The sequence below is a fragment of the Isoptericola sp. NPDC055063 genome, assembly GCF_053608125.1.
On sequence record NZ_JBSGUW010000008.1, the window covers coordinates 201991 to 242655 of the forward strand.

Sequence of the window (40665 nt, forward strand, 5' to 3'; positions counted from 1 at the left end):
GCGGCTGGGCCTTTATTTTTGTCGTTGTTTCGCTCGTCGTGGGCGGGAGGGTGGTTGTGGGGGCCGTACTGTGCCCCCACCCATCTTTGTTTGGTCACCGGCCGGGGGCGCTACGCGAAGGCGAACAGCGGGCCGAACGCCACCACGACCAGCGCCGCCCACACCGCGTAGAGGGGCAGGAAGCGCGTCTGCCACCGGGTCAGCGCGCCGAACGGAGCGCGCTCGCGGACGAACCCGAGCAGCAGCCAGCCCGAGCGGCCCAGGTGCACCAGCAGCAGCAGGTTCAGCCCGAGGGCGGCCGCCTTGTTGGGGCTGACGCCGAACTCGGCGATGCGGGTGAGCATGGCGGTGAGCGCGACGGCGTCGACGGCGAGCGCCGCGACGACGAGGGCCAGCTGCAGGGCGTCGAACCACCCCGCGCGGGCGAGCGAGTCGCGCGCCGACACCGAGTACAGCAGCAGGCACAGCACCAGCACGAGGATCGCGTCCATGAGGATGAGCAGCTCGCGGTCCGCGCCCGCGAGGTCGCCGGCCGTGAGCAGCACGACGAGCGTCACCAGCAGCATCACGAGGGTCAGCGGCGTGAAGACGCGCGTGAGCACCGGCGCGATGTTCTCCACCACGTCCTGCTTCGCCTCGACCAGCCAGGCGGCCACGACGACGGCGCCGGGCACGGCGAACGGCAGGATCCAGCCCTCCATCGCGGGCTCGATGTCGACGCCGACCAGGCTGAGGGTGGCGCCGGTGAGGCCGAGCAGCACCCCGCCGCCGATGGCCAGGAGCGTCACGTACACGACCAGCTCCCCGGTGAACCGGGCGAAGTCCATCCGCGGCTCCTGCGCCCGCCACCGGCCGCCCACGTAGGTGACGCCCACGAGCGCCCACAGCACCACCGGGGCGTGGATCGCCGCCAGCAGCACCGTGGAGCCGCCCGGGGCGTAGGGGTAGACGTTGAGCACCACGGCCAGGACGGCGTACGGCACCAGCAGCGCGAGCAGCACGCGCCACGACACGCGGCGCTTCCACGCGAAGTACGCGGCCATGAACGGCGCCGTGAGCAGCGGCAGGTTGCGCAGCAGCGCGGTGTCCTCGTGGATCGCGGTGAGCCCGACCTTCGCGGCGACGCCCGCGCCCACGGCCAGCGCGAGCACGACGGCGAGCTCGCGCCACGTCGGGCCGGCGGCGTCGTGCTCGGGCGCCTCGGGCACCAGCACGAGCTGCTTCCAGAGCCGCTCGGAGTGCTCCCGGGCGAACTCGCGCGAGACGGCGTCCAGGTTGCCCATCCGGCGCACGGCGACGAGGAACGCCTCGTCGTCGTCGAGCCCCGTGGCGACGAGGTCGGCGACCCGCCCGCGCAGGTGGTCCTCCATCTCGTCCACGTCGGCGGCGGAGATGGCGCGGCGCCGCTGGACGTACGAGCGCCACTGGTCGATCTGCGCCTCCAGGCGCTCGTGCGGCCCGGCCATCAGGCCCACCCGTCGGCGGTCGCGGGACGCGGGGCGGACGCCTGCGCGGCGTGCCAGACGTGCTGCAGCACGTCGGCGACGACGGACCACTGCTGTTGCCGCTCGGCGAGCGCCTGCCGCCCGGCCGAGGTGATCGCGTAGTGCTTGCGGCGGCGGCCGGCCTCGGACGTGCCCCAGGAGGCGACGACGAGCCCCAGCCGCTCGAGGCGGTGGAGCAGGGGGTAGAGCATCCCGTCGGTCCATTGCATGCGGCCGCCCGAGAGCTCGGTGACGCGCTTGAGGATGGCGTACCCGTACGACTCGCCCTCGGCCAGGATGCCGAGCACGAGCGGGGTGGCCGACGCCGCCACCAGGTCCTTGTCGAAGCGCACGGCGCCTCCCGATGTCTTGAGCTGCGATTGTCTTGAGCTGCTATGTCTAGTACTGCTAGGCATTCGTAACCTAACAGATCTAGGGGTGAGCGGGCAGGGGTACCGGGCCACGGGATCGTCATCCAGCGGACCTTCAGGGTTCATCCGGGGTTGGGGGTGACGTCGCGGGGCGTCGGTGTCATCGGTCCATGACTCGTTCACTGAGGCACGCCCGCACGCTCCGCGCCGTCGCCGCGGGGACCGCCGCCGTCGTCGCGCTCACGGCCGCGAGCTCCGCGGCCGCCGCCGGCCCCCATCCCGGCGGTGCCGGCGGCGACGGCCACGGCCGGCCCGGCACGAACCACCAGGTCACGACGCACCAGGTCACGACGCACCAGGTCACGACGCACCTGGTCCCGACGCTGGAGGGGCGCGCCACCCTCTCCGCCGACCACCTCGCCGACGGCCCGCCGTCGGGCGCCGCGGCGTCGCCGGGCAACGGCCGGCAGGGCCCGTGGGACGGCCAGGTGATCCCCGGCTTCTCCGCGATGGTCGACAACGGGGACGGCACGTTCTGGGCCCAGCCGGACAACGGCTTCGGCGCGAAGGGGAACTCCGCCGACTTCCTCCTGCGCAGCTACCTCGTGAAGCCCGACTGGGACACGGGGCGGGAGGGGGCGCAGGGCGGTTCGGGCGAGATCGAGGTGCTCGACCACCTCTCCTACAACGACGCGAACGGCCTCCTCGACTTCGACATCGTCAACGGCGACACCCCGGAGCGGCTGCTGACCGGCGCGGACCTCGACATCGAGTCCGTGGCGCGCGCCGACGACGGCACGCTGTGGGTGGGCGACGAGTTCGGGCCCTTCCTGCTGCACTTCGACTCGGGCGGCACGCTCCTGGAGAAGCCGTTCCCGCTGCCGGGCGGTCGCAAGTCGCCGCAGAACCCCTACCTCGCGGACGGCGAGACGCCCACCGTGCGCGCCAGCCGTGGCTTCGAGGCGATGGCCCGCTCCGGCCGCTACCTGTACCCGGTGCTCGAGGGCGCGCTGACCACGGACACCGACCAGCGCCGCCGCGTGATCCACGAGTTCGACACGCGCCGCGGGCAGTACACGGGCCGCACCTGGGCCTACCAGGCCGACCAGGAGGCGAACGTCGTCGGCGACGCGTTCACGGTCGGCAGGAACCGGCTCTGGGTGGTCGAGCGCGACGACTTCGAGGGCCCGGCGTCGGTGAGCAAGCGCGTCTACGAGATCGACCTCACGCGCACCGAGCCCGACGGCGACGGCGGCCGCTACGTCCGCAAGGAGCTCGTCCTGGACGCGCTGCGGGTGGACAACCCGCGCGGCATCGACGCGGGGGAGGGCTACGGCCTCGGCGAGACGTACGCCCTGCCCGTGCAGTCCTTCGAGACGGTGCTGCGCCTGCGCGACGGCCGCATCCTCCTCGCCAACGACAACAACTACCCGGGCAACGCCGCGCGGAACCCGGGCACGCCGGACGACACCGAGATGGTCGTCATCGACCTGAAGAAGACGCGCACCCGGGACGACGGCGTGACCGTCATCGGGCACCGCGGCGCGTCCGGCGACCGGCCGGAGCACACCCTGGCCTCCTACGAGCAGGCGATCCTGCAGTGCGCGGACGTCATCGAGCCCGACGTCGTGGCCACCAAGGACGGCGTGCTCGTCGCCCGGCACGAGAACGAGATCGGCGGCACCACCGACGTCGCCCAGCACCCCGAGTTCGCCGACCGACGCACCACGAAGACCATCGACGGCTCGACGGTGACCGGATGGTTCACCGAGGACTTCACCCTCGGGGAGCTGCGCACCCTGCGCGCCGTCGAACGCCTGCCGAAGGTGCGGCCGGAGAACACGGCCTTCGACGGGCTGTACCAGGTGCCCACCCTCGACGAGGTGCTCGACCTCGCGCGGCACTCCGAGACCTGTGACGGCCGGCCGGTCGGCGTGGCCCCCGAGACGAAGCACCCGACCTACTTCGACTCCGTCGGCCTGTCGCTGGAGGCGCCGCTCGTGGCCGCGCTGCGCGCGAACGGGCTCGACTCGCGCCGCGCGCCGGTGGTGGTGCAGTCGTTCGAGACCGGGAACCTGCGCGAGCTGGACCGGCGGACCGACGTGCGGCTCGCCCTCAACGTCTCGGCGAGCGGCGCCCCGTACGACCTGGTCGCCGCCGGCGACCCGCGCACGTACGCCGACCTGGTGACGCCGGCCGGGCTGCGCGGCGTCGCCCGGTACGCCGACATCGTGAGCCTGGAGAAGAACGTCGTCGTGCCGCGCACCGCGGCCGGCACGCTCGGGCGGCCCACCCCCGTGGTGCGCGACGCGCACCGGGCCGGGCTCGAGGCGTACTCCTGGACCTTCCGCGCCGAGAACCAGTTCCTGCCTGCCGAGCTGCGCTCGTCGGCGGACCCGACCGCCCACGGCGACCTGGCCGCCGAGCTCGACACCTTCCTCGGCACCGGCCTCGACGGCGTCTTCTCCGACCAGCCCGGGCTCGCCGTCGCCGCGGTCGCGGCGCGGCGCTGACGCTCCGTCCACCGTCCGGCGGGCGCGCGAGGGACACCGGGTGAAACCGCTGTCCCTCGCGCGTCCGCGCTGCTCAGGCCCTAGGATCGCGCTGTGCGGACACTGCCGCGGCACGCGACCTCCCTCGCCTCGCACCGGGTCGTCCGCTCGATCGCCCTCGTCGTCACCGCGGTGGTGGCGTTCGGGTCGGCGGCGGCGGTCGCGTCGTTCGTCGACCTGCGCTCCCAGATCGGGGTGTCCGACGTCGACGGCCTCCTCGCCGAGGACGACCGCCCGCCCGCGGTCGCCACCGAGCAGGACCCGAGCGACCCGTTCGCCGGCAAGGACCTCAACATCCTGGTGATGGGCACCGACTTCCGCGACGAGGCCAACGCCAAGATCGCGGGCGCGGGCGACGAGTTCCACTCCGACACCACGCTGCTCGTGCACATCTCCGGCGACCGCAGCCGCATCGAGGCCGTGTCGATCCCGCGCGACTCGCTTGTCGACATCCCGTCGTGCAGGCTCCCCGGCGGCGGCCAGACCGCGCCGCACACGAACGCCATGTTCAACACCGCGTTCGCCCTCGGCGGCGGGCCGGGCAAGGACGTCACCGGCGCGGCGGCCTGCACCATCCACACCGTCGAGAAGCTCACCGGCGTGCGCATCGAGGACCACGTCGTCGTGCAGATGACGGGCGTGATCGGGGTCGTCGACGCGATCGGCGGCGTCACCATGTGCCTGCCCGAGGCGGTCAAGGGCAAGCGGGTGGACCTCGACCTCAAGGCGGGCCGCCAGACGCTGGACGGCACCACCGCGATCAACTTCCTGCGCGCCCGCAAGGGCGAGGGCATGGGGCTCGAGATCGGCAGCGACCTCAAGCGCATCGAGCGGCAGCAGGCGTTCTTCGACGCGACGATGCGCCAGATCCTGTCGCAGAACGTCATCACCGACTCGCCCCGGCTCTACCGCATGGTGCGGGAGATCCTCGGCTCCATCTCCACGGACCCCGACCTCGCCAGCCCGACGGCGCTCGCCGGCCTCGCGTGGAGCATCCGCGACATCGACCCGGCGCGGATCGTCTTCACGTCCGTGCCCGTCGTCGACTCGGTGAGCCAGCCCGGGCGGGTGGAGTGGACCTCCGCCGCCGACGAGATCTGGGCGCGCATCCGCGCCGACAAGGCCCCGCCCGGCATGCCCGGCGCCGGGAAGAAGAAGGGCTCCCCGGCGTCGTCCTCGTCGACGCCCGGCAGTTCGACGCCCGGCAGTTCGACGCCCGGCGGCTCGACGCCCGACGCCACCCGCGTCGACGACGACGTCCTGTCGCCCGACGACGGGTCGAGCTCTTCCGGGGAGTCTTCCGGGCCGTCGTCCACGCCGTCGCCCAGCCCGTCGCTGCTGCCCGGCGTCTGCGCCTGACGCCCCTGGGAGGTCAGCGCTGGGGGAGGACCCGTCGTGCCTCCGTGCGCAGGGCGTCCGTCACGCGGTCGAGCACCTGGGAGCGCAGCTTCCACTGCTGCAGGTAGACGGGCACCTCGACGACGGCGTCGGCGGCGAGGGCGCGCACCTCGCCCCGCTCGAGGGCGTCGCCGAGCACGGGGAACCGGGCGCCCGGTCCGGGCAACGGGCCCCACATGCCCCAGCCGAGGCCGCGGCGGACGGCGTCGAGGAACTCCGCCGTGCTCGGCACGTGGTGGCGCGGCGGGTCGGGCACGGGGGAGCCGGCCGCGGCGGCGACCTCGCGCAGCCAGGCGTCCTGCAGGTCGTCGGCGCGGTCGAAGACGACCATCGGGGCGCGGTCGAGGGCCTCGGGCGTGGCGCCGTCGGGGAACCACCGCTCGATGACGGCGGGCGTCGCCGCCGGCCGGTAGCGCGTGATCCCGAGCAGGGCGGAGCTGCAGCCCTGCACCGGCTCCCGCTGGGACGTGACGGCGGCCATGACCACGCCCGCGGGCAGCAGGTCCACGGTGCGGTCCTGGTCCTCGCGGTGGAGGTCGAAGCAGACCCCCTCCACCCCGGCGAGGGCGGGCAGCACCCACGTGGCCAGCGAGTCCGCGTTCACGGCCAGCGGCACGGTGACAGGTCGGGACGCGTCGGCCTCGTCGGTGCCGGCCGCACCCGGTCCGAGGGCGTGGCTCGCCTCCGCGCCGAGCAGCTCCACCTGCCGCGCCAGGCGCAGCAGCGTGCCGCCCGTCGCGGTCGGCGTGACCGGCCGGCTGCGGCGCACCAGCACCGACCCCGCGGCGTTCTCCAGTGCGCGCACGCGCTGGCTCACCGCCGACGGCGTCACGTGCAGCGCGCGGGCGGCGCCCTCGAACGAGCCCTCCGTGACGACGGCGGCCAGTGCCTCGAGCTGGCGGGAGTCCCAACGCATGGCCCCTACCGTAGATGAAGCAACGCTTGATCAGATGAAGGAACCGTAGATGGACTTCATCGTCCGACCTGCCTAGCGTCGTGCCGTGCTCACCGTCCTCGCCGGCCTCGGCTTCGGCCTGTCCCTCATCGTCGCCATCGGCGCCCAGAACGCGTTCGTGCTGCGTCAGGGCGTGCGCCGCGAGCACGTCGGCCTCGTCGTCGCCGTCTGCGCCGCCTCGGACGTCGTGCTCTACGCCGCGGGGACCGCCGGGCTGGGCGCGCTGGTCGTGAGTCACCCCGTCGTGGTGGAGGTCGCACGCTGGGCGGGCGCCGTCGTCGTCCTCGGGTACGGGGCGCTCGCCGCGCGGCGGGCCTGGCGGGGCGACGAGGCGGGACTGGCCGCCGCGTCGGACGGCGCCGTCCCGGACGCGGGGCGCCGCGCGCGCCCGGTGCTGCTCACGGCGCTCGCGCTCACCTGGCTCAACCCGCACGTGTACCTGGACACCGTGGTCCTGCAGGGGTCGCTCGCCGCGTCGTACGGCGACGCGCGCTGGCTCTTCACCGCCGGGGCCGTCGTCGCGAGCGTGCTGTGGTTCGCCGGCCTCGGGTACGGCGCGCGGCTGCTCGCCCCGGTGCTCGCCCGGCCGGGGGCATGGCGGGTCGTCGACGGCGTCGTCGCCGCGATCATGCTGGTCGTCGCCGTGAGCCTGGTGCTGCCCGCGCTCGCGGCGTAGCCCTACGACGCGAGGCGGTGCAGGCGGCGGGTGGCGTCGCGCAGCACGTCCTCGCGCTTGACGAACGTGAACCGCACGCGTGACGCGAGCGCCGCCGCCGTCGTTGAGCCCGGGAGGCAGAACGCCGACACCGGCACGCCGACCACGCCCGCGAGGTCCGGCAGGCGGCGGCACAGCTCGTGGCCGTCCGGCTGCCCCAGAGGTGCGCCGTCCGCCACGACGAAGTAGGTGCCCTGCGGCACGACGACGTCGAACCCGGCGGCGGTCAGCCCCTCGCACAGCAGGTCGCGGCGGGAGGCGAGCGACGCCGCGAGCGCCCGCGGCGCCTCGTCGTCTGCCAGGGCGCGGGCGATGGCGGGCTGGAACGGCGCACCCGAGGTGTAGGTGAGGAACTGCTTCACCGTGCGCACGGCGGTGACGAGCTCCGCCGGCCCGTGCACCCAGCCGACCTTCCAGCCGGTGAGGCTGAACGTCTTGCCGCTGGAGGAGACGGTGAGGGTGCGGCCCGCCATGCCGGGCAGCGTGGCGATCGGGACGTGCACGGCGTCGTCGAAGGTGAGGCGCTCGTACACCTCGTCCGTGAGCACGAGGGCGTCGACGTCGCGCGCGACGGCCGCGACCTGCTCCAGCTCGGCGCGCGTGAGGACGGTGCCCGTGGGGTTGTGCGGCGTGTTGAGCACGATGAGGCGCGTGCGCGGGCCGGCCGCCGCGCGCAGGGCGGCGGCGTCGAGCCGGAACCCGTCGGCGGTGAGCGGCACGGGCACGTGCGTCGCACCGGCCAGCGCGATGCCCGCCGCGTGCGAGTCGTAGAACGGCTCGAGCGTGATGACCTCGTCGCCCGGGCCGGCGAGCGCGAGGATCGACGCGGCCAGCGCCTCGGTCGCGCCGGTCGTGACCAGCACCTGCGTGTCCGGGTCGACGTCGAGACCGTAGTGGCGGTGCTGGTGGTCGGCGATCGCGCGCCGCAGCTCGGGCACACCGTCGCCGGGGGAGTACTGGTTGCGGCCGGCGTCGATCGCGTCCTTGGCGGCCTGGCGGACGAACTCCGGGCCGTCGACGTCGGGGAACCCCTGGCCCAGGTTGATCGCGCCCGCGCGGGCGGCGAGCGCCGTCATCTCCGCGAAGATCGTCTGGGCCACGGCGCCGTCGGCGCCGAGCAGCCCCGTCGCGCGCGCGACGTCGGTCCAGCGGCCGGTCGGAGGAGAGGTCGGCATGGGCCGACCCTAGCCCCGCGGCGACGGGTCCCCGCCACCGCGGGGCCCAGCATCTGAGACGGCCGGGGCGGGGTTCCGACGGGCGTCGGACGGGGCGTCGCGCCTGGTCACGGGGATCGACGGACCGGCGGGGGCCCGCCGCGGGCGAGGTTCTCCACAGGGCGTCCTCAGGCAGTTGCCCGAGACCCCTATCCTGGTCCCTCCTTGCCGCCCGGCGCACCGCCGGACTCGACGAGAGGTCACCGATCAGTGTCGATCGACACGCTTGCGCCGACCGGCGCCGCAGCGATCCTCGAGCACGAGGTCCGCGAGCTCGTCCGACGTCGGGCGCTCGACCCCGTCCGCGACCGCGCGGGCCTCGAGCGACTGGCCGCGGAGGCCGCCGCCGACTACTCGGACCGTGCCGCCCGCGGGCTCGTGCCCGCCCTCGCCGACCCGCAGGGCGCGACGCGGGCCGTCGTCGACGCCCTCGGCGGCCTCGGGCCGCTGCAGCGCTACCTCGACGACCCCGAGGTCGAGGAGATCTGGATCAATGAGCCGGCCAAGGTGTTCGTCGCGCGGCGCGGCGTGCCGGAGCTGACCACCACGATCCTCACCGCCGTACAGGTGCGCGACCTGGTGGAGCGGATGCTCAAGGCGTCCGGCCGCCGCCTCGACCTCAGCAGCCCGTTCGTCGACGCGTCGCTGCCGGGCGGCGAGCGACTTCATGTCGTGATCCCCGACGTCACCCGCAGCCACATGGCCGTGAACATCCGCAAGCACCTGGTGCGCGCTGACCACCTCGACCACCTGGTGCGCCTGGGCTCGCTCACGCCGCACGCGGCGGCATTCCTCGATGCGGCCGTGCGGGCCGGGCTGAACGTCCTGGTCTCCGGCGCGACGCAGGCGGGCAAGACCACGATGCTCAACGCGCTCGCGGGCTCGATCCCGACCGGTCAGCGGGTGATCTCCTGCGAGGAGGTCTTCGAGGTGCGGTTCGCCGCGCGCGACCACGTCGCGATGCAGTGCCGCCAGCCGAGCCTCGAGGGCACCGGCGAGATCCCGCTGCGACGCCTCGTGAAGGAGGCGCTGCGGATGCGGCCGGACCGTATCGTCATCGGCGAGGTGCGCGAGGCGGAGAGCTTCGACCTGCTCGTCGCGCTCAACGCCGGGATCCCCGGCATGTGCACCGTGCACGCCAACTCGGCCCGTGGGGCGGTCACGAAGATGTGCACGCTGCCGCTGCTGGCGGGGGAGAACGTCTCGGACCGCTTCGTGGTGCCGACCGTGGCGTCGGCGATCGACCTCGTGGTGCACCTCGACGTCGCCGCCGACGGGTCGCGGCAGGTGCGGGAGGTGGTGGCCGTGACGGGCCGGGTCGAGGGCGACCGCGTCGAGACCGCCGGGATCTTCCACCGGCGACCCGCGGACCTGGGCGGCGACCTCGTGCGCGGCGACGGCTTCCCGCCCGGCGAGGAGCGGTTCGCGCGCGTCGGCGTGGACGTGCGGTCGATGCTCGCGGGAGGCCGCTGATGGGGGTCGTCGTCGGGCTGCTGCTCGGCGCGGGCCTGGTGTGCGTGTGGCTGTCGTGGTGGGAGCCGGCCGAGAAGTCGCGGCGCCGCGGCGGCCGGGGCGCCGTCGTGCAGGACCTGCTGGTGCAGGCGGGGGCGCCGTCGGTGACCCCGGCGGCCCTGTGGTGGCTCAGCGGTATGGCCGGCGTCGTCGTCCTGCTCGCGGGGCTGGCGCTCACCCGGTCGCCGGCGATCTCGGCCTGCTTCGCGCTGATGGCCGTCGTCGCGCCCGAGGCGCTCGTTCGGGTGCGCGCCCGCCGGCGCCGTCGGGACCTGCGCGAGGTCTGGCCCGAGGTGGTCGACCACCTCGCGTCCGGCGTGCGAGCCGGCCTGTCCCTGCCCGAGGCCGTGGCGCAGCTCGGGGAGCGCGGCCCGGCCGAGCTGCGCGAGGCGTTCGCCCGGTTCGCGGCAGACTACCGCGCCACGGGTCGCTTCGGTGAGTGCCTGGACCTGCTCAAGGCGCGCCTCGCCGACCCGGTCGCCGACCGCATCATCGAGGCGCTGCGGCTGACGCGCGAGGTCGGTGGCACGGACCTCGGCCGCCTGCTGCGGACGCTGTCGTCGTTCCTGCGCGAGGACGCCCGCACCCGCGGCGAGCTCGAGGCGCGGCAGTCGTGGACCGTCAACGGCGCGCGCCTCGCCGCCGCGGGGCCGTGGGTCGTGCTGGCGTTCCTCGCGTCACGGCCGGAGACGGCGCAGGCGTACAACTCGGCGGCCGGCGTGGCGGTGCTGGCCGCGGGCGCCGCCACCTCCGCCGTCGCGTACTGGCTGATGCGCCGCATCGGGCGGCTGCCCGAGGAGGGGCGGGTGCTGCGGTGATCGACCGGTGGTTCTCCCTCACGGGCGCGCTCGTGGGCCTGCTCGGCGGGCTCGGCGTCCTCCTCGTGGTCGCGCGGCTGCGCGCCCGCCGCGTGACGCTCGACCAGCGCCTCGCCCCGGCCCTGCGCCCGCGCGACGCCACGTCCGGCCTGCTGCGCGAGCAGCCGGTGCACACGCCGTTCCCGGCCCTCGAGCGGCTGCTGGCACCCTGGGTCGCGGACGCCGCGCACTGGTTCGACAAGCTCGGGTCCACGCGGGCGGACGTGCGCCGCCGCCTCGACCGTGCCGGTCGGGCGGAGACGGTCGAGGCGTTCCGCGCCCGGCAGGTCGTCTCGGTCGCGCTCGGCCTGGCGGCCGGGCTCGTGCTGGCGCTGCTGCTCGCCGCGGTGCGGGGGTCCTCCGTGGTGCCGCTCTCGGCCCTCGTCCTGCTGTGCGGGGCGGTCGGCTTCGTCCTGTGCGACCAGTGGCTCAGCCGTGCCGTGCGCCGCCGCGAGGAGCGGATGCTGGCCGAGTTCCCCACGATCGCCGAGCTGCTCGCCCTGGCCGTCACCGCCGGCGAAGGCCCCGTGCCCGCCCTGGAGCGGGTCGCGTCCACGGCACGCGGCGAGCTGTCGGGCGAGATCTCCGCCATGCTCGCGGACGTCCGGGCCGGCGCGCCGATCGCGGGAGCGCTCACCACCATGGCCGACCGGACGGGCCTGCCCTCGCTCACCCGGTTCGCCGAGGGTGTCGCCGTCGCCCTGGAGCGCGGCACCCCGCTCGCGGACGTGCTCCGCGCGCAGGCCCAGGACGTGCGGGAGTCCGGCAGGCGCGCCCTCATGGAGGCAGGGGGCAAGAAGGAGGTCGCGATGCTCGTCCCGGTCGTCTTCCTCATCCTGCCCATCACCGTCGTCTTCGCCGTGTTCCCCTCCCTCGCCACCCTCCGGATCGGCCTGTGACCGTGCTCGCCGACCACCGACCCAACCGCCGCCGCGCGGTGCCACCGAAAGGACCGACCATGCAGCAGCACGAGACCGAGAACCGGCCCCACGACCGCCCGGCCGCGGACGACCCGGAGCGGGGCGACGTGCCGGGGTGGGTGCTCGTCACCCTCATGACGGCGGGCTTGGTCGTCGCGCTCTGGGCGATCGCCGGGCCGCTGCTGGAGGGCGCGTTCACCCAGGCGATCTCGAGCGTCACGGGTCGCTGACGTGGCGATCGGCCGGCTGCACCACCTGGTCGTCGACTGCCCCGACCCGAGGGCGCTCGCGGAGTTCTGGTCGGCGGTGCTGGGCCAGGACGTCACGTACGCGGACGACGACTTCGTCGTGGTCGCGCGCAACGACCGGCACTCCGGCCTGGCGTTCCAGCGCGCGCCCGACCACCGGCCGCCGGACTGGGGCGACCCGGACCGCCCGCAGCAGATGCACCTCGACGTCATGGTCGACGACGTGGCCGAGGCCCACGAGCGGGTCCTCGCCCTCGGGGCGCGCCGCCTCACGGGCGCCGCGCCGGGCGCGGGCGAGGGTGACGTGTACGCCGACCCGGCCGGTCATCCGTTCTGCCTGGTCCCGCGCCCCGGGTGGGCGCCGCCGGTCGCCGACGAGCGCTCGTGACCCGCGACCGGGACAGGCGCCGGGAGCCGCGGGCGGAGGTGACGGACGGCGAGGCGGGCTCGGCCGTGGCCGAGTTCGTCATGGTCTCGGCCCTGGTGCTCGCGCTGTTCCTCGGCGTCGTGCAGGTGGCGCTGGCGATGCACGTGCGGGCCCTGTCGATCGACGCGGCGGCGGAGGGCGCGCGCGTGGCGGCGCGCGCGGACCGGGACCTCGCGAGCGGCGCCACCCGGACTCGCGACCTCCTCACCGCGGCGCTCGGCAGCCGGTACGCCGACGACGTGTCGGTGCGCAGCACGGTGCAGGACGGGCTCGACGTCGTGGAGGTCACCGTGCAGGTGCCGCTGCCCGTCGTCGGGCTGCTCGGCCCGTCGGGCGTCCTCACCCTGCGCGGCCACGCCCTGGAGGAGGCGTGAGCGCCCGCGCCCCGGGAGGTCGCGGCACCGACCTGCACGCCACCAACGCGGACGAGCTCGGCGCCGCCGCGGCGTCCGGCCGCGAGGTCGACCCCGAGTCCGGGGCTGCGCTGGTCGAGTTCCTGGGCACGGCGGTGCTGCTGCTGGTGCCGCTGGTGTACCTGGTGCTCACGGTCGCGCAGGTGCAGGCGGGCGCGTTCGCGGTGGAGGGCGCGGCCCGGGAGGCGGGCCGCGCCATGGTCACGGCCGACTCGTCGGCCGCGGGCGCCGAGCGGGCGCAGGCCGCCGCGGGCATCGCTCTCACGGACCAGGGCTTCGACGTCGGCGACGGCGCGGTGTCGCTCGAGTGCTCGGCGGACCCGTGCCTGACGCCGGGCGCGACCGTCGGCGTGCGCACCCGGCTCGAGGTCCCGCTGCCGTTCGTGCCCGAGGCGTTGCGCGGCTGGGTGCCGCTCGAGATCCCCGTCACGTCGACGCACGTCGCGACGGTCGACGAGTACGGGCAGGCGCGCCCGTGACCGCGCGGGACCGTGCGGCCCGGGGCTCGGACGAGGACGGCCGCATCATGCTGCTCACGGCGGGGATAGTGGCCCTGGCGTTGATGATCGTCGGCATGGTGGCCTCGGCGACGGCTGTGCACCTGGACCGCAAGCACCTGTTCGACCTCGCGGACGCGGTCGCCGCCGACGCCGCGGACGCGGTGCCGCGCGAGCGGCTCCTCGCCGGCGGGGCGCCGGCTCCCGAGGGGGAGGCGGTGCTCCGGCTCACCGCGGCGGACGTCGAGGCGTCCGCGCGCGCCTACCTCGCCGCGCACCCCGACCAGGCGGCGGGGCTGGACGGGCTGCGGGTCGTGGAGGCGTCGGCCCCGGACGGCCGGACGGCGCAGGTGGGGCTCACGGCGACGTCCCACCCGCCGCTGCTGCGCTGGTTCACCGACGCCGTCGGGGGAGGGTTCACGGTCGCGGCGACGTCGTCCGCGCGTGCCGGCTGAGTCGTCGGCCGAGTCGCCTGCCGAGTCACCGGCCGAGTGTGGAACTTCCCACACCGCGAAAAGACGCATCTGAGATTCCGATTTGGCTAGCCTGCGGGTGTGCAGCTCACCGCGTTCACCGACCTCGGCCTGCGCATCGTCATGCGCCTGGCCGTGCTCGACGCCGAGGAGTCCGCGACCACCCGCGCCCTCGCCGCGGAGCTGAACGTGCCCGCGGCGCACGCGGCCAAGGTCGTCACGCGGCTCGGCCGGCTCGGCGTCGTCGACGCGCGCCGGGGCCGCGCGGGCGGCCTGAGGCTGGCCGACGGCGCCCGGGCGGTGTCCGTCGGGTTCGTCGCCCGCTCGCTAGAGGGCGACGGGGAGGTCGTCGAGTGCGAGGGCGCGAACCCGTGCCCGCTGCGGGGCGGGTGTCGCCTGCGCGGCGCGCTCGCCCGCGCCCGCGAGGCGTTCTTCGCCGCGCTCGACCCGGTGACGATCTCCGACGTCGCCGCGGAGCCCACCCGGGACCTGCTGCTGCAGATCGGCACCCGCCCGCCCGGCTGAGACCTCCGGCGCCGACGCCCGCGCGACGCCGCCGGGCGCCCACGACGGAACCCGTAGAACAGACAGGAGTCACCCATGCTCACCCCCGAGTCCGCCGCCGTCGTCCGCGCCACGCTGCCCGTGATCGGCGGCGCGATCGGCGACATCACGCCGGTGTTCTACCGCCGCATGTTCGCCGCCCACCCCGAGCTCGAGCGCGACCTGTTCAACCGCGGCAACCAGGCCCGCGGCGACCAGCAGCGCGCCCTCGCGGGGGCCATCGCGGCGTACGCGACGCTTCTCGTGGACGACGGGCCGGACCCCCGCACGGTGCTGGCGCGCATCGCGCACAAGCACGCCTCGCTCGGGATCCTCCCGGAGCAGTACCCGACCGTGCACGAGCACCTGTTCGCCGCCATCGTGGAGGTGCTCGGCGAGGCCGTCACGCCCGAGGTCGCCGCCGCGTGGGACGAGGTCTACTGGGACATGGCCGACGCCCTCGTCGAGATCGAGCTGGGCCTGTACGCCGAGACGGGTGTGGCCCCCGGCGACGTCTGGCGCACGGTGACGGTCTCACGCCGGAGCCAGGAGTCGCCCGACACGATCTCGCTCGAGCTCGTCGCCCCGGACGGTTCCGCGCTGCCCGCCGCCCGCCCCGGGCAGTACGTCTCGGTGGCCGTGCACCTGCCCGACGGCACCCGCCAGATCCGGCAGTACAGCCTCACGGGCGGGGGAGAGCCGGGGGCGTGGGCGATCTCGGTCAAGGCCATCCTCGCCGGCGCGGGCCCGGCGGGCCTCGCCCCAGCCGGCGAGGTCTCCAACCACCTGCACGCCAACGCGTTCGAGGGCGACGGACTGGAGGTCTCGGCGCCCTTCGGCGAGCTGACGCTGGTCGAGGGTGAGAACCCGCTGGTGCTCGTCTCGGCGGGCATCGGGATCACGCCGATGATCGGCTTCCTGCACCACCTGCGCGACGCCGGCACCCCCCGGCGCGTGGTGGTGCTGCACGCGGACCGGTCGCCCGCCCGGCACGCGCACCGGGCCGAGCTGCGCGAGCTCGTCGACGCGATCCCCACCGCCGAGCTGCACCGCTGGTACGAGGACCTCGGGGCCCGCCCCACGCAGGACCGGTTGCGCTCCGGCTACCTCGACCTGGACGGCGTCGACGTGCCGCACGACGCGGACGCGTACCTCTGCGGCCCGGCGCCGTTCATGACGCTCGTCCAGTCCGCGCTCCTGGGCCGGGGCGTCACGGCCGACCGGATCCACCACGAGGTGTTCGGCCCGGGCCAGGAGATCGGCCAGGAGATCGGCCAGGAGATCGGCCAGGAGACCGCCGCGGCCTGACCCGCGGCCCCGGACCGAACGTCGGCCCGCCGGCCTCAGCCGTCGCCGGGCAGGCGGACGAACAGGCCGGGGTAGTCGACGACGAACCCGTCGGCGTCCACCGTGATCTCGCGCAGGAAGTCGCTGTCGCGGGACTCGTAGACGTAGCGGTCGGCGGACGGCCGGGTGTACCGCTGCCGGTCGGGCGTGACCTCGAACGTCGCGCCGTCGACGTACGCGGTGACGATGTCGGCCGCCGCCTCGACCTCCAGGCCGAGGCGGCGCACCGGCAGCGTGTTGGTGAACGGGGAGAACGAGAGGTCGACGTCGACGGCGCCGGCCAGGTCGGGCCGCTCCGTGCCGTCCGCCCGCCAGGCGCCCGCTTCGTCCCGGTCCAGGTCGAGCTGGCGGCCCGCGGACGACCACAGCCGCAGGCCCCGGAACTCCCACGCCGGCGTGAGCTCCATCGCGTACTCGATCCGCTCGGGCCCGAGGTCCACGAGGGACCGGGCGCGCAGCACGCCCTCGCGCAGGTCCAGGTCGAGGTGCTCGACGCTGCCCGCCGCGAGCCCGCGCCACCGGTAGGTCGTCATGGGGCACCTCCCTGTGTCCGCCGTGGCCCCAGGGGTCCAGCATCGGACGGGAACGGCGCCCTTGCCGGGCAGCGTGCCGCGCCGATGCGCCGGGTAGATTCGCCGGGTGACCGACGACAAGCTTCCCGTCGACCTGGACCAGATGTTCGACCTCGCCCGGGCGGGGGCCGACCTGCTGCTGGAGTTCGTCGACGCCGGGGTCCCGGCCGACCACGCGGACGCGCAGGGCAACACGCTGCTCATGCTGGCCGCCTACCACGGGCACGCCGGCCTCGTCCGCGGCCTGGCGGGCCGCGGGGCGGACGTCGACCGCGTCAACGCGCGCGGGCAGTCGCCCCTCGCGGGGGCGGTCTTCAAGGGCGCCGACGACGTCGTGGCGGCGCTGCTCGACGCCGGGGCCGACCCGGACGCCGGGGCGCCCAGTGCCCGCGACACGGCGCAGATGTTCGGCCGCACGCTGCCGGAGCCGCCGGCCCGGGACTGACGCCGGCCACGGACGGGTAACCTTGAGGATCGTGGCCACCATCGACTTCCCCGCAGAGATCAAGGCGCTGCGCGCCACCCTCGAGTCCATCGAGGCCGTGAGCGACCCCACCGTCCTGCAGGCGAAGATCGCGGACCTCTCCGAGCAGGCGGCCGCCCCGGACCTGTGGGACGACCCCGACTCGGCGCAGAAGGTGACCTCCGCCCTGTCCTCCGCCCAGGCGGAGCTCGACCGGGTCTCCCGGCTCGGCCGGCGCATCGACGACGTCGAGACGCTCGTGGAGCTGGGCCAGGAGATGGAGGACGAGGACTCGCTCGTCGAGGCGGAGGGCGAGATCGGCGCCATCCGCAAGGACCTCGACGTGCTGGAGGTCCGCACCCTCCTCAGCGGCGAGTACGACGCCCGCGAGGCCGTCGTCACGATCCGCGCGGGCGCCGGCGGCGTCGACGCCGCCGACTTCGCCGAGATGCTCCTGCGCATGTACCTGCGCTGGGCGGAGCGCCACGGCTACCCCACCAAGGTCATGGACACCTCGTACGCAGAGGAGGCCGGCCTGAAGTCGGCGACGTTCGAGGTGAACGCGCCGTACGCCTTCGGCAACCTGTCCGTCGAGGCCGGCACGCACCGCCTGGTGCGCATCTCGCCGTTCGACAACCAGGGCCGCCGTCAGACGTCGTTCGCCGCGGTCGAGGTGGTCCCGCTGATCGAGCAGACGGACTCCATCGAGATCCCCGAGTCCGAGCTGAAGATCGACGTCTTCCGCTCCTCGGGCCCCGGCGGACAGTCGGTCAACACCACCGACTCCGCCGTGCGCATGACCCACCTGCCCACGGGCACCGTCGTGTCGATGCAGAACGAGAAGTCGCAGATCCAGAACCGCGCCGCCGCCCTGCGCGTCATGCAGTCCCGCCTGCTGCTCATCCGCCAGCAGGAGGAGGCCGCGAAGAAGAAGGAGCTCGCGGGCGACATCAAGGCCAGCTGGGGCGACCAGATGCGCTCCTACGTGCTGCAGCCGTACCAGATGGTCAAGGACCTGCGCACCGAGCACGAGTCGGGCAACACGCAGGCCGTGTTCGACGGCGCGATCGACGACTTCATCGAGGCGGGGATCCGCTGGCGTCGCTCCGGCGGCGCCGACGCAGCCTGACCTCGGCCCGACCTCGGCCCGACCTCGGCCGCCCCCCGGGCGGCCGCCCGGACCCGCGACACACCGGCGTGTCCTTCCTGCCACCCTCCCTGCCGGGTGCGACTCTCGGAAATCGGGCAGCCCGGTCCTGACGTGACGTGGGCCGGTGCTGCACGGTCCACCAGGCAGGGAAGAGGCACGTCGTGATCCGGTTCGAGAACGTCTCGAAGGTCTACGCCCGAGGGGCACGGCCCGCGCTCGACGACGTCTCGGTCGACGTCTCGCGCGGGGAGTTCGTGTTCCTCGTCGGCGCGTCCGGCTCGGGCAAGAGCACGTTCCTGCGGCTGGTGCTGCGCGAGGAGCGCCCCACGGGCGGCAACGTGTACGTGGCGGGCCGCGACCTGTCGCGGCTGTCGAGCTGGAAGGTGCCGTCCCTGCGGCGCAGCATCGGCGTCGTCTTCCAGGACTTCCGCCTGCTGCCGGGCAAGACCGTGTACGAGAACGTGGCCTTCGCGCTGCAGGTGATCGGCAAGCCGCGCCACACGATCCGCACCACCGTGCCCGAGGTGCTCGAGATGGTGGGGCTGGACGGCAAGGAGAAGCGGCTGCCGCACGAGCTCTCCGGCGGCGAGCAGCAGCGCGTGGCCATCGCGCGCGCGTTCGTGAACCGGCCGCAGATCCTGCTCGCGGACGAGCCGACGGGCAACCTCGACCCGACCACCTCGCTGGGGATCATGCGCCTGCTCGACCGCATCAACCGCACCGGGACCACGGTGGTCATGGCCACGCACGACGACGAGATCGTCAACGAGATGCGCAAGCGCGTGGTCGAGCTGTCGACCGGGTCGGTCGTGCGCGACGAGGTGGACGCCGTCTACGGCGAGCGCGAGTCGATCCTGCCGCAGGTGGGCCAGACGCCGGTCCTCGACGCCCCGAGCCGGGGCGCGCGGGCCGTCGCGCCGCGCGTGCAGATCTCGCCCGAGCCCGCCGACCTCGAGGCCGACCGTGCCGCCGAGGCCGCGGCGGCTCGCGCGGCCGCCCCGCCGCCGGCGGAGGAGGCGGGCTCGTCGGCCGACGAGGTGGTGCAGCAGGTGCTGCGCGAGCACGAGCGCGTGCGCGCGGGACGGGAGGCCTGAGGGTGCGGCTCCAGTTCGTCCTCACCGAGGTCCTCGGCGGCCTGCGGCGCAACCTGACCATGGTGGTGTCCGTCGTCCTGGTGACGTTCGTGTCGCTCACCTTCGTCGGCGCCGCCGCGCTCCTGCAGACGCAGGTGACCAAGCTCAAGGGGGACTGGTACGACCTGGTCGAGGTCTCCGTCTTCCTCTGCCCGGACGGGTCCACCGCGCCGACCTGCGCCGACGGCGAGGCCACGCCGGAGCAGATCGACGCCCTGCGGGAGGTCATCGACACCGAGCTGTCGGACGTCGTGGCCACCACGTACTTCGAGAGCAAGGCGGACGCGTTCAAGGCGTTCACCACGATGTACCCGGACGGGTACCAGGGCACGCAGCTCACCGAGGACGACATGCAGGCCTCGTTCCGGCTGAAGCTGGTCGACCCCGAGCAGTACCAGGTGGTCGACGACGTCCTCGAGGGCCGCACCGGCGTCGAGGTCGTGGAGGACCAGCGCGAGGTGTTCGAACCGCTCTTCCTCGCGCTGGGTCGCGCCTCGCTCCTGGCGGCGGGCCTGGCGGGGGTGATGCTCCTGGCCGCGGTGCTGCTGATCACCACGACCATCAGGCTGTCCGCGGTGTCGCGGCGCCGCGAGACGGGCATCATGCGGCTCGTCGGCGCGTCCAACCTGTTCGTGCAGCTGCCGTTCATGCTCGAGGGCGCGATCGCCGCCCTGGTGGGGGCCCTGCTCGCCGTCGGGGGGCTGTGGCTCGCGGTGCAGTACCTGGTGACGGACTGGTTGCAGGACTCCGTCGACTGGGTGGCGTACGTGGACGTGGGTGACGTCCTGCTCATCGCGCCGCTGCTCATCGGCATCGCCGTGCTCCTGGCGGTGGTGTCGTCCGTGGTGACGCTCAACCGGTACACGAGGGTGTGAGATCGCAGATGACGACCCCAGGCACGACCCCGGGCGCGTCCCGGGGCGTCGGACGACGCGCGGTGGGCGGCCTCGTGGCCGCGGTGCTGGTGCTGGGCGGGGCGACGACGTCGGCCACGGTGACGGCGGGCGTCCAGGCGGCGCCGGCTGCGGCCGACCCCATCGACGACCAGCGGGCGGCGGCGGAGGCGAAGCAGCGCGCGAAGGAGCGCGAGCGCGACAGCCTCCAGGAGGAGCTCGAGGACACCAACGCCAAGTTCCGGCAGGCGGTGCTCGACCTCAACGAGGTCGAGGGGCGGCTCCCGGTGGCGCAGGCGGCGCTCGACGCGGCCGAGGCCAGGCTCGAGGAGGCGCGCCGCAAGGCCGCGATCCTCGCGCAGCGCCTCGCGGACGCGGAGGCCGAGGAGGCCGCCGTGTCGGGCCGGATCGACGCCGGCAAGGGCAAGGTCGAGGCGGCGCGGGCGGACGTCGTGCAGATGGCCCGCCAGGCGTACCGCAACGGTGACGACACCACCACGCTCGGCCTCGTCACCGGCGCGCAGTCGACGGAGGACTTCCTGGCGGAGTTCGCCGTCTCGTCGTCGGCGGCCCGCAGTCAGGCGCGCACCCTCACCGACCTGCAGGACGCCGAGGCGGTGGCCCGCAACCAGCAGGCCCGCCTCGACGCGATCCGCGCGGCGATCGCCGACCTCAAGCGCGAGGCCGACGCCAACGTGGCCGCGGCGGAGAAGGCGCAGCGCGAGGCCGCGGACCGCAAGGCCGAGGTCGAGCGGCTCATCGCCAAGCAGCGCAAGCTCAAGGCGTCGATCGAGTCGCAGAAGGCGAACGCGCTCGCGGAGCTCAAGCAGAACGAGAAGGCGCAGCAGAGCCTCGAGTCCGAGCTCAAGGTCATCATCCAGAAGCAGAAGGCCCGCGACGCCCGCCTGGAGGAGCAGCGGCGCAAGGCCGAGGAGGAGGCCCGACGCAAGGCCGCCGCCGAGCGCAAGTCCAGCAGCAGCGGCGGCGGGGGCGGCGGCTCCAGCTCCGGCGGGGGGTCGAGCTCCGGCGGCGGAGGTGGCGGGGGCGGCTCGTCGTCCTCGTCGGGCTCGTTCCTCGGCTGGCCGACGAACTACCACGTCGTGACCAGCTCGTACGGGATGCGGTTCCACCCGATCCTGCACTACTGGCGCCTGCACGCCGGCACGGACATCCGCACCTACTGCGGCACCCCGATCTACGCGGCGCAGAGCGGCTACGTGGAGCAGGCGTACTACGGCAGCGGGCCGGGCAACAACGTGCTCATCAACCACGGCACCTACAAGGGCAACAACGTCATGACGCGCTACCTGCACATGACCTACGACACCGTGCGGGTGGGTCAGTACGTCGACAAGGGGCAGGTCATCGGCTACTCCGGCTCGACGGGCACCGCGGAGGCGTGCCACCTGCACTTCGAGGTGTACGTCAACGGCAGCACCACGGATCCGATGGGCGGCTGGCTCAACTGACGCCCGTCCGCGGACCGCGGAAAAGCCCTGGCCACCCCCGGCGGCTCCCGTATCCTGGGTCGTCGCGAGACCGCGACCCCGGGAGGAGGGAACCATGTCGAGGGCCAACGGCGGGGCCAAGAAGAAGCAGGGCGACCCGCGCACGATCGTGGCGAACAACAAGAAGGCACGCCACGACTACGTGATCGAGGACGTCGTCGAGGCAGGGATCGTCCTGTCCGGCACCGAGGTCAAGGCGCTGCGCATGGGGCGGGCGTCGCTCCTCGACGGGTACGCCGCCATCGACCACGGCGAGGCCTGGCTCGAGAACGTGCACATCCCGGAGTACTTCCAGGGCACCTGGAACAACCACGCGCCGCGCCGCAAGCGCAAGCTCCTGCTGCACCGCGAGGAGATCGACCGGCTGGGCGTGAAGTCGCGGGAGAAGGGCCACACCCTCATCCCGCTGAGCCTGTACTTCCTCGACGGGCGCGCCAAGGTCGAGATCGCGCTGGCGCGCGGCAAGAAGGAGTACGACAAGCGGCAGACGCTCCGCGAGAAGCAGGACATGCGCGAGGCGCAGCGCGCGATCCGGCACCAGGAGCTCCTGGGCTGAGCGGGTCGGCTGAGCGGGACGCAGTCACCCGGGGCGCGGAAATAACGGCGCGGCCGGTGCGGTTCTTCCTCTAGACTGGAGGACGTCGGTGCGGGGCTCCCCGTGGCCGGCAGGGTCGGCAGACCCGGTTGAAAAATGCATAGGGGCTGATCGGTTTCGACGGTGGTCGTGCTTCGTGGAGAAGCGGGCCGAGGATGCAGGCTCATCTCGTTAACGCTTTGCCTGCAAACCTATAGGTGCCGATAACAAGCGCACCGACTTCGCCCTCGCCGCCTGAGCGAGCCTCGAAGTCCGTGAGCCCGGGATCGCTCTCGACCCGGTAGCTCACGTCATCTAGAGAGCCACTGCTCGCCGCCCTCGTCACCGGGGCGGCGGGGACACCTAGGTGACTGGGCCCGTCCGCACCTTGTCTGCGTGAGTGCGGGGGCCGAGAAAAGCACAGCAGGCTGCGCCCGGAGAAGTCCTCGAAAGGCGCCACCGGACCCGGGTTCGATTCCCGGCAGCTCCACCCCTGCGACAGGCGGGCCACCCTCACGGTGGCCCGCCTGTCGTGCGTCCCGGGCCTGCGCCCGAGGGCGTGCGAGCCATTGCTTCGGACCCCGTACATTTCGTTAGGGTGGCCGGATGCCGCACGCCGCCGACGTCGTCCCCGCCCCCGTGTCCCTGCACGCCGAGGGGGAGATGCCCACCCTGCGCGACGGGGCGCGGGTCGCCGCCCACCCCGACCTCCGCCCGGCCGCCCGGTGGTGGCGGCGGGTGAGCGAGGACGCGTTCGGCCTCGACCTGGTGCCCGGCGCGTCGGGCGCCCCGCACGGCGACCCGGCCACGGACGGGGCCGACGTCGTGTTCGACGTCGCCCCGACGCTCGCCGAGGGCGCCTACCGGCTGACGGTCGAGGACGACGCGGGCCGCGCCGTCGTGCGCGTGGCCGCCGCGGACCTCGCCGGGGCACACGCTGCGGCGCAGACCCTGCGCCAGCTCGCCGGGCCGCAGGCGTTCCGCCGCGCCGGGAGCGCGCCGCTCGCCCTGCCCGCCGTGACGATCGAGGACGGGCCGCGGTTCGGCTGGCGCGGGGTGCTGCTCGACGTCGCGCGGCATTTCCTGCCGAAGGCGGACGTGCTGCGCTTCGTGGACCTCGCGGCTGCCCACCACCTCAACGTGCTGCAGCTGCACCTCTCGGACGACCAGGGCTGGCGGATGGAGGTCCAGCGCTACCCGCGCCTCACCGAGGTCGGGTCGTGGCGACGCGAGTCGGGCGTCGGCACCTGGCGCGCGGGCCGGTACGACGGTCGTCCCCACGGCGGGTTCTACACCCGCGACGACCTGCGCGAGATCGTCGTGTACGCGCGCGAGCGCGGCGTGACCGTGGTGCCCGAGATCGGCTCGCCCGGTCACGTGCAGGCCCTGCTGACCGCCTACCCGGAGTTGGCCGCGCGCCCCGGTGCGCACGAGGTGCGCACCACCTGGGGCATCAGCGAGGACGTGATCGACCCGTCTCCCGCGGCCGTCGAGTTCTTCGCCGGCGTGCTCGACGAGGTGTGCGAGGTCTTCGACTCCCCGTTCGTCGCGCTGGGCGGCGACGAGGTGCCGGTGGTGGCGTGGCGGGAGCGCCCCGAGATCGTGGCGCGCGCCGCCGACCTCGGCCTCCTCGGGCCCGACGGCGAGGGGGACGTGGCCCGGCTGCACGGCTGGTTCCTCGCGCGGCTCGCGGACCACCTGCGGTCCCGGGGCCGCCGCGCCGTCGTGTGGGACGAGGCGTTCGGGCCCGACCTGCCGCGCGACGTCGTGGTCACCTGCTGGCGCGGCCACGCGGTGGCGGCCGACGCCCTCGCCGCGGGGCACGACGTCGTGCTGGCGCCCGAGCAGGAGGTCTACCTCGACCACCGCGCCGGCGCCGGCGACGACGAGCCCGTGCCGGTCGGCTTCGTCCGGACGGTCGACGACGTGCGCGCGTTCGAGCCGTTCCCGGCCGGCCTGCTGGCCGCGCGTCCCGAGCTGGCGGGCGACCTGCCCGGCACGCTGCTGGGCGCCCAGGCGCAGGTGTGGAGCGAGCACCTCGACTCCGTGCGGCGCGTCGACTACGCAGCGTTCCCGCGCCTCGTCGCCTTCGCCGAGGCCGTCTGGAACCCCGCGGCGGAGGGCTTCGACGAGCGGCTGCGCGGCGCGCACCTGGCGCGCCTGGACGCGGCGGGCGTCGAGTACCGGCCGCTCGACGGCCCGCACCCGTGGCAGCAGCGGCCCGGCGTGGTCGGCTACCCGCGCGACCTGGCGACCGAGCGTGCCGCGGCCGGGTGGACCGGGATGGGGGGCTGGGTCGAGGGCCGCGGCGGGGCCGAGCCGGACGCGTAGGCGCCGGACGCGTCGCCGGCGGGCCGGCGACGGCTCAGCGGCCGGCCGGCACCGGCTCGGGCGCGTCGTCGGGTGCCTCGTCCGGAGCCGGGGGGACGGGTGCGCCGGGGTCGCGCGGGCCGTCCTCGGGGCCGCCGTGGGGTCCGTGCGGCGCGCTGCCGCCCGCGTCGGCCGCCGGCCGGGTGCGCCGACGCAGCCACCGGAACCCCAGGTAGCCGAGCGCCGCGAGGACGAGCCAGGGGAGCAGGACCCCGAGCACGAGGACGATCGTCTGCAGGGTCGTGACCAGCGCGTGCCACCCGGACGTCAGCCCGCCGACGAAGCCGCCCCGCGTCGCCGCCGCGGTCAGCGGCTCGGGGACGATCTGCACGTCGAGCGTCGACATCGCGACCTGGTCGGAGAGGCGCTGTCGCTGCGCCGTGAGCGCGTCGAGGTCCGCCTGCCGGGTGGACAGCTCCTGTTCCACCTGGAGCAGGTCCTCGGTGGTGCCGGCCGTCTTCATGAGGTCGCGGAGCCGGTCGGTCGAGGTGCTCAGCGCGGCGATGCGGGCGTCCAGGTCCTGCCCCTGGCCGGTGACGTCCTCGGTCTGCACGTCGACGTCCTCGACCGCACCGAGCTTGTCCAGCGCCTCCACGGCGCCCGTCATCCGGTTCGCCGGCAGCCGCACGGTCATCGAGGCGGTGCCGGGGGAGTCGGCCGTCGTGGCCGTCTCGGTGCGCCGCTCCACCCGCCCGCCGGCCTCCTCCACGAGCCGGGCGAGCCTGCTCGCCGCGGCGGCGGGGTCGTCGGCGACGACGGTGGCGCTGCCGGTGGTGACGATCTCGCGGTCCGCCGCGGCGGCGGGGTCGGCCTCCGCGAGGCTCTCGCTCGCGCCCGCCGCGGACACGTCCGCCGTGCCGTCCTCCGAGCCCGCCGCGGAGCCGGCCCCCTGGTCGGGCACGGAGGAGGCGTCGCCCCCGGATCCTGACGAGCAGCCTGCGACGAGGAGCAGCAGCGTCGCCGCCAGGGCGACGACGGCGGCGGGCGCGCGTCGGCCCCGGGCAGGTCGGGGGGAGGCAGGCATGGCTCCGAGCGTAGGGCGGGCGTGCGTCGCCGCTGGTCCGGACCGCGGGATCGTGACCGGACCGTGGCGAGACCGTGATCTTCACCCGCTCCACGGGCCACGCGAGGGCCCGCCCGTGGTAAGCGCGCCGGGACTCGCCGCCGCCGACCGCGTCCCGGTGGCGGCATCCGTCACGATCCGGTAACGCGCGCACGGGCGGGGCGGGCGCGGATTGACAGGACCCTTGTTAAGACGCTGTACTAACAAACATGTCCACGCCGACGACGCGCACAGCACGACGAGGTCTGGGTGCCGGCCTGCGAGCCACCTCCAAGGTGCTCCCCGAGCACGCCCGGGCGCACAACCGTTCGCTCGTGCTCCAGCACCTGTTCCACGAGGGGCCCACCTCCCGCGCCGACCTCGCCCGTGCGACGTCGCTGACGCGCGTGACGATCTCCGACCTGGTCAACGTGCTCCTCGCCGAGGGGCTCGTCGAGGAGCTCGGCGTGCAGCCGGGCCGCCGGGTCGGCAAGCCCGCGATCCTCGTCGGGATGCGCACGGACGCCTACCAGATCGTGGCCGTCGACCTGTCGGACGACGCGGTGATGCGCGGCGCCGTCATGACCCTCACCGGCGAGGCCGTGGTGCGCCGCTCCCTGCCCGTCGCCGGGCACGTGGGCGACGAGCTCGTGGACCTCCTGACGCGCTTCGCGCGCACCCTCATCTCCGCGGCCACGCGCCCCGTCATCGGGGTCGGCGTCGGCTCTCCCGGTGTCGTCGACGACGAGGGCCGGATCGTCGAGGCCCCGAACCGACAGTGGGTCGACCTGCCGCTCGGCGCGCTGCTCACCGACCGGCTGGCCCTGCCCGTGCACGTCGCCAACGACGCCAACTCCGCCGCGCTGGGGGAGTACACCTACGGCGGCGCCGCCGACTCCATGCTCGTCCTCACGGTCGGGCAGGGCGTGGGTGCCGGCGTGATGGTCGACGGCTCCCGCGTGCACGGCTCGGCCGACGCCGCCGGCGAGCTCGGCCACGTCACGGTCGTCGACGACGGCGAGCTGTGCGCCTGCGGGCGCCGCGGCTGCCTCGAGACCGTGCTCGGCGTGCCGGCCCTGCGCCGCGCCGTCGCCGGGCTGGACCCCGCCGAGGCCGACGAGGCGCTCGCGGGCGTCGGGCGCACGCTCGGCGTCGCCCTCGCCCCCGTCGTGGGCGCCCTGAACCTGGCCGAGGTGCTGCTCAGCGGCCCGGCCGACCTGCTCGACGGCGCGCTGCGCACCGCCGCCCTGCAGACGCTGACCGACCGCACGATGCCGGCCACCGCGGCCGGACTGCGGCTCCGGATGGCCACCCTCGACGAGGACGTCGTCCTCGCCGGCGCAGCCGTCCTGGTGCTCGCCGCCCAGCTCGGGGTCTCCTGACCCCCGACGGACGTCCGCACCGAAGGCGCCGTTCCTGGCGCCGTCCTGCACAGATCGAGAGGAATCCCCAGTGAAGAGGACCCGTGTCGTCGCCACCGGCGTGGCGACGAGCCTGACCCTGGCGCTCGCGCTCGCCGCGTGCGCGCCCGCCGACGAGGAGGGCAACGGTGGCGAGGCCGCCGGCACCCCCGAGGCCGGCAACATCACCCTGTGGCTCGCCGGCGCGGACACGAACGACGACCTGCGCAAGTACCTCGTCGACACGTTCGCCGAGGAGAACCCCGGCTCGACGCTGACGATCGAGGAGCAGGACTGGACCGACCTGGTCACCAAGCTCACGACCGCGCTGCCGGACGCCACCAACACGCCGGACGTCGTCGAGATCGGCAACACGCAGGCCCCGACGTTCACGTACGCGGGCGCGTTCCGCGAGATCTCCCCCGAGCTGTACGAGGAGCTGGGCGGCGACAAGCTGCTGCAGTCCTTCGTCGACGCCGGTTCGATCGACGACACGAAGTACGCGCTGCCCTACTACTACGGCTCGCGCTTCATGTTCTACCGCAAGGACATCTGGAAGAAGGCCGGGCTCGAGGTCCCCACGACGCTCGAGGAGTTCGACAAGTCCGTCAAGGAGCTGACGACCAAGAAGCAGTCCGGCTTCGCGATCGGCGGCCAGGACTGGCGCAACGGCATCTCCTGGGTCTTCGCGAACGGCGGCGAGCTCGCGGTCAAGGACGGCGACCAGTGGACCTCCACGCTGTCCGACCCGAAGACCGTCAAGGGCCTGGAGCAGTGGCAGGACGTGTACGAGAACGCGTCCAACCTCCCCGCCACTGCCAAGGACGAGGCGTACTGGGACTTCATCAACGACGGCACCGACGGCGAGGCCCCCTCGGGCGCGACGATCATGGCGCCGGGCTGGGCCCGCTGGTCCATCGGCGACATGACCAAGGGTGACGACGGCAAGGAGGTCCGCGACGGCATGGCGGACGACTCCACGTACGACATCTTCACGCTCCCGGGCGTGGACGGCGGCGTCGCCCCCGTCTTCGCCGGTGGCTCGAACCTCGCCGTCTCGGCGAAGTCGCAGCACCCGGAGCTCGCCGACAACCTGCTGAAGATCATCTACTCGGACGAGTACCAGACGATGCTCGCGAAGGCGGGCCTCGGCCCGGCCAACTCGGACTTCGACAAGTTCATGACGGTCGACGCCGACGGCAACCCGAACAAGTTCGGCGAGGCCGCCGTGGAGTCCGCGCAGGCCTCCAAGCTGACCCCTGCCGCGCCGGGCTGGGCCGCCGTCGAGGGCGCCTCCGTCTACGAGGAGATCTTCCAGAAGATCGCCGAGGGCGGCGACGTGACCGCCATCGCCAAGGAGTACGACGCGAAGCTCACGCCGATGCTCAACGGCCAGGCGGGCTGACCTCCTCAGCCCCCACCCCCGACGGGCGGAGCGGTGCCACCGAACCGGTGCCGCTCCGCCCGTCACCCACGACCCCGGGAAGGAGGACCGCATGACCACCACGACGCCGCCCGCGTCCCCCATCGCGATCCGCCGTCGGCGCCAGCCGGCCACCCCCTACCTCCTGCTGATCCCCGCCGTGCTGATCCTCCTGGTCGGCCTCGGGTACCCCGTGTACTGGCAGGTCGTGACCTCGCTGCAGGAATACGGGATGATGCAGCAGTTCGGCGCGCCCCCGACCTTCGCGGGCCTCGACAACTACGCCCGCATCTTCACCGACGACCGCCTCTGGACCGTCGTGTGGCGCTCGGTCCTCTTCTGCCTGGTGAACGCGTTCCTCACGGTGGCGATCGGCCTCGGCCTCGCGCTGCTGATGAAGGCCGTGCACGGCGCGGTGCGCATCATCATGCAGGTGGTGCTCCTGCTGGCCTGGGCCACCCCGCTCGTGGCCGCGGTGACCGTCTTCCGGTGGCTCTTCGACTACCGCACGGGCGTCGTCAACTGGGTGCTGGTGCAGCTCGGCATGGACCAGTTCCAGGGGTACGCCTGGTTCGCGCAGCCGAGCACGTTCTTCGTCGTCGCGACGATGGTCATCGTCTGGATGTCCGTGCCGTTCGTCGCGATGTCCCTGTACGCCGGCCTCACGCAGGTCTCCGAGGAGGTCCTCGAGGCCGCGCGGCTCGACGGCGCTCGCCCGGCGCAGATCCTGCGCCACATCCTGCTGCCGCTGGTCCGCCCGGTCCTCGCCATCGTGCTGCTGCTGCAGATCATCTGGGACCTGCGCGTCTTCGCGCAGATCCGCCTGCTGCAGGACGCCGGTGCCCCGATCTCCGAGACGAACCTGCTGGGCAACTTCATCTACGAGCTCGGCATCGGCAGCCAGGACTTCTCCGGCGCCGCCGCCGTCTCGATCTTCGTCCTGCTGCTCACGGTGCTGCTCGCCGCGCCGTACGTGCGCAGCCTCATGAAGGAGGACGCCGCATGACCGCCGCGACCGAGACCGCCCCGCGCACCGTCGCGGCCGCGGACCGGGGAAGCCGGCCCGTGGCCCGCCGCCCCCGTCCGCGCCTGGGCAAGGTCCTGCTCGGCGTCCTGGGGATCGCGCTGTCGCTGGTGTGGGCGTTCCCCGTCTACTGGATGCTGCTGTCGGCGGTCACGCCGGCCGCCCGCCTCAAGGCGAGCACGCCGAGCTTCCTGCCCTCGCACTTCACCCTCGCCAACTTCTCGAGCGTCCTGACGGGCTCCGGGTTCGGCGGCGCCCTGCGGATGAGCCTCATGATCACGGGCGTGACCATCGTGCTGGTCCTGGCGTTCGCGTTCCTCGCGGCGCTGGCCATCAGCCGCTGGCGCTTCCGTGGGCGCACCAGCTTCGTGCTGGCCGTGCTGTTCATCCAGATGCTGCCGGCCGAGGGCCTGTTCATCGCGCAGTACAAGATGCTCTCGTCGGTGGGGGAGAGCGCGCCGATGTTCGGCCTCAATTCCGTGCTCGGCATCTCGATCCTCTACACGGCGACCCTGGTGCCCTTCACGATCTGGATGCTGCGCGGCTTCGTCGCCGGCGTCCCCGCCGAGCTGGAGGAGGCGGCCATGGTCGACGGGCTCTCCCGCACCAAGGCCTTCCTGCGGATCACGTTCCCGCTGCTCGCACCCGGCCTCGTCGCGTCGGGCGTGTACGCGTTCCTCCAGGCGTGGAACGAGTTCACGACGGCGCTGGTGATCCTGCCCGCGGAGAGCGCGCAGACCCTGCCGATCTGGCTGCGCAGCTTCCTGTCGGCGTCGGCCAACCGCGGGATCGACTGGGGCGAGGTCATGGCGGCCTCCACCCTCATCGCGGTCCCGGTGATCGTCTTCTTCCTCTTCGTGCAGGGCCGGATGACGTCCGGCCTGGTGTCCGGGGCGGTGAAGGGCTGACGTGGACAACACCCTGATCGGCGGGCCCACCGTCGGGCTCGACATCGGCGGCACGAAGACGCTCGCCGTCCTGCTGGACGCCGACGGCAACGCCGTGGCGCAGGCGCGCCTGGCCACCGAGCGCGGCCCGCGCGGCGTCGTGGCCGGCGCGGCCCGCGCCGCCCGGCAGGTCGCGGAGCAGGCCGGGCTCGACGTCGCCGACCTCGTCGGCGTGGGCGTGGGCATGCCCGGCCTCGTCGACCCCGGCGCGGGCACCGTCCGGCACGCCGTGAACGTCGGCGTGGACGCCGCGCCCCTCGCGCTCGCGCAGCTGCTCGGCGCCGAGCTGGGCGGCCTCCCTGTCGGCCTGGAGAACGACCTCAACGTGGCGGCCCTCGGCGCCGCCCACCTCGAGGCCGCCGCGACCGGGCGGTCCCGCTCGACGATCGACCTCGCGTTCCTCGCGCTCGGCACCGGGCTCGCGGCGGGGCTCGTCCTCGACGGGCGGCTGCGGCGCGGCGCCGGCGGGGCCGCGGGCGAGATCGGGCACGTGCCCGTCGACCCGGCGGGCCCGGTCTGCCCCTGCGGGCAGCGGGGCTGCCTGGAGCTCTACGCCTCCGGCACCGCCGTGGCCCGGCTGTGGCCGGCCCGGACCGGGCGCCCGGCGCCCGTCGAGCTCTTCGAGGCGGCCGAGCGCGGCGTCCCCGCGGCCGTCGAGGCCCGCGAGGCGTACGCGTCGGCGGTCGCTGCGGCGGTCCGGATGCTCGTGCTGACCGTCGACGTGCCGCAGGTGGTGCTCGGCGGCGGGGTGGCCCAGCTCGGCCAGCCGTTGCTCGAGGTCGTGCGCGCCGCCCTCGCCCGCGAGTCGCAGGCGTCCGGCTTCCTGTCCTCGCTCCGGCTCGCCGACCGAGTCACGCTCGCCCCGAGCCACGTGCCCGTGGGCGCCGTGGGCGCGGCCGTCGTGGGCCGGTCCGTGGCGGCCCCCTCCGTCTCGGGAAAGGTGGCGTCATGAGGCGCACCGCGCTCACGGCCGCCGCGGCCGGGCTGGCCACGCTCGCCCTCGCCGGATGCTCCGCGCTGGGCGGCGAGCCCGAGGCGGAGGCCTCGGACTCCGACGTCACGATGTGGCTGGTCGGCACGGACACCACGCCGGAGCTGCGCGAGTACCTGGTGACCACGTTCGAGGACGAGCACCCCGGGGCCACGCTGACGATCGAGCAGCAGGAGTGGTCGACGCTCGTCGACGACCTCACCGAGGCTCTGGACGACCCGGCGACCACGCCGGACGTCGTCGAGATCGGCAACACCCAGTCGCCCACGTTCACCACGTCCGGCGCGTTCCGCGAGATCTCGCCGGACCTGTACGAGGAGCTCGGCGGCGAGAAGCTGCTGCAGTCCTTCGTCGACGCCGGCTCGGTCGACGGCACGCACTACGCGCTCCCGTACTACTTCGGCTCGCGCTACGTGTTCTACCGCAAGGACGTCTGGCAGGCCGCGGGCTTCGAGAAGCCGTCGACGCTCGCCGAGTTCGGCGAGACCGTCAAGGCGCTCACGGACGACGACCACGCGGGCTTCGCGATGGGCGGCCAGGACTGGCGCAACGGCATCTCCTGGGCGTTCGCGACCGGCGGCGAGCTCGCCGTCAAGAAGGGCGACGACTGGGTCTCGACCCTGTCCGACCCGAAGACCGTCAAGGGCCTCGAGATGTGGCAGGACGTGTACCGCAACGCGTCGTACCTGCCGTCGACGGAGAAGGACGTCTCGTACTGGGACTTCCTCAACGACGGCGTCGAGGAGACGCCGCCCGCGGCCGCCACGATCATGGCGCCCGCCTGGGCGCGGTGGTCGATCGGCGACCTGGTGCGCAACGACGAGGGAAAGCTCGTGCGCGACGGGATGAAGGACACGTCGAAGTTCGACATCTTCGCCCTGCCCGGGGTGGACGGCGGCCTCGCGCCGGTGTTCGCCGGCGGGTCCAACATCGCGATCTCCGCGACGTCGCCCCGGCCCGAGCTGGCCGAGGACGTGCTGCGCGTCGTCTTCTCGGACGAGTTCCAGACCCGCCTCGCGAAGAGCGGGCTGGGGCCGGCCAACTCCGACGCGCAGGAGGCCATGAAGGGCGACAAGTACGGCCGCGCCCTGGTGCGGACGGCGCTCGCCTCGAAGCTCACCCCCGCGGCGCCCGGCTGGGCGTCGATCGAGGAGGAGGGCGTGTACGAGGACCTCTTCGGCCGGATCGCGGACGGCGGCGACGTCGAGGCGCTGGCGCGGGAGTTCGACGCCCGCATCACGCCGATGCTCAACGCGCCGGTCGCCGAGCCCGAGGACTGAGGGGCGCCCGGCGACGGCCGGGCGCCCGCCATGATGTGATGCCGTGGGCGACCCTGGCGCCCACGGACGTGACGACGGCCCGCCTGCCGGGCCGCACGAGAGACCCGCACGAGATACTTGGAGAGCCGCATGGAAGTCGTGATCGCCCCCGCCGAGGAGCTGGCCGTGCTCGCGGCCGACGCGATCGAGACGCTGCTGCGCCGCGACCCCGCCACCGTGCTGGGCCTGGCGACCGGGTCGAGCCCGCTGAAGGTGTACGACGAGCTGGCGCGCCGCCACCGCGAGGAGGGGCTGTCGTTCGCGCGTGCCCGCGGCTTCATGCTCGACGAGTACGTGGGGCTGCCCGCGGACCACCCGCAGCGGTACCGCAACGTCATCGAGACCGAGATCGCCTCGCGGGTCGAGTGGCCCGCGGACCAGGTGTCCGGGCCGGACGGCCTGGCCGAGGACCTGCCGGCGGCGTGCGCCGCCTACGAGCAGGCGATCACCGACGCCGGCGGCGTCGACCTGCAGATCCTCGGGATCGGCACGGACGGGCACATCGCGTTCAACGAGCCGGGCTCCTCGCTCGCGTCGCGCACGCGGATCAAGACCCTGACGCACCAGACGCGCGTGGACAACGCGCGGTTCTTCGACGACGACGTGGACCAGGTGCCCACCCACTGCCTCACGCAGGGCCTGGGCACGATCATGTCCGCGCGCCACCTGGTGCTGCTGGCCACGGGGCGCGGCAAGGCCGAGGCGGTGCACCAGCTCGTCGAGGGCCCGATCTCCGCGATGTGGCCGGGCACGGTCATGCAGATGCACCCGCACGCCACGGTGCTGGTCGACGACGCGGCGGCCTCCCGCCTGCAGCTCGGCGACTACTACCGCCAGACCTTCGCGTCCAAGCCGGACTGGCAGGGTCTGTGATCCGTACCCGGATCCGGGGCACGGGGGCGGGGGTGGCCCGGGAGCGTCGGGGGGTGCGTCGTAGACTTCCCGGCATGAGCGATCCCCTCTCCACCCCGCCCGCCGACCCCTCGCAGGACACCGGGGCCGGCACCAGCGTGCTGGAGCGCCCGGACACCCGCGAGCAGGCGGCGGAGCCGGGCGACCACGAGCGCTTCGCGCACTACGTGCGCAAGGAGAAGATCATGGAGTCGGCCCTGTCGGGCAAGCCTGTGATCGCGCTCTGCGGCAAGGTGTGGGTGCCGGGCCGCGACCCGGCGAAGTTCCCGGTCTGCCCGGTCTGCAAGGAGATCTACGACGGTCTCCGCGACCCGCAGGACGGCGAGGGCGGCGAGGGCGACTCCGGCAAGTGAGCGCGCAGCCGCTGAACGAGCCCGAGCCCACCCCCGACCCCGACGGCTTCGACCTGTTCGCCGCTGCGGCGGAGCCCGCCGCGAAGCCGCTGCCGCAGTCGCCGTCGTCGGCCGCGGCGTCCCACCTGAGCCCGGCGTTCCCGCGCCGCGCCCCGTGGGGCACCGCGTCCAACCTCCGCGCCTGGCAGGCGGAGGCGCTGGAGCTGTACCGGCAGCGTGACCCGCGCGACTTCCTCGCGGTCGCGACGCCGGGCGCCGGCAAGACGACGTTCGCGCTGCGCATCGCCACCGAGCTGCTCGAGGCGGGTCTCGTGCGTCGCGTGACGGTCGTCGCGCCCACCGAGCACCTCAAGCACCAGTGGGCGGACGCCGCCGCGCGCGTCGGCATCCGGATCGACCCGTCGTTCAAGAACAGCCAGGGCCGGCACGGCTCGCACTACGACGGCGTCGCCCTCACGTACGCGCAGGTGGCGGCCAAGCCGGCGCTGCACCGCGCCCGCACGGAGGCGGCCCGCACGCTCGTCATCCTCGACGAGGTGCACCACGGCGGCGACGCCCTGAGCTGGGGCGACGCGGTGCGCGAGGCGTTCGAGGACGCCACGCGGCGCCTCGCGCTGACGGGCACGCCGTTCCGGTCGGACACCGCGCCGATCCCGTTCGTCACGTACGAGGAGGACCGGGACGGCATCCGCCGGTCCAAGGCGGACTACACGTACGGCTACGGCGACGCGCTGCGCGACCACGTCGTGCGGCCGGTGCTGTTCATGACGTACTCGGGCAACATGCGCTGGCGCACCAAGGCGGGCGACGAGGTCAGCGCCCGCCTCGGCGAGGCGATGACCAAGGACATGCACGCCCAGGCGTGGCGCACCGCGCTGGACCCGAACGGCGAGTGGATCCCGTCGGTCCTCGCGGGGGCGGACAAGCGGCTCACCGAGATGCGCCGCGCCGTCCCGGACGCGGGCGGCCTGGTCATCGCGACGGACCAGACCGACGCGCGCGCGTACGCCGGTCACCTCGCGCGCCTCACGGGGCAGAGCCCCACGGTGGTGCTGTCGGACGACGACGGCGCGAGCGCCCGCATCGACGAGTTCGCTCAGGGGACCTCGCGATGGATGGTCGCCGTGCGGATGGTGTCCGAGGGGGTGGACGTGCCGCGGCTCGCCGTCGGCGTCTACGCCACGAGCACCTCCACGCCCCTGTTCTTCGCGCAGGCCGTCGGCCGCTTCGTGCGCGCCCGCAAGCGCGGCGAGACGGCGTCGGTGTTCCTGCCGAGCGTGCCGCTGCTGCTGGAGCTGGCCAACGGCATGGAGATCGAGCGGGACCACGCGCTGGACCGCCCGAAGACGGCCGAGGAGCAGGGGATCGAGTACGACCCCGAGGCGGAGCTGCTCGCGGCGGCCAACCGGGAGGAGAAGGCGTCGGGAGAGCTCCTGGGCTCGTTCGAGGCACTCGAGGCGCAGGCCTCCTTCGACCGGGTGCTGTTCGACGGCGGCGAGTTCGGCACCGGCGCGGACGTCGGCTCCGCGGAGGAGCTCGACTTCCTCGGGCTGCCGGGCCTGCTCGAGGCCGACCAGGTGACCACGCTGCTGCGCCAGCGGCAGGCGCAGCAGGTGCGCGGCCGGGGCGGCGCGACGGCGTCCGAGGCGGCGCTGGAGCAGTCGGAGGCCGAGCACCGGCGCGCCGCCGACCTGCGCAAGGAGCTGTCTAAGCTGGTGTCCGCCTGGGCGCGCAAGAGCAGCACGCCGCACGGGTCGGTGCACAACGAGCTCCGGCGCCGCTGCGGCGGCCCCGAGGTGCCGCTGGCCACGGCCGAGCAGCTCACCGCCCGCGTCGAGATGGTGCGCGGCTGGTTCGTGGGGAAGCGCTAGGCGACCCGCCGGTCAGGCCAGGACGAGGTCCACGGTGGGGATGGCGGGGTCGCCGGCGGAGAGCCGGCGGCCGCCGCGCGGCAGCTCCGCGCGGGCCTGCAGGTGGTGCCGGGCGGCGTTCTGCACGCCGTAGGCGCCCACCCACCGGGAGTCGACGGCGCCGTCCACGACCAGCGGGACCAGCAGGTTGCGCAGGTCGGCGCGCCCGCCGTCTCCGGCGCCGTCCTCCGCGTCCCGTCCGGCGTCGGCCGTCGCGCCGTCCTCGGGCGACCAGGCGACCACGAGGTCGTCGGGCCCGGTCACGAGCACCTCCTCGACGGCGCGGCCGTCGGGCCCGTAGCGCCGGGCGGCGCCCTTGCGGCCGCCCTGGCTGGTCTTGTGGGTGGAGGCCTTCGCCACCGGCTGCAGCACGCCCGACGCGTCGGCGCGGGCCACGAGCTTGTAGACCATGCCGCAGGTGGGCGCGCCCGATCCGGTCACCAGCGACGTGCCCACGCCGTAGACGTCGACCGGCATCGCCGCGAGGCCCGCGATCGCGTGCTCGTCGAGGTCCGACGTCACCACGATCTTCGTGCCCGTGGCGCCGAGCTCGTCGAGCTGGCGCCGCACCTCGACCGCGAGCACGCCCAGGTCGCCGGAGTCGAGGCGCACCGCACCCAGGGACGGGCCGCCGGCGGCGATCGCGTTCTCGACGCCCCGTCGCACGTCGTACGTGTCGACCAGGAGGGTGGTGCCCGGGCCCAGCGAGGCGATCTGCGAGTCGAAGGCCGACCGCTCGTCGTCGTGCAGCAGGGTGAACGCGTGCGCGGCCGTGCCGATCGTGTCGAGCCCGTACCGCATGCCCGCCTCGAGGTTCGACGTGCCGGCGAACCCGCCCACGACGGCGGACCGCGCGGCCGCGACCGCGGCCTGCTCGTGCGCGCGTCGCGACCCCATCTCCAGCACGGGCCGGTCGACGGCGGCGCTGGTCATGCGCGACGCGGCGGACGCGATGGCCGAGTCGTAGTTGAGGATCGACAGGACGAGCGTCTCCAGCAGCACGGCCTCGGCGAAGGTGCCCTCGACCTGCAGCACGGGCGAGCCGGGGAAGAACACCTCGCCCTCGGCGTACCCCTGGATGGTGCCGGTGAACCGGTAGCCGCGCAGGAAGTCGAGGGTGCGGTCGTCCACGACGCCCGCCCGCTCGAGGTATGCGAGGTCCGCGTCGCCGAAGCGGAAGTGGGCGAGGGCCTCGAGGATGCGCCCGGTGCCCGCGAGCACGCCGTAGCGGCGGCCGGCCGGCAGGCGCCGCGTGAACACCTCGAAGACGCAGTGCCGGTGCGCGGTGCCGTCCGCGAGCGCCGCCTGCAGCATCGTCAGCTCGTAGCGGTCCGTGAGGAGCGCGACCGACGAGCGGACGGACGGGAGCGGGGCGGCCGGGACGGCCTGCAGCGACGGGGCGGCCCCCCCCCGGGGCTCGTCGGTCATGGGGACACGGTAGGGCGCGCGCGCTGGTCCGGCAGGGTGAGGCCCGCCAGGCGGACGGTCGACGACCGCCACCCGGCTGTGCCTAGGGTGGGACGGTGGACGGACGGACGAGGACGCGCGCGGCGGCGGTCGCGACGCAGGTGCAGCGCGAGACGGAGGCGGACGCCACGACGGCCGTCGCCGACCCCTGGATCACGATCGTGTGGAACGACCCGGTCAACCTCATGTCCTACGTGAGCTACGTCTTCGAGAGCTACTTCGGCTACCCGGCCGCGCAGGCGCAGAAGCTGATGATGCAGGTGCACCAGGACGGCCGGGCCGTGGTGTCGTCGGGGCCGCGGGAGCGCATGGAGGTGGACGTGCAGGCGATGCACGGGTTCGGGCTGTGGGCCACGCTGCGCCGGTCGGGCTCGTCGGACGGCGACGCCGAGGGGGGCGGGGCATGACGCCGTTCCGGTCCGCGCCGGCGGGGTACGTCGCGCGCTGGGACGACGTCGAGCGGGAGGTGCTCGCGCGGGTCGCGCGGGACGTCGCGGAGCTGCTGCGCGCCGAGGCGGGTCTGGAGCCGGGGATCGAGGTCGGCGACGGCGTCGCGTTCACGGGCGTGGCGCGCGTGCCGCAGGACCCGGCCGTGCAGCGGCTGCTCCCCGACGCGCACGAGGACGACGCCGACGTCGCCACCGAGTTCCGGCACCTCACCCAGACCGACCTCGCCGCGGGGAAGGTCGCGCGCCTCGTCGCCTTCGCGGACGCCGTCGACTCCCCGGAGGAGCTGCCGGACGACCCGCGGGTGGGCGCCGAGATCGTCGTGCCGCGCGAGGGGGCGCAGGAGTTCGCCGGGGCGTTGACCGACCTGCGCCTCGTCCTCGCCGAGCGCCTCGGCCTGGTCGACGACGACGACGTCGAGTCGCTGCACGACGAGGTCTTCGCCGGCGTCGAGGACGACGACGAGGGCTGGGCGGACGCCGATGACGCGGACGCGGCGGGGGAGAGCGCCGACGACGAGGTCGCCGGCTGGGAGCGCGTCGGACTGTCCGGCGCGGAGCGGCGGTACTGGGGCGGCGTCTTCGTCGCCGCGGGCTTCGCCCAGGAGTCGCTGGTGGAGGAGATGCTCGCGGACCTGCGGGCCGGCCGCCCCACGGCGTGACCGCAGGTCGGGGCGCCGCTGTGGCGGGCGCCACGCCGTGTCGCCGCTCACTCCCCGCCGTTCTGACCGTCCGTCACGACTAGGCTGCCAGGCGTGAACGACGCCCCCATCGGGATCTTCGACAGCGGCGTCGGCGGGCTCACCGTCGCACGCTCCATCCTCGACCAGCTGCCCCACGAGCAGGTGCTCTACCTGGGCGACACGGCCAACAGCCCCTACGGGCCGAAGCCGCTCGCGGCCGTGCGCGCGATGGCGCTCGCCGTGATGGACCGGCTTGTCGACGAGGGCGTCAAGATGCTGGTCATCGCCTGCAACTCCGCCACGGCCGTCGCGCTGCCCGACGCGCGGGAGCGCTACACCGTGCGTCGGGGCATCCCCGTCGTCGAGGTGATCCGCCCCGCGGCCCGGCGCGCGGTCCTCGCGTCGAAGACGGGGCGCATCGGCGTCATCGGCACGAAGGCGACCGTCGACTCGCGCGCCTACGAGGACGCGTTCCACGTGGCTCCCGGGCTGGAGATCACCACCCAGGCGTGCCCGGACTTCGTGCCGCTGGTGGAGCGCGGGCAGACGTCCGGCCCCGAGGTGCTCGAGGTCGCCCACCGCTACCTCGACCCCGTGCGCGCCGCGGGCGTCGACACCCTCGTGCTGGGCTGCACGCACTACCCGCTGCTGGCGGGCGCCGTGTCGTACGTGATGGGCGAGGACGTCACGCTCGTCTCCAGCGCCGAGGAGACAGCGAAGGACGTGTACCGCAACCTCGTGCAGCACGACCTCGAGCGCTCGCCGGACGCCCCGCCGCCCGTGCACCGCTTTCTGTCCACCGGCGACCCCGAGCCGTTCGAGAAGCTCGCGCGCCGCTTCCTGGGACCCGAGGTGGCCCTCGTGGAGGCCGCATGAGGCTCGTGACCGTCGGGGTCTCCGGCTCCTTCCCCGGCCCCGGGTCGCCGGCGTCGACCTACCTGCTGCAGGCGCACGACGGCGAGCGGGAGTGGAACGTGCTGCTCGACCTCGGCAACGGGGGCCTGGGCGCGCTGCAGCGGCACGTCGACCCGCTCGACCTGGACGCCGTCGCGCTGTCGCACCTGCACCCCGACCACTGCGCCGACCTGTCCGGCCTGTACGTGTACCTGCGGTACCACCCGGAGCGGGGCGGCGTGCGCACGGGCGTCGGGCGCCGGCTGCCCGTGCTCGGCCCGGCCGGCACCGCCGAGCGCGCGGCCGCGATGTACGGCCTCCAGCCGGGCGAGTCGATGGACGGCGAGTACGACGTGCGGACCTGGCGGCCCGGGTCCGCGGTGCGCGTGGGTCCGTTCGAGCTGGAGCCGTTCGCCGTCTACCACCCCGTGGAGGCGTACGGGATCCGGGTGACCGGGCCGTCGTCCGTGCGGCCGGGGGAGCGGGTCACGCTGGCCTACTCGGGCGACACCGACGCCTGCGACGGCCTCGTCGCCGGCGCGCGCGGCGCGGACCTGTTCCTCGTCGAGGCGGCGTTCCAGGAGGGTCGGGACGACGGCGTCGAGCGCGGCATCCACCTCACCGGCCGGCGCGCCGGGGAGGCCGCGGCGGCCGCAGGCGTGCGCCGCCTGCTCCTCACGCACCTGCCGGTGTGGAACGCGCCGGACGTCGCGGTCGCCGAGGCGCGCTCCGCCTACGACGGCCCCGTCGAGGTCGCGGTGGCCGGCGGGGTGCACGAGCTGTGACGGGTAGCCTCGGGCCCGTGAGCGCCCCCAGCACCCCCGCCCCGGCCGGACCCGCCGTGCCCGCGAGCCGCGCCGCGTGGCCCGCCGCCGTCTGCGACCTCGTGTGCGTGGTGGTGTTCACCGTGGTGGGCACGATGAGCCACGCGACGTCCGGCGACCTCGGACACGTCGCGATGGTGGGGCTGCCGTTCCTCGTGGGCCTCGCCGTCGGCTGGCTCGCGTCCCGCGCGTGGCGCGCCCCGGCGCGGGTGTGGCCCACCGGCGTGGCCGTGTGGTTCGCGACCGTGGCGCTCGGGCTGCTGCTGCGCCCACTGACGGGCGTCGGCGGCGTCGAGGTGTCCTTCGCGATCGTCACCACGCTGTTCCTCGGCGCGACGATGCTGGGCTGGCGCGCCGTCGCGTCGCTCGTCGCTCGCCGCCGTCGCACCCCCTGAGCGTTGTGAGCGGGCGTTTGGCCCTGTTTCGGTCGCGAAACAGGGC

Annotated in this window: 41 protein-coding genes and 1 other RNA gene; 35 read left to right on the top strand and 7 right to left on the bottom strand. The window is 74.2% G+C overall.

The annotated features are described in order from the left end of the window. Nucleotides 1-110: 110 nt before the first annotated feature. On the bottom strand, nt 111-1466 hold the full coding sequence (locus tag ACWF41_RS11980) for a permease prefix domain 1-containing protein (RefSeq protein WP_380318219.1): 1356 nt from the start codon (nt 1464-1466) through the stop codon (nt 111-113). Continuing rightward, entirely contained in the window at nt 1466-1837 is a 372-nt protein-coding gene (locus tag ACWF41_RS11985) for a PadR family transcriptional regulator (protein ID WP_380318216.1), read from the bottom strand. The genes ACWF41_RS11980 and ACWF41_RS11985 overlap by 1 nt, the downstream gene beginning before the upstream one ends. 188 nt (nt 1838-2025) lie before the next feature. On the opposite strand from ACWF41_RS11985, the gene ACWF41_RS11990 reads away from it, so the two are divergent. Together ACWF41_RS11990 and ACWF41_RS11995 are read left to right on the top strand one after the other, a co-directional pair. Next, nucleotides 2026-4368, top strand: a complete 2343-nt coding sequence (locus tag ACWF41_RS11990) for an esterase-like activity of phytase family protein (protein ID WP_380318213.1) — start codon at nt 2026-2028, stop codon at nt 4366-4368. Nucleotides 4369-4461: 93 nt separating this feature from the next. After that, nucleotides 4462-5766, top strand: a complete 1305-nt coding sequence (locus ACWF41_RS11995) for an LCP family protein (protein WP_380318210.1) — start codon at nt 4462-4464, stop codon at nt 5764-5766. A gap of 13 nt (nt 5767-5779) precedes the next feature. Here ACWF41_RS11995 and ACWF41_RS12000 read toward each other — a convergent pair whose 3' ends face one another. Beyond that, complete coding sequence (locus ACWF41_RS12000) at nt 5780-6721, bottom strand: LysR family transcriptional regulator ArgP (RefSeq protein WP_380318207.1); 942 nt, start codon at nt 6719-6721, stop codon at nt 5780-5782. A gap of 85 nt (nt 6722-6806) precedes the next feature. Here ACWF41_RS12000 and ACWF41_RS12005 point away from each other — a divergent pair, with 85 nt between their 5' ends. Next, entirely contained in the window at nt 6807-7436 is a 630-nt protein-coding gene (locus ACWF41_RS12005) for a LysE/ArgO family amino acid transporter (RefSeq protein ID WP_380318204.1), read from the top strand. Nucleotides 7437-7438: 2 nt separating this feature from the next. On the opposite strand, the gene ACWF41_RS12010 is transcribed toward ACWF41_RS12005, so the two are convergent. Next, nucleotides 7439-8650, bottom strand: a complete 1212-nt coding sequence (locus ACWF41_RS12010; RefSeq protein ID WP_380318200.1) for a pyridoxal phosphate-dependent aminotransferase — start codon at nt 8648-8650, stop codon at nt 7439-7441. A 249-nt stretch (nt 8651-8899) separates the two neighbouring features. Between ACWF41_RS12010 and ACWF41_RS12015 the strand changes: the two genes are divergently transcribed. The 10 genes from ACWF41_RS12015 to ACWF41_RS12060 all read left to right on the top strand — a co-directional run bounded on the left by ACWF41_RS12015 (nt 8900) and on the right by ACWF41_RS12060 (nt 15887). Further along, entirely contained in the window at nt 8900-10162 is a 1263-nt protein-coding gene (locus ACWF41_RS12015) for a CpaF family protein (protein WP_380318197.1), read from the top strand. Then, complete coding sequence (locus ACWF41_RS12020) at nt 10162-11019, top strand: type II secretion system F family protein (protein ID WP_380318194.1); 858 nt, start codon at nt 10162-10164, stop codon at nt 11017-11019. The genes ACWF41_RS12015 and ACWF41_RS12020 overlap by 1 nt, the downstream gene beginning before the upstream one ends. Then, nucleotides 11016-11957 (top strand): type II secretion system F family protein, encoded by a 942-nt coding sequence (locus ACWF41_RS12025; RefSeq protein ID WP_380318191.1) that lies wholly within the window; start codon nt 11016-11018, stop codon nt 11955-11957. Before ACWF41_RS12020 ends, ACWF41_RS12025 begins: the two co-directional genes overlap by 4 nt. Before the next feature lie 59 nt (nt 11958-12016). Beyond that, nucleotides 12017-12208 (top strand): hypothetical protein, encoded by a 192-nt coding sequence (locus ACWF41_RS12030; protein WP_380318188.1) that lies wholly within the window; start codon nt 12017-12019, stop codon nt 12206-12208. A 1-nt stretch (nt 12209) separates the two neighbouring features. Then, nucleotides 12210-12614: a VOC family protein gene (locus ACWF41_RS12035; protein WP_380318185.1), complete on the top strand. Its 405-nt coding sequence runs from the start codon at nt 12210-12212 to the stop codon at nt 12612-12614. Next, nucleotides 12611-13027, top strand: coding sequence for a TadE family protein (locus tag ACWF41_RS12040; RefSeq protein WP_380318183.1), 417 nt, complete (start codon nt 12611-12613; stop codon nt 13025-13027). The genes ACWF41_RS12035 and ACWF41_RS12040 overlap by 4 nt, the downstream gene beginning before the upstream one ends. Continuing rightward, complete coding sequence (locus ACWF41_RS12045; protein ID WP_380318180.1) at nt 13024-13545, top strand: pilus assembly protein; 522 nt, start codon at nt 13024-13026, stop codon at nt 13543-13545. Before ACWF41_RS12040 ends, ACWF41_RS12045 begins: the two co-directional genes overlap by 4 nt. Next, nucleotides 13542-14018, top strand: coding sequence for a hypothetical protein (locus ACWF41_RS12050; RefSeq protein WP_380318177.1), 477 nt, complete (start codon nt 13542-13544; stop codon nt 14016-14018). The genes ACWF41_RS12045 and ACWF41_RS12050 overlap by 4 nt, the downstream gene beginning before the upstream one ends. A gap of 99 nt (nt 14019-14117) precedes the next feature. Next, nucleotides 14118-14561 (top strand): RrF2 family transcriptional regulator, encoded by a 444-nt coding sequence (locus ACWF41_RS12055; protein WP_380318174.1) that lies wholly within the window; start codon nt 14118-14120, stop codon nt 14559-14561. A 75-nt stretch (nt 14562-14636) separates the two neighbouring features. Beyond that, nucleotides 14637-15887 carry a globin domain-containing protein gene (locus ACWF41_RS12060; protein ID WP_380318171.1) on the top strand — a complete coding sequence of 417 codons (1251 nt, stop codon included), beginning with the start codon at nt 14637-14639 and terminating at the stop codon, nt 15885-15887. A 35-nt stretch (nt 15888-15922) separates the two neighbouring features. Here ACWF41_RS12060 and ACWF41_RS12065 read toward each other — a convergent pair whose 3' ends face one another. Then, nucleotides 15923-16459, bottom strand: a complete 537-nt coding sequence (locus tag ACWF41_RS12065) for a putative glycolipid-binding domain-containing protein (RefSeq protein ID WP_380318168.1) — start codon at nt 16457-16459, stop codon at nt 15923-15925. A gap of 106 nt (nt 16460-16565) precedes the next feature. On the opposite strand from ACWF41_RS12065, the gene ACWF41_RS12070 reads away from it, so the two are divergent. From ACWF41_RS12070 to ACWF41_RS12105, 8 genes are all read left to right on the top strand, one after another. Further along, nucleotides 16566-16943 carry an ankyrin repeat domain-containing protein gene (locus ACWF41_RS12070; protein ID WP_380318165.1) on the top strand — a complete coding sequence of 126 codons (378 nt, stop codon included), beginning with the start codon at nt 16566-16568 and terminating at the stop codon, nt 16941-16943. A gap of 31 nt (nt 16944-16974) precedes the next feature. After that, complete coding sequence (prfB, locus tag ACWF41_RS12075) at nt 16975-18090, top strand: peptide chain release factor 2 (protein ID WP_380318162.1); 1116 nt, start codon at nt 16975-16977, stop codon at nt 18088-18090. Between the two features lie 182 nt (nt 18091-18272). Then, complete coding sequence (ftsE, locus tag ACWF41_RS12080; protein ID WP_380318159.1) at nt 18273-19205, top strand: cell division ATP-binding protein FtsE; 933 nt, start codon at nt 18273-18275, stop codon at nt 19203-19205. Nucleotides 19206-19207: 2 nt separating this feature from the next. Further along, the gene (ftsX, locus tag ACWF41_RS12085) at nt 19208-20119 is read left to right on the top strand and encodes a permease-like cell division protein FtsX (protein ID WP_380318156.1); all 912 of its coding nucleotides are present in this window, start codon (nt 19208-19210) and stop codon (nt 20117-20119) included. Between the two features lie 8 nt (nt 20120-20127). Then, nucleotides 20128-21606: a peptidoglycan DD-metalloendopeptidase family protein gene (locus ACWF41_RS12090; RefSeq protein ID WP_380318153.1), complete on the top strand. Its 1479-nt coding sequence runs from the start codon at nt 20128-20130 to the stop codon at nt 21604-21606. A gap of 94 nt (nt 21607-21700) precedes the next feature. Continuing rightward, a complete protein-coding gene (gene smpB / locus ACWF41_RS12095; protein ID WP_380243402.1) occupies nt 21701-22201 on the top strand; it encodes an SsrA-binding protein SmpB in 501 nt (166 codons plus the stop codon). A gap of 142 nt (nt 22202-22343) precedes the next feature. Continuing rightward, nucleotides 22344-22712, top strand: a transfer-messenger RNA (tmRNA) gene (gene ssrA / locus ACWF41_RS12100). Between the two features lie 113 nt (nt 22713-22825). Beyond that, entirely contained in the window at nt 22826-24550 is a 1725-nt protein-coding gene (locus ACWF41_RS12105; RefSeq protein WP_380318150.1) for a beta-N-acetylhexosaminidase, read from the top strand. 34 nt (nt 24551-24584) lie between these two features. On the opposite strand, the gene ACWF41_RS12110 is transcribed toward ACWF41_RS12105, so the two are convergent. Continuing rightward, nucleotides 24585-25613, bottom strand: a complete 1029-nt coding sequence (locus ACWF41_RS12110) for a DUF4349 domain-containing protein (protein ID WP_380318147.1) — start codon at nt 25611-25613, stop codon at nt 24585-24587. Nucleotides 25614-25861: 248 nt separating this feature from the next. Here ACWF41_RS12110 and ACWF41_RS12115 point away from each other — a divergent pair, with 248 nt between their 5' ends. From ACWF41_RS12115 to ACWF41_RS12155, 9 genes are all read left to right on the top strand, one after another. Further along, complete coding sequence (locus ACWF41_RS12115; protein WP_380318144.1) at nt 25862-27013, top strand: ROK family transcriptional regulator; 1152 nt, start codon at nt 25862-25864, stop codon at nt 27011-27013. Nucleotides 27014-27083: 70 nt separating this feature from the next. Beyond that, complete coding sequence (locus ACWF41_RS12120; RefSeq protein ID WP_380318141.1) at nt 27084-28436, top strand: extracellular solute-binding protein; 1353 nt, start codon at nt 27084-27086, stop codon at nt 28434-28436. A gap of 91 nt (nt 28437-28527) precedes the next feature. Beyond that, on the top strand, nt 28528-29460 hold the full coding sequence (locus ACWF41_RS12125) for a carbohydrate ABC transporter permease (RefSeq protein ID WP_380318138.1): 933 nt from the start codon (nt 28528-28530) through the stop codon (nt 29458-29460). Beyond that, nucleotides 29457-30386 carry a carbohydrate ABC transporter permease gene (locus ACWF41_RS12130; RefSeq protein WP_380318135.1) on the top strand — a complete coding sequence of 310 codons (930 nt, stop codon included), beginning with the start codon at nt 29457-29459 and terminating at the stop codon, nt 30384-30386. The genes ACWF41_RS12125 and ACWF41_RS12130 overlap by 4 nt, the downstream gene beginning before the upstream one ends. 1 nt (nt 30387) lies before the next feature. Continuing rightward, a complete protein-coding gene (locus ACWF41_RS12135; protein WP_380318132.1) occupies nt 30388-31377 on the top strand; it encodes an ROK family protein in 990 nt (329 codons plus the stop codon). Beyond that, on the top strand, nt 31374-32696 hold the full coding sequence (locus ACWF41_RS12140; RefSeq protein ID WP_380318129.1) for an extracellular solute-binding protein: 1323 nt from the start codon (nt 31374-31376) through the stop codon (nt 32694-32696). The genes ACWF41_RS12135 and ACWF41_RS12140 overlap by 4 nt, the downstream gene beginning before the upstream one ends. 129 nt (nt 32697-32825) lie before the next feature. Further along, nucleotides 32826-33608 (top strand): glucosamine-6-phosphate deaminase, encoded by a 783-nt coding sequence (gene nagB / locus ACWF41_RS12145; RefSeq protein ID WP_380325717.1) that lies wholly within the window; start codon nt 32826-32828, stop codon nt 33606-33608. A gap of 74 nt (nt 33609-33682) precedes the next feature. Further along, nucleotides 33683-34000 (top strand): DUF3039 domain-containing protein, encoded by a 318-nt coding sequence (locus ACWF41_RS12150; RefSeq protein WP_079576050.1) that lies wholly within the window; start codon nt 33683-33685, stop codon nt 33998-34000. A gap of 53 nt (nt 34001-34053) precedes the next feature. Further along, nucleotides 34054-35871, top strand: a complete 1818-nt coding sequence (locus ACWF41_RS12155; protein ID WP_380325736.1) for a DEAD/DEAH box helicase — start codon at nt 34054-34056, stop codon at nt 35869-35871. A 12-nt stretch (nt 35872-35883) separates the two neighbouring features. On the opposite strand, the gene ACWF41_RS12160 is transcribed toward ACWF41_RS12155, so the two are convergent. Beyond that, on the bottom strand, nt 35884-37338 hold the full coding sequence (locus ACWF41_RS12160) for a nicotinate phosphoribosyltransferase (protein WP_380325721.1): 1455 nt from the start codon (nt 37336-37338) through the stop codon (nt 35884-35886). A 140-nt stretch (nt 37339-37478) separates the two neighbouring features. Between ACWF41_RS12160 and clpS the strand changes: the two genes are divergently transcribed. From clpS to ACWF41_RS12185, 5 genes are all read left to right on the top strand, one after another. Then, nucleotides 37479-37784: an ATP-dependent Clp protease adapter ClpS gene (clpS, locus tag ACWF41_RS12165; protein ID WP_380325739.1), complete on the top strand. Its 306-nt coding sequence runs from the start codon at nt 37479-37481 to the stop codon at nt 37782-37784. Next, nucleotides 37781-38485: a DUF2017 family protein gene (locus ACWF41_RS12170; RefSeq protein ID WP_380325724.1), complete on the top strand. Its 705-nt coding sequence runs from the start codon at nt 37781-37783 to the stop codon at nt 38483-38485. The genes clpS and ACWF41_RS12170 overlap by 4 nt, the downstream gene beginning before the upstream one ends. 93 nt (nt 38486-38578) lie before the next feature. Beyond that, nucleotides 38579-39382 carry a glutamate racemase gene (gene murI / locus ACWF41_RS12175; protein WP_380325727.1) on the top strand — a complete coding sequence of 268 codons (804 nt, stop codon included), beginning with the start codon at nt 38579-38581 and terminating at the stop codon, nt 39380-39382. Continuing rightward, the gene (locus ACWF41_RS12180) at nt 39379-40185 is read left to right on the top strand and encodes an MBL fold metallo-hydrolase (protein WP_380325730.1); all 807 of its coding nucleotides are present in this window, start codon (nt 39379-39381) and stop codon (nt 40183-40185) included. Before murI ends, ACWF41_RS12180 begins: the two co-directional genes overlap by 4 nt. A 17-nt stretch (nt 40186-40202) precedes the next feature. Then, nucleotides 40203-40619, top strand: a complete 417-nt coding sequence (locus ACWF41_RS12185) for a DUF3054 domain-containing protein (RefSeq protein ID WP_380325733.1) — start codon at nt 40203-40205, stop codon at nt 40617-40619. Nucleotides 40620-40665: the final 46 nt, after the last annotated feature.

Bases quoted from the DNA above. Each gene is read 5' to 3' on its own strand.
- ACWF41_RS11980 (WP_380318219.1), bottom strand. From the start codon at position 1,466: ATGGCCGGGCCGCACGAGCGCCTGGAGGCGCAGATCGACCAGTGGCGC.
- ACWF41_RS11990 (WP_380318213.1), top strand. From the start codon at position 2,026: ATGACTCGTTCACTGAGGCACGCCCGCACGCTCCGCGCCGTCGCCGCG.
- ACWF41_RS12000 (WP_380318207.1), bottom strand. From the start codon at position 6,721: ATGCGTTGGGACTCCCGCCAGCTCGAGGCACTGGCCGCCGTCGTCACG.
- ACWF41_RS12010 (WP_380318200.1), bottom strand. From the start codon at position 8,650: ATGCCGACCTCTCCTCCGACCGGCCGCTGGACCGACGTCGCGCGCGCG.
- ACWF41_RS12020 (WP_380318194.1), top strand. From the start codon at position 10,162: ATGGGGGTCGTCGTCGGGCTGCTGCTCGGCGCGGGCCTGGTGTGCGTG.
- ACWF41_RS12030 (WP_380318188.1), top strand. From the start codon at position 12,017: ATGCAGCAGCACGAGACCGAGAACCGGCCCCACGACCGCCCGGCCGCG.
- ACWF41_RS12060 (WP_380318171.1), top strand. From the start codon at position 14,637: ATGCTCACCCCCGAGTCCGCCGCCGTCGTCCGCGCCACGCTGCCCGTG.
- ACWF41_RS12065 (WP_380318168.1), bottom strand. From the start codon at position 16,459: ATGACGACCTACCGGTGGCGCGGGCTCGCGGCGGGCAGCGTCGAGCAC.
- ACWF41_RS12090 (WP_380318153.1), top strand. From the start codon at position 20,128: ATGACGACCCCAGGCACGACCCCGGGCGCGTCCCGGGGCGTCGGACGA.
- smpB (WP_380243402.1), top strand. From the start codon at position 21,701: ATGTCGAGGGCCAACGGCGGGGCCAAGAAGAAGCAGGGCGACCCGCGC.
- ACWF41_RS12105 (WP_380318150.1), top strand. From the start codon at position 22,826: ATGCCGCACGCCGCCGACGTCGTCCCCGCCCCCGTGTCCCTGCACGCC.
- ACWF41_RS12110 (WP_380318147.1), bottom strand. From the start codon at position 25,613: ATGCCTGCCTCCCCCCGACCTGCCCGGGGCCGACGCGCGCCCGCCGCC.
- ACWF41_RS12115 (WP_380318144.1), top strand. From the start codon at position 25,862: ATGTCCACGCCGACGACGCGCACAGCACGACGAGGTCTGGGTGCCGGC.
- ACWF41_RS12125 (WP_380318138.1), top strand. From the start codon at position 28,528: ATGACCACCACGACGCCGCCCGCGTCCCCCATCGCGATCCGCCGTCGG.
- ACWF41_RS12130 (WP_380318135.1), top strand. From the start codon at position 29,457: ATGACCGCCGCGACCGAGACCGCCCCGCGCACCGTCGCGGCCGCGGAC.
- ACWF41_RS12140 (WP_380318129.1), top strand. From the start codon at position 31,374: ATGAGGCGCACCGCGCTCACGGCCGCCGCGGCCGGGCTGGCCACGCTC.
- nagB (WP_380325717.1), top strand. From the start codon at position 32,826: ATGGAAGTCGTGATCGCCCCCGCCGAGGAGCTGGCCGTGCTCGCGGCC.
- ACWF41_RS12150 (WP_079576050.1), top strand. From the start codon at position 33,683: ATGAGCGATCCCCTCTCCACCCCGCCCGCCGACCCCTCGCAGGACACC.
- ACWF41_RS12160 (WP_380325721.1), bottom strand. From the start codon at position 37,338: ATGACCGACGAGCCCCGGGGGGGGGCCGCCCCGTCGCTGCAGGCCGTC.
- ACWF41_RS12170 (WP_380325724.1), top strand. From the start codon at position 37,781: ATGACGCCGTTCCGGTCCGCGCCGGCGGGGTACGTCGCGCGCTGGGAC.
- ACWF41_RS12180 (WP_380325730.1), top strand. From the start codon at position 39,379: ATGAGGCTCGTGACCGTCGGGGTCTCCGGCTCCTTCCCCGGCCCCGGG.